Here is a 52,236-nt window from a genome sequence, read left to right as displayed (position 1 = left end):
CGCTCTCCCTCGCTGGCGCTTCGGGCCTAGCGGGGAGCGTTCTTCGCAATCATGCCGGCGGCGAAGCCGAGGAGGTCGCCGCGGTCGCGGCAGATGCGGATGAGTTGGTCGTAATCTGCCGCAAGTTGGCCGAGTTCCAATAGCGTGGGCGCGAAGCCGCTCGTGCGCATGTCGGGCGGGATCCGCTGCGCATGGGCCGCCAGCGCCTCGGGAAAACGGCGCAGCCGCACCAACAGCGCGACATACACCTCGGCGGCCGCGGTTCCTTCTTCTTGCGGCACCGTTCGTTCGGCGCGCTCGCGAAAATATTGCACCGCTGCCTCGACTTGCACGCCCAATTGGGCGGCGAAGAACAGCCCGTGGCTCGGATAAACATCGGCAAACGGCTCGTCGCCGGCGAATTGAAATGTTTCCGACAAGCGCCGGCCATACTGCGTCAATTCCCAAGCGAACCGCAGCGACGCCGGGTCTTCGATGATCCGCGCGATGCGCACGGTCGAGGCCAAGTGCGACGTGTCGATATGGTAGCTATTCTCGCCGAACAGCCAATCGCGGCCATGAAGCAGCTCGTCGAGATTCGTTTGTTTCGCTTCCGATTCGCTCGATTGGCTCCCCTCCTGGCGCGCGATTTCGGAACGGATGTTTTCCAGCAATTCGCCATGGAGGTGTCGCACCATCACGGCCGCGGCAGCCTGCTGCTGGCTGCGGCGGAATCGCGGCACTTCCGAGTCGTAGGCCGTGATTGCGTTGCAACTGCCGAATTGATTGATCACCCATTGCAGGCCCAGCGCCGGGTCGACCCCTTCGTGCAAGGCGATTTCGATCAATTCGTTGCGATTTTCTTCGGTCGGCTCGAGTTTCGCCAAGGCGGCGGCGACGGCTGGCATTTCGCCCAGCGGCCGCAGATACATCCACGCCTGGCGAATTTCTCCGGCGTTCCACAACAGCCAGCCTGCTTCGCGGCACGCCGACAGATACGCGTTTTCGACTTCGCTACGCAGCGGCTCGTCCAGTTCTTCGAGCGGCGTGGTGAGAATGATCGGCAACCCAAGCCGAACGCGGGCCTGCATCAAGCGAGTGTCGAACAGTTCGTGATATCGCCTTTCCGTGCGAAACCAATCCGCGAGCCGCTCCAGCCCGGCCTCGACGCCACTTCGCTGAGAATTGCCCTGCAAATCGGTTTGCAATTGATCGAACGGAGCGGTCGTCATACGGTGCCGGTACAATGTGGTCGGTGCAAAGAATTGCCATGCTCATCGTACCAAGCTCGCAATCCGGCGGCAAAGCCGCGGTGTGCCGCTGGCCAGCGCAGTCGGCCAGTGCGAGCGCCGCTATCCCGGATTATTCATGCCGCCACACTAGCCCGAAGCGTAAGCGAGGGGGCCACCGAGGCTTACCCTCGCTAACGCTTCGGGCTACCGTTTCGCTACGTGTAGCGAATTCCCGGCGCACTGAATCATCCGGGCCAGGACGGCGAGGATGCAATGGCACATCGGCCGTCCGATCGACTTGAGATGGGGCAGCCAGCCCCAAGGGCCACAACGGCAGACTGCGCTTGCCAGTGCCACACGGGGAGCTACGATAGGGCCTATGACGAATAATACACCGAGTTTCGCCGGGCTGCGCGTGGCCGGATTTGAGAGCCGGCGGGCGGAAGACATGGCCGCAATGGTCGCGCGCTTCGGCGGGCTGCCGTCGATCAGCCCTTCGATGCGCGAAGTGGCCGAGGCCAAGAATCCTGAAGCCATCGATTTTGCCGGGCATTTGATGACCGGGCAGATCGATGTGGTCGTGTTCATGACCGGCGTCGGTATTCGGCTCTTGATGTCGCAACTCGATCGGCAGGTCGATCGCAAACGATTTTTGGAATCGCTTTCGGATGTGATCACGATCGCCCGCGGACCGAAGCCGACCGCCGCGCTCCGCGAGCTCGGGTTGACGCCGACGCACCGCACGGCCGATCCGAACACGTGGCGCGAAGTGCTCTCGGTGTTCGATCGCAGCGTACCGCCGGTGAATCGCACCGTCGCGCTCATCGAATATGGCCAGACGAACGCGAGCCTGCTGGCCGGGCTGGAAGCTCGCGGAGCGACCGTGCGGGCGCTCAAGGTGTACCGCTGGGAATTGCCGGAAGACCTTGGGCCGCTCGAAGCGAATGTGCGCGCTATCGCGGCGGGGCAAATCGATGTGGCCCTGTTCACCTCCAGCCAACAAGCGACGAATCTTTTGACGATCGCCGCACGGATGGGGCTCGCGGAACAAGTGCGCGGCGGTTTGGCGCGCGCGGTGGTCGGCTCGATCGGGCCCGACACGAGCGAAACGCTGCGCCAGCATCAATTGCCGATCGACTTCGAGCCCGAACGCTCGGCGATGGGGCATCTCGTGGCCGCCGCCGCGAGCCGCGCCGGCGAATTGTTGGCGGGCAAGCGATCCGCGCAGTCCGGGCCGCTGAAAGCGACTGCTGCCGCACCGCCGCAAAACGCAAACGGGGCCGTTCCGGCTTGGCAAAACAGTCTGTTCATGAAAGCCTGCCGCCGCGAACCGGTCGAACGGGTGCCGATCTGGTTGATGCGGCAGGCGGGGCGCTACATGCCCGAGTATCGGGCCGTGCGGGAAAAATTGACGTTTCTGGAATTGTGCAAGAACCCGGCCCTGTGCGCCGAGGTGATGATCACGACGGTGCGACGGCTTGGCGTCGATGCGGCGATTATCTTTTCCGATCTTTTGCCGATCCTCGAACCGATGGGCCTGGATTTGGAATTCGCCCGCGGCGAAGGGCCGGTGATTCATAATCCGGTTCGCGAGGCGCGAGACGTCCTACGGGTGCGCGAGTTGGACGATGTCGGGCCGTTGGATTTCGTGATGCAGACGGTGCGGCAAACGCGGGCCGGCCTGCCCGACGACATGCCGCTGATCGGATTCGCCGGAGCGCCGTTTACGCTGGCCAGTTATGTCGTCGAAGGGGGCGCGAGCCGCTCGTTTTCGCACACCAAGACGCTCATGTATCGCGATGCTGGAGCTTGGCATGCCCTGCTGGAGCGGCTCGCGCGAGCCGTCGCAAGATATCTGAATGCCCAGATCGCGGCCGGGGCCTCGGCGGTGCAATTGTTCGACAGTTGGGTCGGCGCGCTGGGGCCCGACGATTATCGCCGCTTCGTTCTGCCGCACTCGAAGCGGCTGATCGAGTCGATCGAGCCGGGCGTGCCGGTGATTCATTTCGCCACGGGCAATCCCGCGCTATTGCCGCTGTTGGCGGAGGCGGGCGGGGACGTGATCGGCGTCGATTGGCGCATCGATCTGGATGAAGCGTGGCAGTTGGTCGGACCGGAAAAAGCGGTGCAAGGCAATCTCGATCCAACCGTGCTGCTGGCCGATCGGCACGAGATTCGCCGCGCTGCGGAACGAATTCTAAAGCAGGCTGCCGGCCGGCCCGGACATATTTTTAATCTCGGCCACGGTGTACTGCCGCAAACGCCGCCGGAAAACGCGATCGCGCTAGTCGAGGCGGTGCATGAGCTGGGGGCCGCGCGACAGTAACGGTCGACGCGCGAAGTCGCAAGCGAGCCGCGAACCGCCGTTTGACGGCAAAATGAGAATGCGGCGTCGTTCTTGAGAGAAACCCCGCTCGCCCGCGTTTGCTGGGCCGCGCCGATTGCCGCTTCGCACTGGCGGGGTCCGCTTGCCAGTGCACTGGAACCGCCGCCCGACACGCCTATTCCGCGTATTGCTCGGCCATGCGGCCGGCGTGGGCGGCGACCATTGCACGCAACTCGGGGGGCTCGAGAACTTCCGCTTTGTCGCCATAGCCAAGCACCCACCAGGAAATCTCCTTCAAGCCCGACACGGTGACTCGGAAGTCGAGGGAGCCGTCGGGCTGGAACTCGGTCTGCTGCGTCGCATGCCAGCGCACTTCGGCGACATTGCGGGCCACGAGCTTCTCGAAGCGGATGCGCACCTGTCGATCGGGTCCGGGCTCGGGAATCAGATGCCAGGCGTTGCGCAAATATTGTTCGAGCGAAAAGCCGCGCTGGATGCGGTAAGCATCGCCGGTCGGCTCGAGCTTTAAAATCCGGCCGACGTGAAACGTCCGCGTCGCGCGGTGCAGCGACGATCGGCCAATCACATACCACGACCGCAAGCTAAACATCAACCGATAGGGACTGAGCCGGGTGGAGATCACCTGGCCATCGGAAAAGCTATCGTAGCGAATGCGAACGCATTGCCGGCGGGCGAGCGCGTCGATCAATTGCTGATAAATCGGCTGCTTGTCGTCGATCGCCGCTCCCGGCGGCAACTGAATGCGAATCGCGCCGGTGATGTCGCGCAGATATTTTTGCAGCCGCGCGGGAAGAGCGGCATGCAGCTTCATCGCCGCGCTGCGGGCAGGTGCGTAGAAGGGGAGGCGATGGTTGGCGCCAAGTTCGTCGCAGAGCACCAACACGGCCAACGCTTCTTCCGCGGAGAAATTGGTCGGCGGCAGGAGATACGTTTGCGGAAGGCGATACGACTGAAACTCGTCGTCGAATTCCAGCGGCACTCCCGCGGCCCGCAATACGTCGAGGTCGCGGAAAATCGTCCGCCGGCTGACCTCGCAATCATTGGCCAGCGAGCGGATGTTGTGCCCCCTGCCAACCTGCAGCAGTCCGATTAGTTTCAGCAGGCGCTGGATCCGAGTCAGATTCATCCGAAGTTTTCGATTTCCAGCCGGGGCTCTCTACACCGCTCGAAACATTGCTGCTCGCCGGAGTTCGCCGCGACGATGGATAGTTGAGGTCGCCATTCGCCGAGGCCGTGCGGTTTGAGCTGCCGGTTGCGTTGCCCAATTGCGGGCCGTCGCCGGGTAGCTCGCGCGGCGTGCGGGCCGAAGCCGGCAACGGTCGCAAACCGGCCGCCGCGGCATCCGCCGAGCGGCCCTCGATCGAAGCGCTCCGCCCAGGGACGACGCTGCTCGGGGTTCGTCCGGTGTTCGGACCGCCGGCGCCGTTCGGGCCGGGCAACACGCTCGGCACCGGTTGCGGAGTGTCAATCGGCTCCCCGCTCGCACCCGCGGCCGCCGGAGTCGGAGTGCCATGCGTTTCATTCGCTTGCGCGGTCGGTCCGAATTGCGGATACTCACCCCGGCTGAACACGTCCGGTCGAGTATACCCGTAATTCAACTGGATGCCAGCATCACGCGACCGGGCCAGCCGGCGGGCGTCGAAATAAGCCTTGCCGGGCCACGGGCCTTCCGCCATGAACACATTGTCGTATTCCGGCAACGAACCCTTGACGTAGTGCACCTGCGAAATGGCCCGGTTGTAGTCGATCAGCGAGCGGTAGTACGCGGCCTCGGCAACCGACCGTTCCTGCTCGGCCTGCAACAGGATATCGAGCGTGGTGGTGCCGGCGTCGTAGGCCACCTGATCGGCGGCCACTTCGTCTTCGCTCGCCAGGCGGCGGTTGAAGTTGGTTTGCATCAAGCGATACTGCACATCGACGTTGCGCACCGCGTCGGTGATGTCGTGCGAAAGCTCGAGTTCCTGGTCCTGGAGCATGCATCGCTCGCGGACGAGTTGCAATTGCTGATTGCGGATCGTGGTCAATTCCTTGCGCAGCCCGATAGGGACGCTGAAATTCAACCCGACGTTCCAATTGCCGAACTGCCCGTCGGCGAGCGTCGAGCCGGCGTTGCTGCCGATGATGGTTTGCGTCGGCAATCCGTTGTAGGGGGCGTAGGTGCTGTTGAGCAGATTGTCGCCTAAGCCGTAGAGTTCGTAGTTGCCGACGAAGTCCAAGTTCGGCAGCAACAGATTCCGCGAGGCGATCAATTCGAGTTCCAATTGCTTGATGTGCCATTTTTCCTTGCGCAGATAGACGCTGCGGGCGAGGGCTTCGCTATGCACGTCGCACCAATCGAAGAGCACTTTGGCCGTGGTCGGCTCGTTGATCGGGCGAATGAGCCGGCCGTCGGTGGCCGCCAGGCCCATCAAGAACCGCAAGCGGTTTTCCATGCGATACAGATCCACCAATGCCTGCTCGACCTGGCCGCGGAATTGGTAGTATTGATCGCGAGCCTGGGCTTCCTTGTCGGCTTCGCCCCCTTTCGCTTTGGCGACATACAGGGCGTAGACTTTTCGCCACGTTACCAGGGCACTGTCGCGACCGACTTTGCCCGCGTCGAGAGCGCGATAGGCATAGTAGAGCTCCCAATAGGCATTTTCCACGTCGGTCAACAGATTGGTCATGTTGGATTCGAAATCGTTCAACGCCATATCGTCGTTGATGCGGGCGATCATGACGCCGCTGAAGCCGCCGCCGATGCCGGAGGTGGTCGCATCGAGCGGACCGTGGATTTGGTTGAACAGCGACCCGCCGCCGCGCAACAACCGTTGCGTGAAGCCGAAGTTGACGGCCAGCGAATTGTCGTGCGCCAGCTCGAGGCTTTGGCTATTGCTGTCGGTGTAAATGGCCGTCGTGGTGACGCTTGCGGTACCGCCCGACTCCGTGCGCTTGGTGATGCTGGCATTGAACGTGTCGACATCTTCGATCTCGACGCGTGGGAAGATGCCGGCGTAGGCCGGCGCGACGTTTTGCGGCACATCGGTGTGCGCCCAGGTGAAGCTGCTGGCGAGCTGAGCGTCAAATGCGGAGAGCGCGCCTTCCACGCCTAAAGTCGGATTTGATTCGGCCAATGCCGGCTCGTAAACCGTTTCGACCGAGGAAGGCGAGGTCTCGAGCACCGTCGAAGGATCGCCGACTTGCGGACGCGTGCCGCCAGTGGTGGAGAAGCGGCCACCCAGGGTCCGCATCACTTTGCTGTTCTGCAAGGTAATGTGGATTGCATCCTGCAGGCTCAAATCCCAGATCACGAACTTGCTGTTCGAGAGCGACAGTGGCGGGGGCGGATCGGCCGTCTCCGCAAGACTCGCTTGCTTGACGTCGGGCGTTTCGATCTTCGTGGCCATCCCGATATAGTGCGACAGATCGGTTTTCTCGCCGAAATAGAAGGGCTGCGTTGGCGCACAGCCACCGGCTAGCAAGAGGCCTAGTCCGACCACGATGCGAATGCGAGAAAAGTGCCGGCTCATTGCTGTGCAGTCCTTCGTCAGGAGGTCACCGGAATCGGAGCCGAATCATCGGCTCCGAAAACCAAAGCCGTTCGCGGCCGCGATGGCACGGTGCGAACGAGCTTGTTCTTCCCCCCCGGGAAGCTTGCGTGCCGAGACGCTCTCGTCCAAAACCCCGGACGTAACGCCAGCGGCGCAACAATCAGCACAGCAGTTATCGACCCGGCGACCGTTAAACTTTCAAGAATTCGCTCGATCGCGAGAATCGGAAAGAAAGACGCGGATCGCGCATCTTTCTTGAACAGCCCAAGCCGTTTGGATTTGGGCAAATGGCGGTCGTTGCGATAGCGGCGCACGCGCGAAACCGCAAGCGAGACGCTCGGCCGCGGCGCAAAGGCGGTCAAAATCGATTCTAGCAGGGCTTGAAACGCTTGCCGCGGCCCTGCACGCTATCAGAGATACATGCCCAAGAAGCCGCCTTCTTGATCGGCGCGAGCCTGGAGCGATTCGATGCGCTTCTTTGTCTGCTCCAGATCGCCGGCGGCAATGTATCGGTTGAACTCCAATTGCACCGCTTTGGACACGGATTCGTGGAACCATGCCACTACCGGTTGCGTGAGCCAGTCGCAGGTTTCACGCACCAGCGTCACATCCAAATCGGTCGCGATCGTCTCACGATCTTGCGGGTCGGTCATCACGGTGCCCAAGAAGCTGAATTCGAGCGTTCCGATGCTCGGCTCATTGGTTAGATGGAACACACACACGGCATCATGCAGGAAGTAGGTATTGTGCGAACCATGCCGGACAATCGCCTGCTTGATCCGCTCGCACAGTTCCCGAAAGCGGGGCGAAGCGTCGATCGGAATATCCATTCGCCCCACGGATCGCAGCGGCAAGCAGTCGAACGAGATTTCGACGAAGGGGGGCATCGAGGGAAGGGTGAGGGGGATGGTGAGGGGGGAAAGTGGGGGCAAACGCGCGAAACCGCAAGCGAACTGCCAGCTCACGCGGCATTGATGCTCGCTTGCGTTTTTTGCCGGCCGGGTTTGTGGCTTATTGGGCCGCTTCGCGCCAGTCGATCGCCAGCCAGCCGTTGCCGGAGCTGACTCGGTAGGCTTGCAGCGATCCGATCTTGTTCCAGGGCGGGGCCGAATTGGAAAAATCCAATCCTTGGAATTCGATCGTCGGCGGAAGAAGATCATTGAATCGGCCGCGGATTTTGTCAACCTCGGCTGTCTTCAAGGTGGTCCGCTGCAGCGGCGTGAGCTTGCGCCACGAGGGCGGGGCGACCTCGAGCTCGCCGACTCGCGCTGCCCGTTGGGCGCCATTCGGGCCCGCGACGATATTGTAGCGCGCGGTGATGTTTTCGGCGCCGGCCGGCCGATCGAGATCTTCGCCTTCGAAATGCGTGCCGCGAATCGTGATCGAGAATGCGCGATCGGTGAAATCGATCGTCACGGGGTCCGATTCGGCGAACGTGATTTTCCGATTCGCTCGCTTGAATTTCAAATCCTTTTCGAATTGCTCGCGTTCGGCGTCGGTCATTTTCGCTTCGCGCTCGCGAATTTCCTTCGACGACTCGCCGCTCTTGCGCGTTTTGGCGGCAACGTCGGGCCCCAACATGTTGCCGACGCTGTCTTCGAATTGTGCTTGCGAAACCGTGCGCCCGCCCAACGAAAGCGAGAGCAGGTTGTTCACGAATGTTTGATGCAAGCGCACCGCCAGGAACGGATTCCCGTCAAACGCGGGGGATGCAATGGTGATCGGCGCCGCCAATTGGAAGGAATTGGCCTCCAGAGCGTGAACCATCAGTTCGTTTGCCGTCGTCGAGTAGCGAATCTGCGGGAAAGCGCCCCAGCTCATCAGCGGATCGCGAAGTTTTGCCTTGTAGTTGCGGTTCGACTTGCCGAGCGATTCCACCGCGTCCGATTCGATCCGTTCATTAAGCCGTTGCTCGGCATGCTGGCCGGCCACGCATTCTGCTTCCGGCTTGCTCTTGTAAACCCGCTTGGGCGCGATCCGCTGCACGAGTCGGCCGCCGCAAACGGCGATGCAATCGATGCATGTGTGCGTGCATGCCTGGCTACAGGCTCGACCGCTGGTGAAGCCGTCGCCGTTGATCGTCACCCAGACCGTGCCATGCAGATCGGTGGTGCTGTGGCTCGTGACCGTTACTGGCGGGTGATAGCCGACGGTTTGCGACGCCACGGCTCCGGTGAACGTGATCGCCATCACGGCCTGACGATCGTTAGGCACCAATTCTACCGTCTTTTGCCCCTGGATATGCGTGGTCCCGACGATGCTTGTCCCGAGAATCGTGTCGCGGAAATCCTTGTTCGTTTCGTCGACCGGATCTTGCTGCGTCAACTTGGCGATGAATTCCTTAGGAGCACGGATCACGAGGTTCGGTTGGCTGAATCGCTCGTGGATTTCTTCGACCAACTCGGGCACCTGTCCCTCGACTTGCATATCGCCCAGCCACCGCCCGACGTCGAAGGCTTCGGTTGAGTTCCAAGTGGCCGGATTGCTGCCCAGCGCTTTGGCGAGCGCGTCAAGCCGTTCGTCGAACTGATGTTGGCCATCGGGTCCGGACGCGCTCAGCAACACTCGATACCGATGCAAGGCACGACCGACGTCGTCGATCGCGGTCCGGAAACCGAGCCCGGCGGCGCTATCGTCACCATGCGGATCGAGTGTTTCGCTCGACTGGGCATCGCGAATGATTTCGGCCAGGTTTCGCAGTTCATCGGGCTTCGCGGGGCTGCTTTGGCTGGCGGCCATTTGCAATTCGTTCCAATGCAGAGCGCTCTTCCAGGCGTCGTTGGCGGCTTGCACATCGGCTCCCGAGCCCGAGAGCAGCCAGCCGAGCCGGTCGACCTTGGTTTTCAAATCGGCTTGCGCGGCGGCGAGTTGGGCGGGAGCAATCGGCCGGAACGTTCCCTTGTATGCACGCACCCGCTCAGCCAGATCGGCCGGCGAACCGGAGTCGTGAGGCTGGCTCGTTGCGTGAGCGGCGGCCAAGACGATGCTCGGCGCACCGCGAGGATCCCAATCGGATGTCAACTGCCAGGAACGATTGAGAACCGGATGATCGAGCTCGCCGATCCAGGAATTTGAATCGGCGGGTCGCGTGAGTTGCGCCGACTGTGCGGGTTTCGCCGGCAGTAGCCGAGTGAGGCCCGCGCTGCCGTGTGCCAGAGGCGGCCGGCCGGCTTGCCGCAGCGATTCCGAATCGTTGTTCGTTGTTCGGCTGATTCCGACATGGGCCAGCGAGAGCGACAAAACCAATCCTGCGCCCGCCATGAAGAAGCATCGCATCCGTGAGTCCTCCGTTGCTAATCCGTTGAGATGAGACCGACCCGATTTGTGCCCGCCCCCGCAATCGGCCGGTTTGCCCCGCCTACGCAACCATACGATAGCGAAAAGTTTCAAGAACACTACTCCCCATCCTTCCGGAACCGGAAATTTCTGCGAAATCGTGTCATTTTGTTCAGATTGTGCATATACCGCAATTTATCTATCAATACTCAGTCGCCGCCGATATCGCAAGAAAAATTTGGATGGGCTTTCTTGGGGCTGATTGCTCGCGGCAACCCGCAACAAAGGGTCGAGGAAACCCTGATCGTGCCGGAACTTAGGCGCCGGCAATGAGCGGAAACGATTCCTGCGCCCGTCCTGCGGCATGTTGGCGGCTTATTTATTTAGCCTCTTGAAAAATCGAATCGCCTGGGCCTTAATGTTCCGCAACCGAGAAACTGGATCCGAGCGACGGGGAGAAATGATCGAACGGTTTGCTGAAGGCCAATCGCAAGACATTCGCATCTCGTCGCATTTTCGGATTTGTCTCGGTTCCCACCGGCTACGGGGCGCTACGGAACAGCCACCGCTTGCCAAACGTCCTGCCATGCTCGGCATCCGCATCGTTTGCGCGGATGCCCAATTCACCTTGGACGAACTGCGACTGGGCTGATTGTCTAACTTCACCAGGAGGAGCAACGATGAAGATGCGATGGAACGAAATTGGCTCGAAATCGGCACACCTGATCGGGTCTCACTGGAATGGTTTGGAGCGCCGTGAGTCGTATAGCTTTCGAGCGTATCTAGTTGCCGCTGGAGCCTTCTTTGCGGCAATTTGCTTGAGCGGATTTTTTCTTGCCGGCCGAGCGATGGCCGTCGAGGTGAAAACAGCCATTCTCACGAATCAGGTGCGTTGGCAGAGTGATTATTTCGAGGCTTACCGCGCGGCTCAACAAAGCCACAAGATGCTATTCATCTACTTCTGTAATAATGCCGCGAAGGAGAACGTTGCGAGAGAGCCGATTCCGCTTGATCCGGTCGATTCGGCGCTTTCGGCGGCGGCTTCGCGGGCGAAGCTCGATAATTTTGTGTTGGTGCGTCTGCCGCTCGATGCGACGGTGCCCGTCGATGGCCGGCCAAGCCGCCTGTTGAGCCACGCGGCGTTCGCGGAACTGCGGGGTGGGCCCGGTTTGGCGATCATCGATCTGGCGCACTGCGATGCGCCGTACTACACATACGTCGTCAGTGCTTGCCCATTCACGCCAGGGAAGTACTACCACTTCCAACCAGAACATGTAGCGACGTTGCTCGATTTGCCGGTCGGAACGCTTACGCAGCGCACGATGGTCTTTGCCGTGCGGATCCATCCCGAGCGACCGGCGAGCACGGCAGGAGCGGCAAATCCCGTCTTGTACGACGAGGCCGCAAGTCATTCGCGTTATCAGGCGCAAATTCAGTTGCAGGGGCACCATCAATGGGAAAGTCGATTCCACCGCATCATCAGCCGCCTTTTCCGCCGCGGAACGCCGGGCATGCCCGCCGAAGTCGTCGCCGAGAGTTGGCCGAATGAAAACCTGATGGATTCGTGTATCGATTGCGTAGACAGTTGGCGGCAGTCGTCGGGCCATTGGTCGCAAGTGCATGCTCAGCACGTCGGCTACGGCTACGACATCCAGCGAGGGGCCAACGGCATCTGGTATGCCACCGGCATCTTCAGCAACTAGCCGCGTTTCGCGCCAGCGTCTCCAAGCCGAGGGAGGGCGGATCCCGCGCCCGCCGTCAGATCCTGTCGTCCGCGCCTCTTGGGTGGGGCCGCGGCATGCTGCGCCGTTGCCATTCCGCCTCGCGCCTGTTGCCTTCCGGCCACCTGCCGCCATTTTGCGTGGTAAGTTTGCAGAGTGGACTTACATCTCTTCTGCTCGCCACGAGCCCGCCAGATGGCAAGGCTTGGGTTAAACACCGACGCGTTGCAACCTGGACAGCCGTCCGCGGCGGCTGCGTGCACTGTTATTGCCCGGCCGTCGATCGTGTTCGCCGCGATTTGGCTGGCGGCGAGTGGGATTGGCTGTGCGACGTATCCTGGCGCCGCAACGGCGGTGGGCCCGGCAGCCGGCGGCGGCGTTGCTCCGCTTTACGTTCCTCAACCCGCGTTGGCCCCGACGGCCGCACCACTTGCATCGCCGCCGGTTATTGGCGCACCACCGACCGCGTTTGCGACTCCCGTCGCGTCGCCGGCAATCGCAGCGCCGCCGGCAATCGCAGCGCCGCCGCCCAATTTCGCCGGCCCACAAACCGGCCGTCAACCGTTTGTCGTGGGCCGGCCAGAATTGCGGGCCTCGCCGGTAGTGCAACTCAGCCCCGGCGTGGTGATCGCGCCCTTGAATGCGAATGTGATTTTAGTCGCAGGGGTTTACAGTCCCGAACGGCAGTTAATGCCATTTCAGCGGATTGACTGGTCGCTTGCCCCGGGGAGCGTGGGACAGATCGTCACCGTGGGCGATGCGCCGAATTCGTCGTTGCGCGGATTGGTGAATCAACGCCCGCCGTCGCTTTCGCCAACCTCCGCAGTCGGTCAAACATTCGGCGAGAATTTAGTGATCACGCGCGGCACCGCCACGGCCCGCGACGACCTGACGATCTTGCGCGGGCAGACGTGGATCGGCCTCACCTCGGGCGCGGAGGGAGACACGGTCGTCACCGCGTTGTCACCGGAAATCGCCGATCCGGCGACGCGGCAAGCGTCGGCCGTCATTCATTGGGTCGATGTCCGCTGGGTCGCGCCGCCGCCAATCGCCGCGCTGCCGGGTTCAAGGCAACGGCTGACGACGCTTGTCATGCGGCAAACCAATCGGACGCCGATCGCGGGTTGGTTGGTTCGATACACCATCGCGGGCGGGCCAGCAGCCGGTTTTTCGCCGGGTGGGATGGCGGATATCGAAGTGGCGACCGATGCGCGAGGCGAGGCGATCGCCGACATCGTGCAGCCGGCCCCCGCCGCGGGAATCAACCCGATCACGGTCCGACTCGCGCGGCCGGCTGGCCCGCGCGGGGAGAGAATCGAGATCGGCGCGGGTTCGACGCAAGTGACCTGGACCTCCGCCGCTCCGCCGACCGCCGCCCCAGCGCCGCAACCGTTGGCGGCGATTCCCGAGCCGGCGATTTCGCCGCCGGATTCGTCGCAATCCTCGATGGGCCCACCATTGCCAACAGCAATTCCCTCAATGCCGCTTTCGCCGCCGCCCGTCGCGCCGCCGATTGTCGTGCCGAGTGGGCCATTTCCCAGCGGTCCAGCGACCGGCGCGCCGCCGGCGCTCTCGCGCCCTCCGACGACGCTGCTGCCTGCGCCCGCGGTGCAGGTCGAAAAGCCGGTTGTCGATATGCAGTTCATCGGTCCGGCGCGGACGTTTGTCGGCGGCGACGTGACGTTCGATCTTTTGCTCATCAACCGCAGCAATGTTCCCGCGACTGGGTTGAAGCTCTCCGATCGATTCGACGATGGATTGGTGCACGCCTCGGCAGCCAATCCGATGCAAAAGGCGATTGAGCCGATTCCAGCCCACGAATTGCGGCGGATGGCGATCATGTTTAAGGTGGTCAAATCGGGCCGGCTTTGCAATATCGTCGAACTGTCCGGCGACGGCGGGCTGAACGTGTCGGCCGAGGCCTGCGTGCAATCGGAAGCCGTGCAACTCGCGCCGCAACCGGCCAAGCCGTCCGGAACTGCTCCGCCGCTTAGCCCGAATCCGGCCGGAGCGACGCCGAATCCCACGCTCGTCACCCCCGCGCCCTCGATCCAATTGCCGACAACGCCGGCGACACGGCCCCCGCAAACGACGATCCCATCGCCAAACCGCACGGCGGCAAATCTAAAGCTCCTGATCGCTTCGCGCGCCAATCCGATCAAGACCGGCAGCGAAACGTCGTATCAAGTCGTGGTGACCAACGAAGGAACCGAGCCGGAGTCGCGCGTGGCGCTATCGGTCGTGATTCCCTCAACCATGCAATTCGCCGATCGGCTGGACCAAAACCCGTCTGCCGCGACGATCGATGGCCAAACGGTTCGCTTCGATCCGATCAAACAACTGCGGCCGCACGAGTCGGTGGCCTACGAAATCCATGTGCATGCCAACCGCGCCGGCCAAGCCGTGGTGCGCGCGCAAGTGACGAGCGCAAATGTCACGAAGCCGCTCGATTCGGAAGCGACGACGACGGTGTTTGCCGAAGGGCAATAGAAGGAGCGCTGACCGCCGGCTCAGGAAAGCGGGGCGGCTTTTAGCTCGATGACCAAGCGGCCGGTTCACGGATTCGAAAATTCGAGCGTGGTCATCGTTTGGCCGACTTTCTTCGAGACGATGGCCTGCCGGCCATTCAAACTGATTCGGCAATAGTAGGCACCCAACAGCGACGCCGTATCTCCGGCCTTGTAGCTCGACCAAGGATAATCCGCCTCCGCCACGCCGGCCTCCTTGAGAAGTCCGGCGGTGAGTGGCCGAACCATGTCGATCGTCGTCCCGGGCGACGCGACGAGCGTCACGTAGCCCGACCTACTGGGAGCTTCGGCGACGAATTCGAATTTCGCAAGGTTGATCGATTTCGCGACCGCGGTCAGACCGTCAGAATAGGCCGCCATTAGTTGGTCGTTCAGTTCGTTGGTTTTTGCGTCTCGATCGTCGGCGCTTCGTTTTGCATCTTCGACGAGGGCCAACTTCTTGGCGACGATCTGCTCCATCTTGGCGTAGAACGGCTCCATGATCCGACGCGAGTTGGCGCGTTGAAGCAGTTGTTCGCGGCGCAATTCGATCTCGATCTGATCCATCAAGGCGCGAACGTAGAGATTGTCGGCGTCGTGCTCCGTTGCAGACAAGACGGCGACATCTTCGACTTCCATCGTGTCACCGGCGACTCGATTCCTTGGGGGATCAAATTGGATCGCCCGGGTGCGAATCGCCCAATTCGCCCACACCTTCAATCGAGCCGCCGATAAAGGGGCCTTGTCGGCCGCCGAAGCCACGCTCGCCGCACCGCAGAGAACGCAGCTGGCGATCACGATTGCGAACGAGCAGCGGTTGCGAGCGTCGCGAATTGCTATTGCGGCATGTCGTAACATACAGGGCGTCCAAATGCGGGACCACTTGCTTTGCTCGATCATGACCGTCAAATCAAAACGACAACCATCGCATTGCAACCAGCATCATGCAGCGACCCGGATCGATTGTCCATAGATGCGAGCCGATCTCACAAGCCACGTGCGTCGAGCGCAGCGACACGCCGAATCGCCGGCCAGGCGAGCTTGTTTGTGGGCAACCTTTCCGAAGGTAAGATTGATTCGACGGATAGCGGCCAAGCGTTTTATTGGTTCTTCGCGGCTCGATTGGGAGCGGTTGGAATGCGCCGGCTTGTCGTGGCAACAATCCTGACGGCGAGCGCGCTAGGCCGTGGCTGGCCGGCTTGCCCGCCCGCCCTCGCCGATGGGCATCCGCCGCAAGCCGCGCCCGCGGTCGGAGCGCCGCGATTGATGGTCCAATTGGGGCACGCGGATTCAGTCACGGCGGTGGCCTATTCAGCGGACGGAAAGCTGATATTGACGGGAAGTTGGGACGCCACGGCCGCGCTCTGGGATGTGGCGAGTGGTGAGGAGCTCCGCCGCTTGGTGGGGCACTCGACCAAAATTTCCTCGGTCGCCTTCTCGCCGGATGGGACGCGTGTTTTGACCGGCAGTTGGGACTGCACTGCCAGACTCTGGGACACCGCCAGCGGCAAGGAGCTTCGTCGCTTCGAAGGACCGTCCCGCGAAGTCAATGCGGTCGCTTTCTCTCCGGACGGCAAGCGGGTGTTGACGGGTAGTTCAGACGGATTGGCTTATCTCTGGGAGATCGAGAGCGGGCAGGAAGTCTTGCGTTTTGTCGGACATGCCGGGGCCATCAAATCGGTCGCATTTTCAGCAGATGGTCGTCAGGTCTTGACCGGCAGCGACGATCAAACGGCGCGGCTGTGGGACGCGGCAACCGGCAAGATAATTCGTGGTTTCACTGGAAATTCCGGCGCGATCAATGCGGTGGCCTTTGCTCCACGGCAAAAATGGTTGTTGGCCGGCGCCGCCGACGGCACGCTTCGGCTATGGGACGCCGCGAGCGGCAGGGAAATTCGCCGTTTCGAAGGGCACAAGGATGGCGTTCTCTCGGTCGCCTTCTCGCCCGACGGCCAGCAGATTCTGAGCGGCGGATTCGACAAGACAGCTCGGTTGTGGGAAGTCGCCGCGGGCAAGGAAATTCGCCATTTCGAAGGGCATGCGGATGCGGTCGCATCCGTGGCCTTCTCGCCGGATGGCTCGAAGATCGTCACCGGCAGCTTCGACAAGACGGCACGGCTCTGGAACACGTCGAGCGGCCGGCCAATCTTTCGCCTCGCGGGCCAGGCGGAGCCGGTCTGGTCTGTCGCCTTTGCTCCGGATGGAAAGCAAATTCTGACCGCCGGCAACGACGCCCTCGCGGACAACAAATCGGCGGCGCGATTATGGGACTTCGTCGCCGGAAAGGAAATGTACCGCTTCGGTCAGCGTTCGAATCGGGTGACTTCAGCCGCACTATCTCCGAGCGGCAAGCAGGTCTTGAGCGGAAGTTTCGATCACATCGCAAGCCTCTGGGACGCGGCGACCGGCAAGGAAGTGCGCCGCTTCGCGGGTCATTCGGATCGCGTCAATTCCGTCGCGTTCTCTCCCGACGGCAAACAGATTTTGACCGGCAGCGCCGATAACACCGCACGGCTCTGGGAAGCGGCAAGCGGCAAGGAAATCCATCGTCTCGTCGGGCACACGCAGGCCGTCTTTTCCGTCGCTGTTTCTCCCGATGGCAAGCAACTCTTGACCGGAAGCTGGGATGGCAGCGCGCGGATCTGGGACGCCGCCGGCGGCAAGGAAATCCGCCGCTTTCATCAAGGCGCGGATCATATCACGTCGGTCGCCTTTTCTCCCGATGGCAAACAGATTCTGACCGGAAGCGCCTACAACATGGCGCGGCTTTGGAACGTGGCTAGCGGCAAGGAAATCCGCCGCTTCGACCACCGGCATGTGAATAGCGTCCGCTCGGTCGCCTTTTCACCAGACGGCAAGCAGGCCTTGACCGGAAGTTTGGATGGCACTGCCCGGCTCTGGGATACCGCCACCGGGATGGAAATCCGCTCGTTCGAAGGCCATTCGGCCGAAGTCACGTCGGTCGCCTTTTCTCCCGATGGCAGAAAGGTGTTGACCGGAAGTTTGGACTGCACCAGTCGGCTTTGGGACGCCGCGACGGGCAAAGAGCTGTGCGTCTTGGTGAGTTTTGCCGACGGCGATTGGGCGATCGTCGACTCGACCGGGCGATTCGACGCCTCCAACGGCGGGAGCGTCGCAGGACTTCACTGGGTCGTCGGCAACGAACCGATCGAATTGGCGCAGCTCAAAGAGCGCTATTACGAGCCGGGGCTGTTAGCCAAGAAAATGGGTTTCAATCCCGAACCGCTGCGCAATGTCGAAGGTCTTACGAATCCGAAGCTCTTTCCGGCCATCGTGCTTTCCCCGCCAAAGGCGAACGATCCGGCGTTGGAAATCGCGTTGACCAATCGTGGAGGCGGCATCGGCCGAGTGGTGGTTCGGATCAATGGCAAGGAGTTGCTGGCCGATGCCCGGGGAACCGCGCACGATCCCAACGCGCCGTCGCTGGCACTCAAGATCCCTCTGCCGCCCAACCAGCCGCTATTGATTGCCGGGCGACCCAATAAGATCGAGGTCGAAGCGTACAACGCCGAAGGCTATCTTCGCAGTCGTGGCTTGGAATTCGACTACGAGCCGCCGAGCCCGGCATCGACCGAGCCGCCGCGGATTTGGATTCTTGTCGCGGGCGTATCGAACTACCGTGGCGAATCGCTGCGACTCCACTATGCGGCCAAGGATGCAAGCGACTTTGCCAAGGCGGTCGAAATCGGCGCCAAGCGGCTGTTCGGACCCGATCGTGTTCACCTCGCGTTGCTAAGTGGTTCGCCGGCCGATCCGCGGCATCGCCCGACGCGGGCCAACCTGCTGGCCGCCTTCCAGGCAATCCGCGACGGCAACGCCAAGTCGAGCGATGTTTTGGTCGTCTATCTGGCGGGCCATGGCGTGAACTATGGCGGGCAAGATGGCGATTTTTATTTTCTAACGTGCGATGCACAAAGCGCCGACCTCAGCGATCCGGCCGTGCGGCAGAGCGTCGCGTTGTCGGGTAAGGAAATTGCCGAACAGATTAACAGCGTGCCGGCGTTGAAGCAGGTGTTGTTGCTCGACACCTGCGCCTCCGGCCGCCTGATCGAAAAGTTGACCGAGAAGCGCGACGTGCCGACCAGCCAAGTACGTGCCTTGGATCGGTTGAAAGACCGTACGGGGATGTTCGTGCTGGCGGGATGCGCGGCTGATTCGGTCAGCTACGAGGCGTCGCGGTATGGCCAGGGCGTGCTGACCTATAGTTTGCTGCTCGGCCTGCGCGGCAGCGCTTTGCGGGAAGATCAATTTGTCGATGTCGACAAATTGTTCGGCTTCGCAGCCGACGAAGTGCCGCAGTTGGCCCACGATCTCGGCGGCATCCAGCGGCCGGTGATCGCGGTGCCCAAGGGGAGCGCGAGTTTCGATATCGGCCAGTTGCTTTTGTCGGACAGGGAACAGATTCCGCTGCAGCCCGCCCGTCCGTTGGTGCTCCGCAGCACGTTTGGCGACGAGGATGCGTTCGACGATGTTTTGAGGCTATCGAAGCGCGTGGACGAAATGCTCCGCAGCAGTTCGATCCGCGGCTCGAAGCGCGGCGTCGTGTTCGTGGATGCCCGCGAAATCCCGGATGGCTATCGGCTGATCGGGAGATACAAAACAAGCGACGGCAAGACCACCGTCACCGCAAAACTGTTTTGCGATCAGCAGAAACCGATCGAGTTCAGCATTACGGGCGAATCCAAACAGCCGGATGAGTTGGCCCAAAAGATCGTGGCCGAGGTTGAAAAACTTGTTAGCGGCGATGCCGCGCGCTAGGGGCCGGCGGCAAACGCCCGGGCCGGAAGTTGCATGTCCTGCTCAGGGCCCGCAGATGCGGCACTTTTTGCCGGTCGAACTGGTGAGCGTGCAACGAATTAGGTCGCGGCGATTCTTCTCTTGCCATCGCTGCCGGTGCCGCCATATGGTTGGTTGTGGTGGTGTGCGTCTTTGCCCTCCTTGGCAACAGCGGTTGGGAGTCCTGGAGCGATTTCGCTGCGGAACCGGCGGCTCGCCCTGGCCGGTCGCGAGTGGCAAGGCGCCAGCCCGAATTATTCAATAGTGCCAGGAATTCGCGATACGTTGCGAAATGGTAGCCCGAAGCGTTAGCGAGGGTAAGCGCGTGGCGGCTCGCTCGCTTACGCTTCGGGCGAGTGTGGCGCGATGAATAATCCGGGCAAGCCGCCGATAAATGCACCCATCCGTCCCGTGGCCGTCGTCTCTCGTCCCTCGCCCCAAGCCCCTCGCCCCTCTTTATGACAACTATCTCCGCTACCACATGGTCGGGCCGGCAGTTTATCGATGGCCGTTGGCAAACAGCGGCCGGCGAGACCCTCGAAGATCGGAATCCGGCGCGGGCCGATGAGATCATCGGCCTCTGTCCGCGCGGCACCAAAGCCGACGTCGATCTGGCCGTCGCGGCGGCGCGGCGGGCATTCGTGCCCTGGCGGCGCACGAGCCGCATCCAGCGCGGCGAACTTTTCGGGAAGCTCGCCGCGCTGATTCAAAGCGATGTCGAGCAGTTGGCGACGCTGCTGGCGATGGAATGCGGCAAGGTGCTCGATGAAGCGCGGGCCGAGGTGATCGAGGGGCTGCACATGGTGCAATATGTGTTCGGCACCGCGCGGCAACCGGTCGGGTCGATCGCGGCTTCGGAAATCGTGGGAAAAGACTTGTTCGTGCGCCGCAAGCCGCGGGGCGTGGTGGGAGTGATCACGCCCTGGAATTTTCCATTTGCCGTTCCGTTCTGGATGCTCGCGCCCAGTTTGCTCGAAGGAAACACGGTCGTGTTCAAGCCGTCGGAAGAAACGCCGGCCATCGGCGAACATCTTGTGCGCCTGTTCGACGAAGCCGGTTTTCCGCCGGGCACGATCAATCTCGTCCATGGCCTCGGCGAAGAGGTGGGCGAGGCGCTGGCCGGGCATGCGGATGTCGATGTCGTCTGCTTCACCGGCAGCTTTGCCGTCGGATCGCGAATTCGCCAGCTCGCGGCCAAGAGCGATCATAAGACATGCGCGATCGAAGCCGGTTCGAAAAGCGCGGTGATCGTTTGCGAAGACGCCCCGCTCGACTTGGCTTGCGACGCGGCAATCCTGAGCGCGTTCAAAACGACCGGGCAGCGATGCGTTTCGGCGGGGCGCATCCTGATCCACTCGCGGCTGTTCGACGTATTTGCCGCGCGGTTCGTGCGGCAGGCAAAACTGCTCCGCTTCGGTGATCCGCTCGATCGAAAGAACTTTGCCGGTCCACTGATCAACGAAGCGGCGGTGGAAAAGGTGAGCTATTACAACGATCTGGCCGTGAAGGAAGGGGCGGAGGTGCTGTTGGACGGCGGCCGAATGACCGACCCCGAGCATGCAGGCGGCCATTTCATGTCGCCATTCGTCTACCGCCAGCGGCACGGTGCCGAGCTGCGCACGATCCGCGAAGAAGTGTTCGGCCCGCACGTGGCCCTGATTCCATTCGAAGACGATGACGATGCGATCCGAATTTACAACGACACGCCTTATGGGCTGTCGATGGCCGTGATTACCGACGATTATCGCCGCTGGCGCTACTACCGCGACGAATGCGACTACGGCATGGGCTATGTCAATCTGCCATGCATCGGCGCCGAGGTGCATTTGCCATTCGGCGGCGTGAAACGCAGCGGCAACGGCCGGCCGTCGGCAGCCGCGTTGGTGGATGCAGTGACACACAAAACAGCGTTCACGGTGAATTACGACCGCAGCATCACGATGGCCCAAGGCATGAGCGCAGCGGTGAAGCCGGGGGAGGAGAAGGCGGCAGACTGAAGCCTCCGCAGGCCCCTCCGCAGGCCCCTCCGCAGGCCTTCGGCTCGGGCGAACAATAACTTCCGCATTTCGAACCCCTCACCCTGCCCTCTCCCGCAAGGGGAGAGGGGTTCTGGGGAGAAGCTATTTTTCGGCCGAGCCTTATAGGATGGCCGGCGCGCCTATAAGGCTCGCCGGCGAGCCGTCGCGTCCGTCGTTTGGCCGTTCGACCGTGTTATCGGTGTTATCGGTGTTATCCGTGTTATCCAGTGGTTCCCCTTTTTCGTTTCTTTCGCGTATTTCCTGGTTGCCCTCGGTTCTTCGTGATTCTCTCAGTAAGGCGTGGTGGTTCCGATGTCTACCTTTCCGATGACGCCGCATTCACAAATTTCGCCGGTGGTTCACACGGCTTTGGCAGCGGTGCCGCATTTGGTCACGCATCTGCCGGGGCCCAAGGCGGCCGGGTGGCTGGCGCGCGACGCGGCAGTCATGTCGCCTTCCTATACCCGGCTTTATCCGCTGGTGGTCGAACGCGGCTATGGCTCGACGATCGAAGACATCGACGGCAACCGGTTTCTCGATTTCACCGCCGGCATCGCGGTCACTTCCACCGGCCATTGCCATCCTGAAGTCGTTGCGGCAATCGTCGATCAGGCGCAGCGGTTGCTGCACATGTCGGGCACGGATTTCTACTATGCTCCCGAAATCGAACTGGCGGAGCGGCTGGCCCGATTAGCCCCCGGGCACGGTCCGAAGCGCGTGTTTTTCACCAATAGCGGAACTGAGGCGATCGAGGGCGCGCTCAAGCTCGTGCGGTTTCACACGCGGCGGCAGCGGCTGATTTCGTTTTACGGCGCGTTTCACGGCCGAACGTATGGCGCGATGTCGCTCAGCGGTTCGAAAAGCGTGCATCAGCGGGGCTTTGGCCCGCTGGTGCCGGGGGTGCATCGGCTGCCGTTCGATTGCTCTCGGATGGAACTGGAAAACTTGTTCGCCACGACGGCGCCGCCGGACGAAGTGGCGGGCATTTTCGTCGAGCCGATTCAAGGAGAAGGGGGATACCGAGTGCCGTCCCCCGGTTTTCTGCCGATGCTGCGCGAAGTGTGCGACGAGCATGGAATCGTGCTCGTGATGGACGAAATTCAAGCCGGCTTGGGGCGCACCGGCCGAATGTTTGCCTGCCAGCATTTCGGCGATTCGGCCGCGCCGGATGTGATCTGCGTGGCCAAAGGGATTGCCAGCGGAATGCCGCTGGGAGCGATCATCGCAAAAGCGCAGTTCATGGATTGGTCGCCGGGAAGCCACGCGTCGACCTTTGGCGGCAATCCGGTTTGTTGCCGAGCGGCGCTCGCGACGCTCGATCTCATTGAACGAGAATTTCGCGCGAACGCGGCGGCGCGCGGCGATCAATTGGCCGCCGCTCTGGAACTGCTGGCGATGGAGCATCGCTGGCTGATCGACGTGCGCGGTTTGGGGCTCATGCGAGCGATCGACGTGACTCGCGACGGCCAGCCCGATCCGGCTCGCCGCGACCGGGTGATTCAGTTGGCCTTTCACCATGGGCTATTGCTCTTGCCCTGCGGCAAGGCGGGCATTCGCTTCTGCCCGCCGCTCTGCATCACGCCCGAGGAAATCGCGGCGGGCCTACGGGTGCTGCGCGAGGTCGCGGCGATTGAATCCTTGGCGGGCTAGAGCCAACGTGCGACGCGCGAAACCGCGAGCGAGCCTCCGGCTCAGTTCGGTGTTGCGGCTCGCTTGCGGTTCGCGCGTCGGGCCGGATCTCAGCGTGGCGCGGGGGCCGCAATCGCCGGAATTCTTCGAACTGGCATTGCGGAAATCGGCGGGCTCGGAGAAGATGCCGCGCCCATTAGATCGAGGACCCGCCCCAACGCCGCACGGTTCGCGGCGGCATGTCCGCGGCTTGCCCCACCCAGTGTGCCCACCTGCCTACGATCGTCCGGCATGGATGCCGGACGAGCAAGCCGCCGACGCCGAACCACCGCCGGTCAACCCGCCCGGACGTCCCCTTCCGGCGGTCCGCCCGCGCAGCCGCTGTGTTTTCAATTCCCTCCATGGAATTTGCAGCGATCCGGGGGCCGAGTCTTCATTCGAAGAGCCTGCATTTCCCGATCCCGCACGAAGCCGATCCCGCACTGTCTAAGGAGAGACTATGCTTGCCGCCCTCTTGGCGCCGCTGTTGTTGGGAGTCACCGGAGCCCCAGACACGGTGTTGCTTGATTTTCGAGCCGACTGGTGCGGACCATGTCGTGCGATGGAGCCGGTGATGCAGCAGCTCGGGGCCGCCGGATATCCGGTCCGCATGGTGAATATCGATCAAGATCGGGCCCTCGCGCAGAAGTTTCATGTTTCGTCGATTCCCTGTTTCGTGTTGATCGTGGATGGGCAGGAAGTGCAGCGGACCGTTGGCATGAACGACATCAGCACGCTCGTGGCGATGTTTCGCCGCGCGGGCTACGATCCATCCGGCAGGCCGAGCCCCACGGCCGCGGCGCAAAATGGCGGCGCAACCGGCACTGCTGCTGGGGAGATGGCGCCGATCGACGGCCGCGAACCGACGTTCGCCCAAGGCGCGACGGCGGCGGCAGCCGCGAGCCAGTCGCCGGCCGTCGGCGGATCAAGGGGCGGCACGGATCGCAATACCGACGCAGCAGGGGCGGCCGGCGGATTTGCACTCAGCGAGGCGCAATTGCTGGCCGCCTGCGCGCGGCTGAAGGTCGCCGATCGGACCGGCAATTCCTATGGCTCCGGGACGATTGTCGATGTTCGCAATGGCGAAGCCTTGGTGCTGACGTGTGCCCACTTGTTTCGCGATTCGGACGGGAAAGGCGACATCCGCGTCGATCTGTATGGTCCAGGACAGCCACAGCAGGTCGCGGGCCGCCTGATCGGTTGTGATTTGGAAAAGGATGTCGGCTTGGTGAGCATACCGGCTACGTCGGCATTGCAGGCGATCCATGTCGCGCCGCCCGGCTACACACTGCACAAGGGCGACCGTGTGGCAACCATCGGTTGCAGCAATGCCGCGCCGCCGACAGTTCAATCGAGCCACATCGATTCGATCGATCGATTCCGCGGTCCGCCGAATTTTCAAGTTGCCGGGCAGCCGGTGCAAGGACGCAGCGGCGGCGGTGTGGTGAGCGCCGACGGATATGTCATCGGGGTCTGCAACGCGGCCGACCCGGACGACAACGAGGGCCTCTATGCCGCTCTGGCTTCGATCTACAAGGAACTCGACCGGGCAAAACTTTCCTTCGTCTACCGGGCCACGCCGCCATCGACCGCACCGGAATCCGCGCTGGCAGCGGCACAATTTACGGCGCAATCGGCGTCGTCGCCGCCGCTCCCCTCCGCGGAAGCGAAAGCGCCCGGCAGCGAGCCGGCCGTCTCGCTTGCGGATGCCGAACACGATCTGCCGGCCATGCCAGCGAAGATGCCGGCCAATGCTTCGTTGGGCGCGGCCAATGCTTCCTTGGGCTCGGCCGCGGCAGCGACGGCCGCGGCAGTGATCCGGCGGGGCTCGGCTGGTTTGACAAGCGACGAGGCCGCCACTTTGGCCGAAATTCGGCAAAAAGCCAAGGGGGCAGAGGTGATTTGCATCGTCCGGCCGCTTTCCGATCCGCATGCCCGTAGCGAAATTATCGTGCTCGACAAAGCATCGCCGGAATTTCTACAGAAACTTGCCGACGAGCGCCGCAGCCAAGTCGAAGCGTTGCGCCAACTTACGTCGCTTCAGGTGCCGGCCGGGAATCGCTAGTGGAGCGTCTCACACAGATGGGGTTTGAACGCTTTCCGCGCACCTCGACGCCAAATTTTGCACGGACGGTCGCGAACGGTTAACCACGGAGTCACCGAGCACGCAGAGAACAGCGGGAGGCGTCCAAATGGGCGAGCATCGCCTTCGCAAGGCGAAACATTTGGCCCGTCGACTCCGCTTTGTCTTCTCGGTGTTCTCTGTGGCTCGGTGGTTTGAAAAAAGCCGGCGCGCGTGCCGAATAGGACACCCAATTTCGCAGACACTACGCTAGTTCTTTGCCTCGGAACACCCGCGGTCGTGCGCGGCGATTGACGACGTGTTCGAATCGCCCTTCCCGCGACAATTTTCGAGTCGGCACAATCAGTACGACCGCTACTCGCCGACGTCGTTCCGCCCAAGCCGCAGCAATTGCCCAGCGGAAAACCTCCGGGCTTTCCCCCGTGCTGTCTGTAAGCTACGGTTGCATGGTCTCGTCTTTCCAATTCCTGGTTGGATAAGGCGTGAATGTGGAAGGGGGCATTGTGGTTATCTGTACGCTGATTATTTCCGTGTTCAACTTGGCGCTCGGCTACGCCTTGGCCCTTTGCCTGCAAAGTTGGGGCATTTCGCCGGCTTGGCCTCGCCGATTGCTGTGGCGATTGGGCCTGCTCGTTCCGGCCGGCGACGAAGCCGGCCACGGAGGCCGACGACACGACGACACCGGTGCGGCGGCAGCGCTTCCTCGCGGAGCGCATGCGGATTCCGCGCCGAAAGCGGAACCGGCCATACCCTCGGAGATACGTTCGTTGCCGGCAGACGATGACGCACCGATTTCGCGTGCCGCTCTGTCCGGGGCGGCGAATATCGTGCAACTCAAGTTCAGCGACGCCGGCGCGCCGGTCCATGAACCCGAAACTAGAGAATCCTAACTGACGCTAATCGGATGCCAGCTCCCAGATGAGCATGAAAACGCCTCAAACCTTCGATCTGACCGGTCTGCCGACCGACTTCGCATTGCCAGCCGCGAGCGCGCAATCCCGCGACCGAGCCTCTCGCCGTCAGGCGGCAGTCGTCGAATTGGGCCGCCGTGCCGTTGCGCCAAACGTGCATCTGCTGGTGCAAGATGCCGCCGCGCTTGTTGCCGAGTCGCTGGCGGTCGAACGGTTTGGCGTCGCCGAATTGTGCGACGATCGCACCAAGCTGGAAATGCGTCTGGCGATGGTTGCGTCGCCGGATGATTCCCCGAACGGCGATGCGCGACGACGTTCGGTTCTGACCCGTCAGTTTTCCCTCGATCCGAGCCGGTCGCTCGCGGCCTACGCTCTGCACGCGGGTGAGGTCGTCACGGTGGCCGATTTTTCCACGGAAGGACGATTTGCCGACGAATGGCTTTGGAGCCAAGGAATAGCCAGCGCGGTCGTGGTGCCGCTTCGATCTCACGATCAGTCGTACGGCGTGATCGGCGCCTTTAGCCCTCGTCCGCGGCAGTTTCCTCAAGACGACCTGCTGTATGCGGAGATGATCGCGCACCTGGTGAGCACGAATATCGCTCGGGACCAGACGGCCAAAACGTTGGAATACCAGCGGCGATTTGCCTCGACGATCATGGAAACCGTCGATGCCCTCGTGCTCGTTCTCACGCCGGCAGGACGGATCGTTCGCGCGAATTCCGCTTGCGAGCAAATGACCGGCTATTCGTGCGACGAAGTCCGCGATCGCGCGGTCTGGAGCGCCCTGCTCATTCCCGGCGAAGCCGACGCCCTCAAAGCAATCTTCGTCAAATTGAAATCCGATCCCGGACCCTTGGTGCACGAGGGTTATCTTCTGACGAAAGATGCCGAACGGCGGAGAATCGCGTGGTCGTTCGGCCTGCTCTCGCAATCGGGCGGCGAGATCGAAACAATTCTCGCGACCGGAATCGACATCACCGAGCAGCGAGTGGCCGAAGAAGAAGTCGGCCGGTTGCAAGCCGCCGAAGCGGAACAGACGCGCCGCCTGCAAGTGGTTCTCGAAGAACTCGAATCGCAAAAGGCAGCCGCAAGCGGACAAGCGACTGCCGCTGCCGGCACTTCGACCGACGACGAAGCGGTCGGATGGCAATCCGACAGCAATCCATTCCATGCATTGCCGCGCGGATCGCGGACCGACCGCCGCCGCCGCCCGCGAAGATCGTTTACCTATTATCAGCGCATCGCGCCGAGCGAAAATGGCCGGCTTCCTCCGCTACGAATGTTTCGCCGCGTGAAATGCCTCGACATCAGCGCCGGCGGATTCTCGTTTCTCTCCGCCGTGCGACCGAGCGAAACCGACTACGTCGTCGCCCTCGGCAATCCACCGGTGGTGATCAACGTCGCCGCCCGCGTGATGCACGTCACGCCCACCGACTATGAGGGCCAACCGGCCTATCTGGTTGGCTGCAAGTACACCGGTCGGATAGACTATTGAGGCTGCGGAGAGGCTGCCGGCGCGGCAGTTGTCGGAGGCTCTCATGGCCGCACGGCCTCGCCGTCGCACAGTCTCGCCGTCGCACAGTCTTGCCGTCGCACAGTCTCGCCGTCGCACAGTCTCGCCGTCGCACAGTCTTGCCGTCGCACAGTCTCGCCGTCGCACAGTCTCGCCGTCGCACAGTCTCGCCGCTTCATGGTCTCACAGCCGTCCCCGCGCCATGCTGCTCTATTTCATTCGCCATGGGGAGAGCCTGTTCAATGCCCAGCGGCGGATTCAGGGGCAGTCCGACGTTGCCCTTTCGCCGACGGGCTTGCGGCAGGCCGCCGCTTTGGCCGCCGCCCTCGGTTCGATTGATGCCGAGGCGATTTACGCCAGTCCGCTGCGGCGCGCGATGCAAACCGCGGAGCCATTGGCCGCGGCGCTCCATTTGACGGTCCGCACCGACGATCGCCTCAAGGAAATCAATGCCGGTGAGTTTCAAGGGCTGGAATGGCCCGAGATCGAACAGCGCTGGCCCGACGCGGCCAGCCATTGGCAGCGGCAAACGCCCGACTTCGTCATTCCGGGCGGCGAATCACGGCGCGCCGTCGCCGAGCGCGGCCAAGCTGCCTTCGAGGCCATCCGAGCCGCCGGCCACCGCACTGCGGTCGTCGTCGCCCATGGCGGCGTCTTGTCCGGCGCGCTGCGGTCGCTGCTGCAAATCCCCGCCCAAATGAGCCCCTTCAGCTTCTTCAATGCCGCGATCAACAAACTGACGTGGGACCAAATGCAAGTGGACGGAGAAGGAGAAACGCCGCGCACCCGCATCAAGATTCTGGTCATCAACGAAACCGGCCATCTCAAAGCCGCCGGGCTCAACGCGGAAAACCATACCGGAGATCTGTAAGCTCGGCAATTCATTTGTGGCGTTCAATTGCGCGGCCTCAGCCGCGCACGCCCGATGCCGAATTGATCGCCGGCAGCGGCAACGCGATTGCCGTCGAAATCGATCTCCAGGAGCTTTTCACTTTCGACCTTGCGGTCCTTCTCGTCTTTCAATTCGGCGACGATCTTTCGCGATCGCGTGTCGACGACGTCGCCGGTCGAAGGATACGCGAACCGGCCGTCGATGCTGAAAGTGACCCAGCCCGGCTCGTCGCGCAGCGCGATGTCGGCCGCCTGCCGCGGCGGCATCGTCGTGGCGTCGAACACATGAAGCTGATGGTTCGCCGAGTCGCACACCCACACCTCGCGCTCGTCGGGCGTGAGGCCGACGCCATGGCTCGGGCAGCCGTGGCGTTGGCTTCGCCCGGTTTTGAAACCTTTCACCTCGACACGCTCGATCATTTTTCCGCTGGTTGAATCGTCGCCGCGCAAATCGCCGATTTCAAAACCGAGCAACCCATTCACGGTGCAGAAACAAAGCGTTCTTTCCGCGTTCACCGTGAACGGGCGGATTTCGCCGCTGAACGGGCCGACCGTGCCGATGATCTTCCGGCTCTCGGTGTCGACGACCGTAAGCAGTTTCGATTTCAAGCCCGCGCAATAGATCCGCTTTCCGTCGCGGCTGCAGACGGTGTTGTGTGCACCGCTTTTGGTTTCAATCTTGCCCACGACATCGCCCGACGCCGCGTCGATCACATTCCAAAACGCTCCTTCGAGCGACGGCACGAACAATGTCTTCCCGTCTGGCGTGATCGACATGCGGTCGCAGCCGCCGGGCGGAGTTTTCTCCCAGATCGGACGGTCGCCGCTCAGATCGAGACAATATAAACGCGAGAGCGTGCTGAGATAGAGCCGGCCGGTGGCGGCCGAGGCACAGACACCCTTTACATTTTCCGGCTTGGCGACCCGGCTCGCGGGCGTGGCGATCCGCCGCACGAAGCGATGATCGCGATCGATGTCGAACACCAAAATCCCGGCCCCGCCGTATTGCAGATCATTGCGGATGCCCGGCTCGGCGACATAGAGCAAATGTCGGACGGCCGACGACGGTGCTTGTTGACCGGCCGCTTGGGCAGGTTCGACCGCCCGAGCGCCGCTGGCCAAAGCGGCCAAGCCGACGACGACCGTGCCGCGGACTGCCAATCGCCGCACTCGATTCAAGACAGATTTCATCGTTGGCCCTTTTTCGGATGCATGGATTTCAAATGGTTGCCCGGCTCTCGCGCGCGCCTACAGCTTCCGCGAATCGTAGGCCCAATGCAATAATGCTTGGAGTTTGAAAACCAATTGTACATTGTCGCCAAGCCAGTATTGATTGCCCGCAAGCTGCCTCGGCGCTTCGCCGTGGGATTGGCGCGGCGAATTTTTCTGCTATTCCTCAATGGAGCCACCCAATTGGCCGCTCGTCAGTTCGGCGATGCGGCGAGCCGTTCGAAGAGGAGAAAACGCCATGCCTTCAGGACCGATTCTTTTCGCGACGGACTATTCCGCCGGCAGCGCGCAGACGCTGGCCGTCGCGACCTCGATGGCCCGCCAGCACGACGCGACCTTGCTGATCGCGCATGTGTCGCCGTACGAGAAGTACCCGGTTGGAGAGCTTTTCGACGAAGAACCGGTGCCCGATAAAGCCGAACTGAAGAAGCTGCATGCGGTGGTGCCGCCCGATCCGCACGTGAAGTTCGAGCACCGCTTGGTGTATGGCCCTCCCGGCGAGGTGGAACGGGTCAAGCCCGCCGACGAAATCCTCAAGTTGGCTGGAGAAGTTGCCGCCCAGGCGATCGTGGTGGGCAGCCACGGGGCATCGGGCCTGACCGAGCTTTTGATGGGCCGCGTTGCCGAAAGCGTCTCTCGCCGCGCCACATGCCCGGTGATCGTCGTCAGGCATCCGGGCACTTGAACCACAGGGAATTAGCCGCTGAATCGGTGAGCCCAAGCCGCTCGCCGGCCTTGTCGCGTTCGAGAGAACCTGCCATAATTCGCGCGTCCGACGAGTGGAATCGCCATTCCAGCGAAACCGCGCGCCGCGTCAATCGGGGCGTAGCTCAGCCTGGCTAGAGCGCTACGTTCGGGACGTAGAGGTCGGAGGTTCAAATCCTCTCGCCCCGATTCGCCGAAGGCGAATAGAGCGGAGAAGAAAGAAAGTAGAGAGTAGACCGGAAAACGAAGCGAGCCATATCCAGTTGAAGCCCGCCGCCACGTTGCTTCTCCCGCGATCTACTCTCTACTTTCAACTTCCCTGCCCGCTTTCAATCTGCCTGCCCGCTTGAAAGACGGCCTTTGCGTTCGAATGCGGCAGGTCTGCCCGCGGGCGACGAGTTCGCTGACGATGTGTTCACGGTCGCGCGCGATAAAATAGTCCGGCGAGGTGTTTCATGACCTCTCTATCGCAACCGTTCGCTGGCCCCGCCGCCAAGAGCGGCACATTCAAAATCGGCGGTGATCTTGCGGTCCACCGGCTTGGGTTTGGAGCGATGCAACTCACCGGCGCCGGCGTGTGGGGCGAGCCGGCCGACCACGACGAGACAATCGCTGTCCTGCGGCGCGCGGTCGAGCTCGACATCAATCTGATCGACACGGCCGACTCGTATGGACCCGAGGTTGCCGAGCGTCTGATCGCGGAAGCGTTGTATCCCTATCCGCCGGGCCTCGTCATCGCCACGAAGGCCGGCTTTCAACGACCCGGACCGAACCAATGGGTTGAAGACGGCCGCCCCGAGCATCTCCGCTCGGCGTGCGAAGGCAGCCTTCGCCGCCTGCGGCTGGAGCGGATCGAACTCTTTCAACTCCACCGTATCGATCCCAAGGTGGGGCTCGAAGATCAAATCGGGGCGCTCGTCGAGTTGCAGCGACAAGGGAAAATCCATCATGTCGGACTCTCGGAAGTCAACGTCGAGCAAATAACGGCGGTTCGCCGCTTGGTGCCCGTGGTGTCGGTGCAGAATCGATACAACCTGGTGGATCGGAACTCCGAGGAAGTGTTGAACTACTGTACGCGCGAAAACATTGGCTTCATTCCCTGGTTCCCGCTGGCGACCGGTGGCCTCGCCAAGGCCGGCGGCCGGTTGGATCGCGTGGCAGAGCGGTTGGGCGCCGAGCCGTCGCAAATCGCGATCGCCTGGCTGCTGAGAAAGTCGCCGGTCATGCTCCCGATTCCCGGCACCTCGAAGGTAAAGCATCTCGAGGCAAATACCGCCGCGGCTCTCCTCGAACTCGACGATTCCGTCGTTCAAGACTTGGAACGCATCGAGAGCGCCACGTGACCGCCAAGAATCGATGAGCGGAGAGAGCGAAGCGCTGCAAGCCGACACGCCTAGATCGTGAGATCGAGGGCGTGGCTTTCGTCCGAACCGCGGGCCCCGGAACCATTATCACGGGCAGCGTCGCCATCCTCGGTATCGCTGCCGTCGGATTTGCCGGCATCGGGATCGCCACTCGCGAACCGCCGCTCGTCGTTCACCGGGCGGACGGCTCCGCCTTCGAGCGATTCGCCGGACGGGAATGGCTTGCCGGCTTTTTCGGCCGATTTCTTTGGCATTCGGGGCGCCAGCATCTGGTGCATGAGAAAACTCGTGCCGGCGATGTGTGCGGCGTGAGACATAGGAAGCCCCCCTGGATTGGATCGCAGAACTGAAAGCAAAGCCCGCCTGGCCGCCTTGTTCTGAATTCGACCACCGCCAATCGGCGGGATCATCCAATGACGACGGTTTTCCGAGAATCTTGAATTTTTTCGCAGACGACTGATTGCAGCGAATGCACAGCCTGCGACGGCGGGCCGGCTCAGCAAGGGATGCACGCACCAAACACCAGCGCCCAACGTAGCAGGCACACTCCGTGTGCCGTCTGCGCCGCTCTTTGCGCGACGCCGCTCTTTGCGCGACGCACTGCGTGGTGCAGACGGCACACGGAGTGTGCCTGCTACGTTAGTTTTTGTGGCCGGCTGCGCATGGGCCGATCCTGGTTCGAACCGATCGGCATTTTAGCGGCGCGATCGCCGGCGGGTCCAATCTTTGTGGATGACGACGGTTCTTTGCCGCGATCCCGCGCTTCTGCGGCCTGCGGCTACCGAGAATTGCGTCGGAGCGGCGGCCGAGCCTTACCCTCGCTAACGCTTCGGGCTAATATTTCGAGCGTGTCTCAAATTCTTGGCGCTATGAATGATCCGGACTAATCGAAGCTGGCGTCGCCGTCGAAAGTCGATGGGTCCCAGACCGTTGGAAGAGCAAGTTCGGAATGGAGCGCCGGCTCGGCGGCGCGGTAGTAGAAGGGCCAGCAGGGAAGTTTGCGGCGGTACGGAGCCCAGCGGTCGAACGCCCGCATTTTCGGCAAGCCGCAGCCGACGTGCTCCAGGGCAAACAGGCCCGTCGCCGCGCAGCGCTGGAGCGCGGCTCGCAGCAGGCAAGGCAATAAATCGTCGTGCGGCTCGAGCGATTGATAGTCGACCAATTGCATTCGGCGGATGCCGTCGTGTTTGTCCTGCCGTTTCAAGATGCAATAGGCCTGCAGCAGGCCGGCGCGCGACGCGGTCAAAATCCATAGGCGGCCCAGACGCAGCGGAATCGCAAAATGCCACGTGAGCGAGGCGCGGTCGCGATTGGCCAACAGCTTTTCAGGATTCTGCCGAACGAGCTCTTCCCAAAAACCGTCGAAGCGGCAGTCGAATTCGTCGGCCGTCGCGACGACGATCGACCGCGGGGCTGTGGGAAGGGATTTCGCAAACAGGGCATCCTTCAGCCGCAGGGCCGCCCCGGCGGGCCACGCCAGCAATCCCGCTCGCGGCACGCACAATTTCTGCAGCGCCTTCCGAGCAAATCCGCGATAGCCGGTAATCCAATAGGCGATCGATTGAAAATCGCCGAGCGGAATGCGATCGGATAGCGTGCTGAATGCCGGCGCGGCAGAGGGAGCCAGGGTCGTGTTGATGAAAATGTCGACGCCGCGCTGATTGAAATATTCTTCCATCAACCACAACGCAAACCCGCGGTATTCAGGATCCACGACCCAGCCGCGGCCATTGGCGCAGATCAACTCTCGGCCATGGAATGTGTATCTCGTCGGAATGTTGCACAGCGATCCCGCGACGCGGCCTCGCGCGTCTTCCAGCACCCAACCGATCGGCCAATCGTTGCCGAGCCTGGGCCAAAGCGGATTTTGCAGCCAGAGATTCCGCCAATCGTCGAGCGGCAAACTCTCCAGCGCGCCCGTGCCTTCCAGCCGCACGATCGACGCATGTTCGTCGAACGTCGCCGTTCGTAGTTGCGGCGATGCCGTTTGGATGGCGATGCTCATGCGAGGCAGAAAAGCGGTCAGGGGTTTGGGGGCCGGGGCTCAGCGCGCATGAGCCGCGGGAACATAACGCAAGGGCAACGCCTTCAGGCCGCGCAGGCCGAGGTTCTCGCGCCACACGAGCGGTTCGCCGGTCAGCCGAAGCTCGGAAAAACGACGCAGCAGCGACTCGAATGCAATGTGGCCTTCGATGCGAGCCAACGGGGCGCCAAAGCAGAAGTGCGCCGCCCAGCCGAACGCCAAATGCCGATTGTCGGGCCGATCGAAATCAAGCGTGTCGGGATCGGGAAACCGCTGCGGATCGCGGTTGCCGGCCGCCATCACGGCGATCACGGCTTGCCGCCGGCGAATCCATTTGCCGCCCAACTCGACATCGTCCGGCGCGAGCCGGGCCGTGTGCTGGCTCGGGCTCTCATAGCGCAGAAGTTCTTCGACCGCGGCCGGCATGATCTCGGGCTCGTCTCGCAGGCGGGCCAAGTGTCGTGGATTTCGCAACAGCGAAAGCATGCCGTTGCCGATGAGATTGGTCGTCGTTTCCAACCCGCCGACCATGGTCACAATGCAATTGGCGATCACTTCTTCGTCGCTCAAGCGGTCGCCGTCGACTTCGCTGGTCAAGAGCACGTTCAGGAGCCCCTCGCAAGGCCGTTTTCGCTGCCGGTTGATGGCATCTTGAAAATAGGCGGTCAGGCATTCGACCGCCTCGAGCACGGCGGGAAGCCGGTCGGGATTGTGTTGGAAGTTGCCGAGCATTTCGGCGAACGTGGCCGACCAGGTCTTCAAGCGCCCATGATCCTCGACCGGCACGCCGAGCATTTCAGTGGTGACGATGGCCGGCAATGGTTCGGCGAAGTCGGCCAATAGATCGAATTCCCCGTTCCCGCGGGATTGGATGTCGTCGATCAATTTCGCCGCGATTTCCTGGATATGATCGCGCAGCACGCGCACCCGCGCCGGCAGGAATGCCCCGCTCGCGAGCTTGCGCAAGCGCGTATGAGCAGGCGCGTCGCGAAAGAGCATTTGCTTGACCATCAGCCTCGCAACCGGGCTGACCTCGGGGGCGCCGAGGGCCTCGAAATATTCCGGCGAAGGCGCCCGCTCGGCGGAAAATCGCGTCAGCACCGTTATCACGTCGGCGTAACGCGTCACGATCCAGGCATGCAAGTATGGATCCCAATGAACGGGCGATTCCGACCGCAGCCGGCGATAGAGCGGATAGGGGTCGGCGAGAACCTCCGGGTCCAGCAGATGATAGAGGCTCAACGGTGCTTCGGCGCTCGTGTCAGCCATGGTTTGCCTCGATGAGCCGCACGACTTCGGCAGACAGCGCGGCGACCGTCGGCGCGGTGAACAGTTGCCGCAGGGTCAATTTCACTCCGAACAGGTCGCGGATGCGAGCCACCAACTGCACCCCGAGCATCGAGTGGCCCCCGATCATGAAGAAATTGTCGTCCGCAGCGACGTCGGGCTGGCCCAACAGCGAAGCGACAAGCTCGCCGATCTGTTGCTGCGTGTGGCCCGCGCCGATGGGCTCGTGGGAATGCGTCGCGGTGTCGCATGCGGCGGGCATTGAAGCGGCTTCGCGATTCGGCAACAGGTTTTCTGCCGAGGGCGGCGGTAGCGCCGCTTTTTCCAGTTTGCCGTTTGCGTTCAACGGCAATTCGGCGACCCGAACAAACTGCGCGGGAATCATGTAGTCGGGGAGCCGCCCGGCAAGAAACTCGCGCAGGTCGCCGGCCGTGAATTTCGCATCGTGGGCCGGCACGATCCATCCGATCAGCACCGGACCTCGAGCGCCGTTCGTTTCAGACGCATTGCCTGCCGCGGCGCTATCGACGGCCGCGACCGCGCTTGCATCCACGCCCGGAAAACGATCGAGCCAAGCGACGATTTCGCCGGGCTCGATGCGATAGCCGCGAATCTTGATTTGCGCGTCGAGCCGGCCGAGAAATGCGATCTCGCCGTTCGCCAAAAGCCGTGCTCGGTCGCCGGTGCGATAGATGCGTGTCGGCATGCCCGAAGGATCCACATAATCGACAAATCGGCTGGCTGTAAGCTGAGGCAAGTTGCGATAGCCGCGACCGACCAAAGCCCCTGCAAGGCAAAGCTCTCCCGCTTCGCCCGGCGGAACCGGCCGCAGATGTTCGTCGAGAATCAGCGCGGTGGCATTGTCGATCGGGCGGCCGATCGAAGGCGGGCCTGCAATATCCGTATCGGGAGAAACGGTTCCGGAGGTAGCCACCACCGTGCATTCGGTCGGCCCGTAGTTGTTGACCAAGACAAACGGCAGCCCGGCGGGGGGCCGGCGGTGGAGCACATCGGCGCCCGTCAGCAGCAGCCGCAAGGAGGTTTCTTCGGGCCACCGGGCTTGCAGCAATTGTTCGGCCAAAATGGTCGGAGCGAAGCCGACGGTGATTCTCATCGCGACGAGCCAGTCGCGAAGCGTTTGCGGCGAACGCCGCGTCATTTCATCGGCAATGTAGAGGGTCGCTCCGGCCGTGAGATGGGGCCAGATTTCCCACGCCGTCGCATCGAATCCCAGGCCCGCGATCTGGCTGGCGCGATCGGAACTCGTGATCTCGAAGGCCGCCTGATGCCATTCGATGAGGTTGAGCAAATTCGCATGAGTGATTTCTACACCCTTTGGCCGGCCGGAAGAGCCTGAGGTGTAGACGATGTATGCCAGGCTTTCAGGCTCCGCTTCGAGCGGGCCAGTGGCAGCGGAAGCGATATCGGCCGCACTTATTTCCATCGAATCGTCGCGGGCCGATGCATCCGGAGCGTCATCGATTTCGACGATGCGCCAGAGACCATTTGGCCAGTCGCGCGTTTTGCGGCGATGTGTGAGCAGGACGGACGCGCCGGCATCGGCCAGAATCGCCGCGGCTCGGTCGGCGGGCGTACAGGGATCGAGCGGCAAATAGGCTGCCCCCGCCCGAAGCGCTGCAAGCGCCGCGATCACGAATTCGACCGACCGATCGAGAAACAATCCGACGCAGCAATCGGGCCCCGCGCCGGCGTCGATCAAAGTCGCCGCCAAACGCCGCGAAAGAATGTCGAGTTCCCGATAGGTAATAGCGCTCCCGTCGTCAACGACCGCGGCGTGGCGTGGCCTGGCCGCGGCATGGCCCGTGATCCGCGATACGATCGAACGCGGGCCGAGTTGGACGTCCGGCGGTTTCGGTGGTGCGATCATCTCGGATGTCAACAGATCCTGCTGCATATGTTGTTTCCGCCTTTCAAATGTTCGTTGAAGCGATACGGTCCGATTCCATAGCCCCTGCATCCATGCCTCCCATCGGCTGTAGAGGCCGGTGTGTGCCGTTCATGGCCGACATCTTGTAATGAAGCCAACAGGTAAGTGTCGTTGCGACGATGCTGCCGACGAGGAGGCCATATGCCGCGGCGATCGGTCCGAGCGACGCCGCCAGGCATAGGCTAACGACGACGGCGATCGCGATCCGCAGCACGCGCACTTGAAATAGGGTTCGCGACCGTTCCCGGGCCCATAGGGCATAGGCAGGGGCCATTGCCAGGCTCGAAACGAGCATATCGATCGCGAGCACCGACACCGTTTGCGATTGGCCCGCGTAGGCCGCGCCATAAAGAAGCCCCATGATTCGTGGCCCGAACAGGAGAAGCGTGCCGCAGAAGAGCGCCGTCGTGGCGGTGATCACGAGTGTCGATTTCCAAAGCACGCGCCGCAATTCGGCAGCACTACCGGCGGCAATGGCGATCGCCACGCGCGGCATCAGCACATTGTTGAGGCCCAGAACGATCGGATTGAGCACGCACAGAATTGTCGCGCAGGCGGCGAACAATCCCGTCGCGGCGATGCCGAATAAGATCGCCAACAGCCAATGCATGACATAGGTGTTCAGGGTCGTAGCGGTTTGATCGGCGAGGACCCATTTGGAAAAGCCCCAGTTTTGCTGCCATGCTTGCCGAGTCGAGTTCCATCCCAAAGCGAATTGCGATCGGACCGAATAGAGCCAGGCGACCGCAACCAATCCGCAGCTCACGCCCGCGGCGACAAAAGCCGCCGCCGCAGAAAGCCGGCCGCCGACGGCCAATCCGCCCACCAACAGCAGTTGCAAGCCGACCACGACCGCGTCGAGCCAGAACGCGCGATTTATCCGCAGATCGGCAAAAGCCAGGCGACGTCCGAAATCGCGGAGCAAGAGAAATGGAACGGTCGCGGCAAGCACGCCAAAGACGGGTGTCAATTCCGCCGGACCAACCCCCAGCATGCCGAGCACCGCGGCGCACGCCAAACCGGCCGCCGACGCCATCGCGAGCAATCCGCAGTGGGCGAGTATGCCGCCGGAATAATCCCGGCGCACCTCGCGTGGAAGACGGTGTACGTAAATCGTATACGGCACGGTGACCACCGATTGCTGCACCGTGTACAGCAGCACGACGATCGCGAACGCCAGAGAATAGAATCCCAATTCCCTTGGCCCGCAGATCCGGCCGATCAACACGGTCGTAAAAAAACTCGCGCCGCTGACGATCACCTGATCGGCCAATGCCACCACCGCCTTGCGCGCAGTGGCGCCACACCAATACCGCGCCACGCCGGCCAGTTGTTCGCGGAGCGAAAGCCGGGCAGTCGCCTCCAGTTCGATCGACGCGTCGGGGTTGCTCATCGAAGACAATCCGAAGCGGTTTTGTTCGACGGCCGAATTGCAGTTGGGCGGGAGATTTTTCGCGGAGACCGGCCTGCCACGCGTCGGCCCGTGTCCATGCAGGCGTGGTAGCCGCCGAGCAGCCGGCTATACCAACCGTCGCACTTCGCGGCCAACGTGCCGGGCGTGTCCCATGCGTGGGCCGTGAACCGTCCCCATCCAAACGGATCGGCGTCGCGTGTCACAAGCCAACTATCGACGGTCAAAGCGCAGGTGAGCTTGGCGTCGCGCACGACATCCATCAGCCCTTCGTCGTAATACCCATACGGAAACGCGAAGCCGAGTTCGATCGCTCGAAACTTGTCGCGCAGAATGCGCTGGCAGGCGTGCAAGTCGTCGGCCAAGTCTTCGGGGCGCGAGCGGAAGTCTTGATGCGTGTGCGTGTGCGCGCCGAATTCGATCAAACCGCCGGCGAGCATTTCCCGGCATTCCTCGCTCCGCAATGGCCGCCAACTTTCCGCAGGAACGCGATCGCGGTAGGCCTTTGCCCAAGGATCGAAGGGGAACGGCGCGTCGCTGTCCAGAAACGCGGTGCAGAGAAACAGCGTCGCCGGCGCTTGCAATTCCTGCAGAATCGGCCAGGCGTGTCGGTAGACCGAGGCAAAGCCATCGTCGAACGTCAGCACCACCGTCCGCGGTGGTATCGGCAATCCGAGCCGCTTGAGCCGCACCATTTCTGCCAGCGAACGAATGACGTAGCCGCGCTGCTGCAATCCGGCAATTTGCGTGCGAAATCGGTCGGGGGCGACGTTGATCGTCGGGGCGGGGGTACCGGCAATCCGAGGCGCGATCCGGTGGTAGGTGATAATGGCAAACGCATCGGTCGGGGCGCGGTGAAGGCGCGTGAGCACCGCGCCGATCTGCGCGGCCTTGTGCCGGCACCAATCCTTGAACGACGGCTCTCTGGGGATCGATTTACTTGCGGCTTGCATACCCAACCTTGAATTGGTGCGTCTATCCGTACAACATGAGTTCCGTCGGCCGCGGCGCGTCGTCCAGGTTGAAACGGCGTAGGCCAGACCATTGCGCGAGCAGCAACGCGGAATAAAGCGGGTTCAGCAGCGCATAGCGTTTCCACAGCCGTCGCGGTTCGCGGACCAAGCGGTAGAACCACTCCAACCCGCGGTCTTGCAGGAACCGGGGCGCTTGCGACAATTGGCCGGCGTGAAAGGCAAACGCGGCGCCGACCGCCAAGAGCGGCATCGACAGCGGCTCGCGATTTTCATAGGCCCACACCTCTTGCCGCGGACAGCCGAGCCCCACGAATGTCAGCGCCGCGCCGCTGCTGCGGATCTCGGCCACCAATTGATCGCCTTCGGCGGGCGACAATCGTCGAAATGCGGAAGGCCGAGTGCCCGCGATTTGCAAACCGGCAAAGCGCTCGCGCAATCGATCGCCGAGGGCCGCGAGTTGCTCGCGGGTGCCACCGAATAGAAAAATCGAAGCATGGTGCGCCGTCGCCCATTGGCACATCTCGAGCATCAGCGTCGGCCCATACACGCGTTCGCCGAGCCGAGTGCCGTGCAAGAGATTCAGCGCCCAACGAACCGGCTGGCCATCCGGGACCACCAGATCGAAGTTATTCAACCGGATGCGGTGCACGGGATCCAACACGCCGGTCATGATTCCGTGAACGGCCAGCGCCGAGACGGCCATCGGCCGGCGATGGATCGCCGCCTCCGCGATCCGATCGACCGCGGCAGCGTAGTCCACCGCGTCGATGCGCACTCCCAAGATATTGTGTTTTCCGCGATCGATCATAGGTGCGCGTCGAGAAGGCAGGTGGATTGGGTTGCCGATTTCGTCCGTTTGTTTTCCGTCGTGACGTTCATCAGATCGCCGCCTCCGAAATTTGCGCTTTCGAGGCGGCCACGCCGTTCAGATCTGTTCCACGGTTTTCGATCGCCCGGCGATACAGGTCTAGCAACAGGTGATAATTCGCTTCCGCGGTGTATTTGGCTTCGAATTCGAGCCGGGCGGCTTGGCGCATGGCCGACAATCGATTTGCGTCGCTCGAAAGATTTCGCATCTTCGCGACCAGATCATCTGCATCGCCGGGCGCGAAAAGCAGGCCTGTCTTGCCGTCGACGACGAGTTCTGCCATGGCGCCCAGATTCGAGGCGACGACGGGTGTGCCGGTGGCATAGGCTTCGATGATCGTGCGGCCAAACGTCTCGTACCAGATCGATGGCATCACGAGCATCGTCGCGCGACCCACCATCGCCAGCACTTCCGTCAACGACCGTTGGCCGAACCATTCGATCCGCGGATTGCGTTCTGCCGCCGATCGCACCATGGAAGCCAGCGGCCCATCGCCGACGATCTTGAGCGGAATGCCATTCGGCTGGGAGGCCAACCGGTTCCACGCGTTCAGCAGCGTGTCGATTCCCTTTTCCGGCGAAAGGCGCCCGACGAAGATCGCATAGCCGCCTCGGCCGTCGCCCGGCCCTGGGTCGGGATCGACGAAATTCGGCTTCACGGCGATTTTGTCGGCCGGAAGGTTGCCTTGAATCAATTTGCGTCGAGCGAACTCGCTGACCGTATAGTAGAGATCGACCGAGTGTTTCCATGTGCCCTTGATGCGATGCAAGGCAACCATTCCCGCCACGACGGAAGTCGCCAGCCGGCTATTGCGATAACAGCCGTGCGCGATGCCCGGCCATGCGAATGTTTTGCCAAGGCAATCCTCGCACACGCGCCCCTGCCGGGTGAGAAGCGCATTGGGACACACGAGCCGATAGTTGTGCAGCGCCTGCACCACCGGCACTCGCGCGTCGCGGGCCGCGCGATAGGCGGCGGGTGAGATCAACGGAAACGTGTTCGTGCAATGCATCAGGGCCGGTCGTTGTTTGCGAAGGAGGGTGCGAAGATCGTCGTACGATTGCCGGTTCGAAAAAGTTCGCCTCGCGGCCGCCCCACGGCTCATGCCGCCGATCGAATCGTTATGCACGGTGTATCGCAGCACATCGTGACCACGCGACTCGAGCAATCGCGCTTCGTCTTCGAACGCCTGGTCCTCGCCGCCACGAAGGCGATAGTAGTTGTGACACAGCAATATTTTGGTGGCGTTCACGCTTAGTCCTTATCCCGATTCTTGGTTGCGCCGCCGGCGACTAACGCATGGCGAACCAGTCGCGCAGCGGTCGAGTCCGATCGGCGACCGCCCGCCACGGCTTCTGAAGCGGGGACGTCCGCAGCCAAGCTTTTGTCCTGTTCCAACCTCGCTGGGCCCCGCGATGCAGTGCAAAACGCGTCACCGCGCCCGTGGCGACCATCGTCGCCGACGACGCAAGGCTTTGCTTGAATCCGGCTTCGCCGGCCCCTAAATCGATCCGTGCGATCCCGTTCGACTCGGCCTCTTGGGCAAGCCTCACAAACAGCATCATGCCAGGCGAAAATTGCCAAATTGTCGGATCATAGGCTGGAAACCAGGAGTGAAGCACGCGATTCGAGCGCAGCCCTTGGTGGACGGCCGCCAAGCGGTCGCCGAGATAGAGGGCCGACAACTGGCCGCAAAGCTCCACCGACGGTTCCTGGTTGAGACGTTCGAGGAGTTCGATCGGCCAGCGAAGCGAAAAAATATCCATCGCGTCGGTGCGCCGGTATTGCGCCGATTTCCATCGCAACAACGCTTGGAAGGCGCGCGGATCGGTCTCGTGCAGTATGAAGCGAATCGGTCCACGCTCGCGCTCGAATTTGCGCGTTTTGCGGAGCGTTTCGCGAACGCGCCTCGACCGGAGCCCTTCCGCCGCCGAGCAGTCGAATCGCTCAGGCACGTGGATTTGCAGCGATCGACGCAGATTCCAATGGCTGGCTTGAAACCACGATTGCGTCGTAAGCAAATGATCGAACTTCCACGTCAGCAAGCCGCATGCTCCCAGCATTCGACTCGGATCCAAGCGAAGGTCCGCCCGGGCAATCAACGCCTGGCAGTCGTTCAATCGGCCACCGACGGGGTTTCCAATGACCTGCCGCGATCGTTGGTAAGGGAAAAAACCCACCATCTTCCCGTCTTGCTCCAAAGCAGCGACTTCCACGTCGGAGCGCACCGCGGCCACAGACCGGGTGAAGTGGGGATGCAAAAACGGGCTATCGAGTTCCTTGATTCCACATTGTATTTTCGACCAGGCGCAGATTTGCTCGTCGGTCAGTCCACGGCCGGAAATCCGCGATACCGTAATGGCCGAGTCCCGCGTCGAGCGCGGCGGCGCGAGCGGGTCGGCAACGACCGGCTGTGGCCGATCGGCTAACAAGGATTGACCGTGAGATTCCATGAAGTTCGCCGTCCGGCAGGCCGCGGCTCTACATGCCGCGAGACCTGTCATGCAGACACGGTCGGCGCCTCCGAGGTTTGCGATTCGACGCCGACGACTGCCGCGGGCGGCGGGTTGTCGGTGATCGGAAGCGGAAAAAAAGTTGCCCGCAAGTAGCCCCATTGCGTGGCGATCGAGCACCGAGCAATCAGCTTACCCGTCGCACTGCGGCGGAGCTTGGCAAATGCAAACCGGCAGGTATCGACCAGCGACAGCTTTCCCAGCCTTGCAACGGCGTACAAAAGTTGCGCAGCAAGCCCATCGATTCGTGAATCGATGATGGCGTAGGAATAGCCGAACCAAAAGCTGCGACGGATCAAGTATGCTTGGGTCAATCGTTCGCCGGAGATGCGGTGGAGCATCGGGGCGTTTGGGCAGTACCACAAGCGCTCGCCCTGCTTTTGCAGCCTGCGGAAAACCTCCGTGTCTTCGCCCGATAGCAGCAGGTTGCCGATTCGGCCTAATTCCGGAGAGAATCGCAATCCGGTGTCGAACACGCGGCGGCGGAAAACGGCATTGCCGCCACCGGGGGTCGCTCGTCCCTGGTACGTGCATTCGTGCTCGCCCCAATCCGGGGCCACGAGTCGATACTGGCAGGCGAGCACTGTCGGATCGGGCTCTTCTTCCCAGTGATTCACATAGGGACCGCCTACCGCGACCGCTCCCGTCCGCTCGAGGCAATCGAGCATGGCGACGAGCCAGTGTTCGGAAATGAACACATCGTCGTCCAGAAAGCCGATGAAGTCGCCTTCGGCCTCTTCGATCCCGCGATTGCGCGCATGGCTGAGGCCCGTCCGCGGCTCGGCGATATATCGCAGCGCAAAGCTCTGCTCGCATTCGGCGGCCAATTCGTTCGCCACCTCGACCGCCGATTGGCCAGGATCGTTGTCGACGATCAGCACTTCGAGCGCCACGCTGCTCGGAATCTTGAGCGTGCGGAGACTGAGCAACGTGTCGCGCAACATCGCCGGCCGGCGATAGGTGGCGATAACGATCGAGAATTTCGTGGGATTCACGTTCGTCGCAGTCATGTTCGCGGCAGGTCCTTGCCGATCGGTTCGGCGATGAATCCCAGGTGTGCGAGAATCGCCAACGTTACGAAGCTGTAGAGCGCCGGCGATAGCTGCGTGGAAACGAAACCCGCGTTGATCGCCGACACGACGATCGTGCCGCACGCGAAGGCGTAGTCGGCAGAGCGAGCCTTAATGCTCCGGATCCAAGCGGTGCAGAATCCGAAAAGCAGCACAAGCACGTAGGCCGCCGCCCCGATCAATCCGATGCCGAGAGTCAGGTTGATGTATCCGTTGTGTGCATCGGGAGCGCCCCAGTTGTCTTCGCCGATTTGGACGAGATGGCTGGGCGTCCAAAAGCTCTCGTAGCCATACCCGGTCAGCGGGCGGTCGGCGATGAAAGGCATGAGATCTTCCCATAACTGCGAGCGGCCGGAAATTCCCTCTGCCGATTCGGATCTCCCCAGATTGACCACGTCGACCAGCCGCGCGCCGGCATTCCCGGTCGTCAGCGAAAGCACCATGATGCCCGCCGCAATGCACGTGATGCCTGCGAACAAAGCGAGCAGAGTGCGGCGCGGGGGCCAGGTCAGCGCCGCGTATACGGAAACTCCAGCGACCAATCCCGCGGTGCTCGCCCGTGTCTTTGCCATCAAGATCGCGCCCAGCGCGGCTGCGGAAAGCGCCACAAGCGCGGTTCGCCACTTCCCGGCGGTCGGATACAGAACGGCCGCGCCCAACAACGTTATCGAAAGCATCCAGGCATTGAATGCCGGCCAGGTCAAACCGGTGAAGCGATATTCAGGGTCGAGCGGTTGAAAATTGCCGAGCGCCAGTTCACTCGACAAATCCGCGACGAGCAGCAATCCGCCGGCGAACACGGCGAAGCACGCGATCTGTCGCAGCGAAAATTGCTTCGCAACACCCAAGGCTCCCATCGAAAGGCAGCCCAACACGGCCGCCTTGCGAAGCGTCGTTCCCGTCTCGCCCGACCATACGGCGCTTGCAAGCGTCCAAGCCAGGAAGCCGAGAATGAACACTCCGCCGATGCGCGGAGCCACCCGACGCTCTGCGCGCGATGCCAAGCATGCGACGCCAAACACCGCAAGCGCCAACAGCGAAAGCTCACGCGCCATATTCGCGTGCGTCGCCATCTCGACATTGGTTTCGGCACGGTCCTCGTCCGACATGTCGCCGTTGACCGCATCGTAGGTGTCGCTCACCGTGAATCGAACATCCAGCGGCGTGGCCAAATAGAATACCGCCCAAAGCAGCGCGAAAATGCCAACCATCCAAACGCGCCGGCTTGGCGGCGGCTCGGCAACAATGTTGGAGATGGCAGTGTTCATGATCAGTTCTACTTCAACGGCGCGCTTCGAGGCGGACGCCACTTAATGGGAAGCCCGCATCAGCAAGATGCGCCACATCGTTTGCAAGACCAATTTCACATCGGTCCAAAGGCAGTAGTTTTCGACATAGTCGATGTCCATTCGCATCCACACATCGAACGGCATGCCGATCTCGCCATGGAGCTGCCACGTGCACGTGAGGCCCGGCGCCACATCCAATCGGCGCCGATGCCAACGAGCGCACGCCCGCGATTCCTCCCAAGGGAGCGGCCGCGGACCGACCAGCGACATATCGCCCTTCACCACATTCCACAACTGCGGCAACTCGTCGATGCACGTTTTCCGCAGGACCCTTCCCAGCCGCGTGGCACGCGGATCGTTGCGAATCTTGAACGCCGGTCCATCGCGTTCGTTCAGTTCGTGCAGATCCGACTTTTGCTGTTCGGCGTCGACGTGCATCGTTCGCAATTTGAAAATCTTGAACCGCCGACCACCAATGCCTTCTCGATCTTGCACGAAGAAGATCGGGCCGGGCGAACTCAACTTGATCGCCAGTGAAACCACCAACAGCAGCGGCGAGAGCAGCACAAGACCGATCGCCGAACCCACGATGTCGATCAACCGCTTCCAACTCGGCATCGGCAACGCGAACAAGGCTTCCATCGGATGCGCGTTCAGCGGTTCCTCCGGCTTGTCGGCGCCATCGTCGTCAGCCTGGGCCGCGAATTCATGCGACGGATAGACCAGCACGGCATAGTCGAACTCGCATTCGTGTTGCTCGGCGACCGCATCCAACACCTCGCGAGCAATGGCGTGCGCGTCGGCGATCGATGTATCCGGCAAGACAACGCCCAGATGGTCGGCCCCAAGCAGGCCCACCGCCTCGGAGCGCGGCACTCGCCAACTGAGCACGCTCGCCAACTGCGACCATCCCTCGCAGGCCGCGCCAATCGGAATGAAAAACGCCAACAACGACAAGGTCGTACCGGCTCGATCACAATCAAACCGTTCTCGTGCTAGAACCTGCCGCATCTGCTCGGGAGCATGCACCCCGGGCACGCCGCTGGAACGATCGAGACGGCGCGTTTTGAATTGAAACCTTGGCGGGGCGGTTGCGGACGTGCGGCGCAAACCGGTCGGCCGTTCGGACCGACGCTTGCGGAGACTGAGTAGATTCTTGATTTCCATCGCTACGACAACAGGGCAGGGGTGACAAAAGTGCAAAACCAAGTTGGGCTAGCGCCGCGATCCGGCGAGAAGCCGCGAGTTACTTGCGCTTGTTCAACACCACGCCTAGAATGGCAACGTTCGCTCGCTGGAGCCGCAACATCGCCCGCCGAGCCGTTTCATCCGGAATCCGCTCGGCTTCCACGACCAGCAGCACACCATCGAGCATGCTGCCGATCACGCCCGATGGGCTGCATTCTTCCGTGGCCGGAAGATCGAACACAATCGTTGCGTAGCACCCTCGCAACTCGCCGATCAGGGCCGCCAATGCGCTCGGCACATATGCCGGCTGGATGCCTGAAGTCCAGCAGCCTGAGGTCATCAATGAAAGTCCGTCGCAATTCGACGGCCGAATGCAATCGCCGGCCTCCATCGTGCCCGTCAAAACCTCGAACAGCCCCGGCTCGTCGCCGATCTCGAACATTCGAGCAAGCGACGGGCGGCCTAAATTGGCGTCGATCAGCAACACGGGCGCTCCGCCAAGCAGCGCAGCGCAGGTTGCTAATCCGATCGCCACGGTGCTTACGCCCTCGTCCGGCAGCGAGCTTGTAACGCCGATCGCATACCCGGCTTGCGGCGACCCGTTGCGCAGGGCGAGCGATCGTTGATAGAGGCCGACAAAATGCTTGTCGAGCTCCGGAGCGCCGCGCCTTTCGGCGGGCTGAATCGTCGCGGCAGGCCGGCCGTTCGTTTCGGAAGCGGCCAGGGAATCAGTGCTTCGAATCATTCGGCCCCTTTCCAACTCGGCTCCAAGACATGTTCTCTCGCGACAGCCTCGGAATGGACATTAGAACGGGCAAATCCAGACTCTTTTCAACGTCGTCCGCCGTCTTCAACGAATGGTCGTGGTAGTCGGCCAGCATGCAAATCAATACGCTGCCGGCGACCGCTAAAATCGCCCCCAAGCCGGCGACCAACGGCCGATTCGGACTGGCGACCTTGGCCACATACGTTGCCGGCTGAATGACCGCAACGTTCGAAATCTGCTCCGAATCGAGTTGCTGATCGATGCGGGCTTGCTCGAGCTTCTCGGCGTAAGTGCGGTAATTGGCCTCGAGCAAATCGACTTGCCGCTGCGCCTGCACGATGCCGCCTTCCTTGCGGTTCAGATCCTTGATCCGAGCGACGGCCAATTGATGCTCGGCGTCTAATTTCTTCACCCGCGCCCCGAGCGAGGCGAAATTCGCCTGCTCGGTGAGCCAAGACAATTCCAACTGTTGATGGCCCGGGTGAATAGCCGTCGTCGATTGAGTGCGTTCCTTGGGTTGTTGGTCGAGCATCGCTTGCAATTTGCGGATTTGCTCGTTCATCGCGACCATCAGCGGGTGCTCGGCGGTGTATTTCGACTGCATCTCCGCTTGCGCGGCCTGCAATTTGAAGAGCGAATCACGCATCGCATCGGTGCCTAAATTTGGAAAGCCGACGACATCTTGCGTCACCTCTCGAGCGGGCACGACATCGAGTGCCCGCTTCAAAGCGCCGACTTTCGCTTCGCTGGCGGCCAGCTCGGACCGAGCCCCGACTAATTGGGCCTCGATCGCCCGAATCTCGTCCTGAATGGTGGTTTGCTGGCTTTCGATCGATGTCAGGCCGAGCTGGCTCTTGGCATTTTCGAGTTGATCGCGGGCTTGACGCAGCTCGTCTTGCAGCAGGTGTTTTTGCTCCATGAAGAACCCGTATGATCGGTCGGAATGATGCAGCCTCTCATGCTCGCTGCGATAAATTTCCAACACCGACGCCACGATGCGTTGGGCCGCTTCCGGGGTCGCGGCCAGATAGCGGATGCCGATGACGCTGGTCTTCTTGGGCGTCCACACTTCGAGATGATCTTCGAGCCGCGTCACGGCCCGCTCGCGATCCGACACCGGAAACTTGTCCAAGCGGGGCAACGCTCCGATTGCATCGCCCAACCATTCCGGCTGCTTCCGCAAACCAGTGGGCCGATTCGAACTGTCAAGCAGCAACTCGGGTCCGACCATATCCACCACGCGACCGGCGATGTCGCGACTTTTCAGCACTTCTAAAATCGAGTTGATTTCATTCTCGCGCGATTCATTGATGGCGATCGTTTGACCCATCGTGGCCGTTGGGTCCAAACTCACGCTCTCGCGGCCAAGCCGCACGAAGAGCCTCGCTTCCGAGCGATAACCCCGCGGCCAATAGAGGATGACAACAACCGTCGCCGCTAATATCGCAAAGGCCCAAGCCGCGCCTTTTCCCTTGTGCCGCCAAAGCGAAGCTAGCAAACCTCGCGACGGCGATAGCGTTTCCACGGCTCGCGACTGCCTACGAATCATGTGAGTCTCCACAGCTTGGGCGCTTTGCAGAACATAATATATTAGGCAGGATACGCTATGTCTACTGATTGCATAAGAAAAACAGGTTGCATTGACTATAGCGACTTTTAAGCGCAAGGCCGTTTGCGCCCGTAAGAATCGAGTGCGCCGAATTGCGCAAACTCTAGCGCTGGTAAGAAATTCCGTCGCTCGGCGGGACGCTTATTTCCGACCGCCAAAACGTCCGACATTCATCCATAGTGCGGCAACTTACGAAACGTCAGACGTTTTTTCCCCACCCATGATGAACCACCATTCCCGACGCGACGACTGCCCAAAGGTCCGGGCGACGTTGTACCTTCCGGTCGATGTTTTGGACGAAGCTCGCAACGCGGCCGTCCATCTTGCCGGTTTTCCGGCGCGGATGACGCTGGCAAAGCTGGCGGAGACGGCCTTGCGCGCCGAATTGCAACGCCTGAAAGACCAGTACAACAACGGCCAAGAATTTCCGCCGCGCGACGCCGACCTGCAAGGCGGCCGGCCGATCGCAGCATGAGAACTTGCGAAACAATGGGAACTGGCTCCAAGCCAAATCGAAAGAAGCCCGAAAAGACGACTGCCGCGAGGCGCCTGTCCCCATTCTTTCACGGCCGGACACGCAATCCCGCTCCGTCCCCGACCGGGCCAATCCGCTGCCAGAGAAAGCCAAGCAAATTCCGATGCCTGAAACCATCAAACCGTTGACGGACGGCGCCGAGTCTGAAAAGGACCGCCTCCGCCGAAAGCTGTTGCGGCTGATCGTGCAACGGGAAACTCGCCGCTCCCATGCATCGCTGCCCCCGCCGCACCATCCGCAGCTCAAACGCTGACACGGCCGCTCGAATCCTCCCGCCCCCGATGAATCTATTTCGGCCGGACGTTGATACGGTCCGACGTTTGCCAGCCGCGCCCCGCTTGGCGCGGCACGACATTCCTCTGCGCGCCCGGCGATTCGCCGCGGCACTCCTATTCGCCCTCGTTGTTCCTGCGAACGCTTTCGCGCAATTCGCCATTTGGTCGGCTGCTCCGCAGACGCCGCATCCGGCGGTGGTGCGAGTCACGGCGCCCGAGCGCGATGGCGCTTCGCTTGGCTCCGGCACGCTCGTCGATGTCAGCCAGTCGCACGGATTGGTGCTGACGAATTGGCACGTCGTGCGAGATGCCGTCGGCAATGTAATCGTTTCATTTCCCGACGGCTTTCAGTCGCCCGGCTTCGTGCTCAAGACCGACCGCGATTGGGATTTGGCGGCCGTCGCCGTGTGGAAGCCGCACGTGTCGCCGGTGCCGATCGCCACCCAAGCGCCGCGGCCCGGCGACATCCTCACAATCGCCGGCTACGGTCCGGGAAACTACCGGGCCATCAGCGGGCCCTGCACGGAATATCTTTCGCCGGGACCGAATCTGCCCTACGAAATCGTCGAACTGCACGCGGCCGCGCGGCACGGCGATTCCGGCGGCCCGATCCTCAATAGCCGCGGCGAATTGGCAGGCGTCTTGTTCGGCGAAGGGGACGGCGACACGTCCGGAACCTATTGCGGCCGGGTGCGATTGTTTCTGAATTCGATCGGCCAAGGCGCCGCGCCGATGGTCGCTTCAACCGCTCCGCTGCGAATAGTGCCGTCGCCAAACAATCCGCTGGTGAACCAGGCGAACAGGGCCGCGACAGCCGGAAGCGCCGTCGCAGGCAGTTGGCCCCGCACGACGAACTTTCCCCCAATTTCGCTGCCGATCGGCACAATGAGCACGCCGCCTGGTGGCTCTCAATCTTACGCGACCACGCTTCCGCCGCCCCCAATGCCGGATGGCGCGCCGCAGGAATCACCGCTTGGCCCCGCGCAAATCGATCCGCATTGCGCCGGTCCGCTCGCGGCGATCATCAGCCCCCTGCCGCCGATGCCGCCCTCGCCGACGGCGAATTCGACTGGCGGCGCAAACGCGAGTTCGACCTCCGGTCAACCCCGAACGGCCCAGCCCGCCGACATCAGTTGGGAACAAATCGCCGGCCACACGTTCGGCGATCAACTCAAGACGGTTTTGGCCGGCATCGGGGCGATCATCGTGTTTCTGCAAGTGGTTCGCAAGCTCGTCTGACCGCAGAGCGTCGCCGGCGGTCTACGTCCCCCGCTTGTTGCCATACCATTCGATATGCCGGCGGGGGCAAAATGTTAGCCCGCGTTCGGCGCACAGCGGTGCGAGCCATTGCGCGCGTTCGGCCAATTGGGCCACCTCGACGCCCTGCGGCATCAGCAACACTCGCCGGCGATCGATTTCCGGAAACTCGCACAAATAAGCTTCCACTTCGTCGCAATCGGAGCGTGCCTCGACGACGAACTTCAATTGATATTCGTATGCGCGCATCAGCCGCCGCACCACCTCCGGCACGTGCCGTGATGCTTCGTGCCGGCTGTGCCAGCGCGGCGCGCGATCCGCCGATGGCGTGGAATTCGATAGCTTCGGACTGATCGACATCAGGTCGCATTCGACCGGTAGAACAAGCGTGCCGGCAGTCTCGATCGTGATGTGATGCCCGTCCTGCCGCAGCCCTTCGCAGAGCGGAATCAACTCGGCAAACAGCATCGGCTCGCCGCCGGTGACGACAACATGGCGGCAATCGGCGCCAGCGACTTGGCGCAAGATTTCGACGACCGAAAGATCGTCTCCCTCGGGATTCCACGATGTGTACGGCGTGTCGCAGAATCGGCAGCGAAGATTGCACCCACTTGCGCGCACGAAGACACTCGGGGTGCCGCTGAGCATCCCTTCCCCTTGCCGCGAACAAAAAATCTCAGCAATTCGCATAGCACCATTTCGCCCCCCAAACCCAGGGAAGGCCCGCAACCCGTTCTCCACTGCCCCGAACCACCCCCGGCCTTCCCTGGGAGCCTGGGATACCCCGCTATAGACCCTTCAACTTGCATCGCGCACCATCCACCCACTTCCAGCCGACTTGCCATCATGCCAAAATAAAACTGACCCGAATAGGAGCCCCGTCTTTGACCGACAATTTCCGCAGCATCCTCGAAATGTTCGACAACCAATATGCCGGCCGCGACTACACGATTGAAATCGTCTGCCCCGAATTCACGTCGGTTTGCCCCAAAACGGGCCAGCCCGACTTCGCCACGCTGACGATCACCTACACGCCGGGGCGCCGTTGCGTCGAGCTAAAAAGCTTGAAACTCTATTTGCAGCAGTTTCGCAACGAGGGAATTTTTTACGAGCACGCCACCAATCGCATCCTCGACGACCTCGTGGCGGCGATCCAACCGCGGCGAATGACGCTCATCGCCGACTTCACCCCGCGCGGCGGAATTTCCACCCGCGTCAGCGCGCGGTTCGAACAAAAAAGGGGTCAGAACTAAACAAAAGAGGGGTCAGAATTAATTTCCTTGACCGCATAAAAAAGGGTCAGAACTAATCCTTAATCAAGCGAACTCTCTTGGGTGAATTCGCGAGCAATTTCAAGAAAACGAAATCCCTCGGCGGTTTTGCGGTGTTTCATGTTTGTTCAGGAACAACGAAACCGCAGCCACGGAGGGATTTCGAGTGAACATCAACTT

38 protein-coding genes and 1 tRNA gene are annotated in these 52,236 nt (G+C 62.0%); 17 read left to right on the top strand and 22 right to left on the bottom strand.

Annotated features, from left to right (window positions below; all coding sequences use genetic code 11):
- Positions 1-26: 26 nt before the first annotated feature.
- Positions 27-1,211, bottom strand: a complete 1,185-nt coding sequence (locus VHX65_01480) for a hypothetical protein (GenBank protein ID HEX3997199.1) — start codon at positions 1,209-1,211, stop codon at positions 27-29.
- 379 nt (positions 1,212-1,590) lie between these two features.
- Here VHX65_01480 and hemE point away from each other — a divergent pair, with 379 nt between their 5' ends.
- Entirely contained in the window at positions 1,591-3,537 is a 1,947-nt protein-coding gene (hemE, locus tag VHX65_01475; GenBank protein HEX3997198.1) for a uroporphyrinogen decarboxylase, read from the top strand.
- A 175-nt stretch (positions 3,538-3,712) separates the two neighbouring features.
- Here hemE and VHX65_01470 read toward each other — a convergent pair whose 3' ends face one another.
- From VHX65_01470 to VHX65_01455, 4 genes are all read right to left on the bottom strand, one after another.
- A complete protein-coding gene (locus VHX65_01470; protein HEX3997197.1) occupies positions 3,713-4,684 on the bottom strand; it encodes a WYL domain-containing protein in 972 nt (323 codons plus the stop codon).
- Positions 4,596-7,067, bottom strand: coding sequence for a TolC family protein (locus VHX65_01465; GenBank protein ID HEX3997196.1), 2,472 nt, complete (start codon positions 7,065-7,067; stop codon positions 4,596-4,598). Before VHX65_01465 ends, VHX65_01470 begins: the two co-directional genes overlap by 89 nt.
- 431 nt (positions 7,068-7,498) lie before the next feature.
- Positions 7,499-7,975 carry a hypothetical protein gene (locus VHX65_01460; protein HEX3997195.1) on the bottom strand — a complete coding sequence of 159 codons (477 nt, stop codon included), beginning with the start codon at positions 7,973-7,975 and terminating at the stop codon, positions 7,499-7,501.
- Positions 7,976-8,099: 124 nt separating this feature from the next.
- Positions 8,100-10,364 (bottom strand): hypothetical protein, encoded by a 2,265-nt coding sequence (locus tag VHX65_01455; GenBank protein ID HEX3997194.1) that lies wholly within the window; start codon positions 10,362-10,364, stop codon positions 8,100-8,102.
- Between the two features lie 680 nt (positions 10,365-11,044).
- Between VHX65_01455 and VHX65_01450 the strand changes: the two genes are divergently transcribed.
- Both VHX65_01450 and VHX65_01445 read left to right on the top strand, forming a co-directional pair.
- Positions 11,045-12,067, top strand: a complete 1,023-nt coding sequence (locus VHX65_01450) for a hypothetical protein (protein ID HEX3997193.1) — start codon at positions 11,045-11,047, stop codon at positions 12,065-12,067.
- A gap of 303 nt (positions 12,068-12,370) precedes the next feature.
- A complete protein-coding gene (locus tag VHX65_01445; GenBank protein HEX3997192.1) occupies positions 12,371-14,575 on the top strand; it encodes a hypothetical protein in 2,205 nt (734 codons plus the stop codon).
- A gap of 65 nt (positions 14,576-14,640) precedes the next feature.
- On the opposite strand, the gene VHX65_01440 is transcribed toward VHX65_01445, so the two are convergent.
- Complete coding sequence (locus tag VHX65_01440; protein HEX3997191.1) at positions 14,641-15,231, bottom strand: hypothetical protein; 591 nt, start codon at positions 15,229-15,231, stop codon at positions 14,641-14,643.
- A gap of 408 nt (positions 15,232-15,639) precedes the next feature.
- Between VHX65_01440 and VHX65_01435 the strand changes: the two genes are divergently transcribed.
- The 7 genes from VHX65_01435 to VHX65_01405 all read left to right on the top strand — a co-directional run bounded on the left by VHX65_01435 (position 15,640) and on the right by VHX65_01405 (position 28,453).
- A complete protein-coding gene (locus VHX65_01435; protein HEX3997190.1) occupies positions 15,640-19,371 on the top strand; it encodes a caspase family protein in 3,732 nt (1,243 codons plus the stop codon).
- Positions 19,372-19,847: 476 nt separating this feature from the next.
- Positions 19,848-21,386 (top strand): aldehyde dehydrogenase family protein, encoded by a 1,539-nt coding sequence (locus tag VHX65_01430; protein ID HEX3997189.1) that lies wholly within the window; start codon positions 19,848-19,850, stop codon positions 21,384-21,386.
- Between the two features lie 333 nt (positions 21,387-21,719).
- Positions 21,720-23,057 carry an aminotransferase class III-fold pyridoxal phosphate-dependent enzyme gene (locus VHX65_01425; GenBank protein HEX3997188.1) on the top strand — a complete coding sequence of 446 codons (1,338 nt, stop codon included), beginning with the start codon at positions 21,720-21,722 and terminating at the stop codon, positions 23,055-23,057.
- Between the two features lie 478 nt (positions 23,058-23,535).
- The gene (locus VHX65_01420) at positions 23,536-25,140 is read left to right on the top strand and encodes a trypsin-like peptidase domain-containing protein (protein ID HEX3997187.1); all 1,605 of its coding nucleotides are present in this window, start codon (positions 23,536-23,538) and stop codon (positions 25,138-25,140) included.
- A 521-nt stretch (positions 25,141-25,661) separates the two neighbouring features.
- Positions 25,662-26,048 carry a hypothetical protein gene (locus VHX65_01415; GenBank protein HEX3997186.1) on the top strand — a complete coding sequence of 129 codons (387 nt, stop codon included), beginning with the start codon at positions 25,662-25,664 and terminating at the stop codon, positions 26,046-26,048.
- Positions 26,049-26,082: 34 nt separating this feature from the next.
- A complete protein-coding gene (locus VHX65_01410) occupies positions 26,083-27,564 on the top strand; it encodes a PAS domain S-box protein (GenBank protein ID HEX3997185.1) in 1,482 nt (493 codons plus the stop codon).
- A gap of 220 nt (positions 27,565-27,784) precedes the next feature.
- On the top strand, positions 27,785-28,453 hold the full coding sequence (locus tag VHX65_01405) for a histidine phosphatase family protein (protein HEX3997184.1): 669 nt from the start codon (positions 27,785-27,787) through the stop codon (positions 28,451-28,453).
- Between the two features lie 23 nt (positions 28,454-28,476).
- On the opposite strand, the gene VHX65_01400 is transcribed toward VHX65_01405, so the two are convergent.
- Complete coding sequence (locus tag VHX65_01400) at positions 28,477-29,664, bottom strand: hypothetical protein (protein HEX3997183.1); 1,188 nt, start codon at positions 29,662-29,664, stop codon at positions 28,477-28,479.
- A 277-nt stretch (positions 29,665-29,941) separates the two neighbouring features.
- On the opposite strand from VHX65_01400, the gene VHX65_01395 reads away from it, so the two are divergent.
- The 3 genes from VHX65_01395 to VHX65_01385 all read left to right on the top strand — a co-directional run bounded on the left by VHX65_01395 (position 29,942) and on the right by VHX65_01385 (position 31,751).
- A complete protein-coding gene (locus tag VHX65_01395) occupies positions 29,942-30,388 on the top strand; it encodes a universal stress protein (protein ID HEX3997182.1) in 447 nt (148 codons plus the stop codon).
- A gap of 134 nt (positions 30,389-30,522) precedes the next feature.
- Positions 30,523-30,597: transfer RNA gene (locus VHX65_01390), tRNA-Pro, on the top strand.
- Positions 30,598-30,863: 266 nt separating this feature from the next.
- Positions 30,864-31,751, top strand: a complete 888-nt coding sequence (locus VHX65_01385; GenBank protein ID HEX3997181.1) for an aldo/keto reductase — start codon at positions 30,864-30,866, stop codon at positions 31,749-31,751.
- Positions 31,752-31,801: 50 nt separating this feature from the next.
- Here VHX65_01385 and VHX65_01380 read toward each other — a convergent pair whose 3' ends face one another.
- The 14 genes from VHX65_01380 to VHX65_01315 form a co-directional block, all read right to left on the bottom strand.
- A complete protein-coding gene (locus VHX65_01380) occupies positions 31,802-32,089 on the bottom strand; it encodes a hypothetical protein (protein HEX3997180.1) in 288 nt (95 codons plus the stop codon).
- A 566-nt stretch (positions 32,090-32,655) separates the two neighbouring features.
- On the bottom strand, positions 32,656-33,777 hold the full coding sequence (locus tag VHX65_01375) for a hypothetical protein (GenBank protein HEX3997179.1): 1,122 nt from the start codon (positions 33,775-33,777) through the stop codon (positions 32,656-32,658).
- Positions 33,778-33,816: 39 nt separating this feature from the next.
- Entirely contained in the window at positions 33,817-35,064 is a 1,248-nt protein-coding gene (locus VHX65_01370; protein HEX3997178.1) for a cytochrome P450, read from the bottom strand.
- The gene (locus VHX65_01365; GenBank protein ID HEX3997177.1) at positions 35,057-36,997 is read right to left on the bottom strand and encodes an amino acid adenylation domain-containing protein; all 1,941 of its coding nucleotides are present in this window, start codon (positions 36,995-36,997) and stop codon (positions 35,057-35,059) included. Before VHX65_01365 ends, VHX65_01370 begins: the two co-directional genes overlap by 8 nt.
- Before the next feature lie 16 nt (positions 36,998-37,013).
- The gene (locus VHX65_01360; GenBank protein ID HEX3997176.1) at positions 37,014-38,423 is read right to left on the bottom strand and encodes a lipopolysaccharide biosynthesis protein; all 1,410 of its coding nucleotides are present in this window, start codon (positions 38,421-38,423) and stop codon (positions 37,014-37,016) included.
- On the bottom strand, positions 38,420-39,394 hold the full coding sequence (locus VHX65_01355; protein ID HEX3997175.1) for a polysaccharide deacetylase family protein: 975 nt from the start codon (positions 39,392-39,394) through the stop codon (positions 38,420-38,422). The genes VHX65_01360 and VHX65_01355 overlap by 4 nt, the downstream gene beginning before the upstream one ends.
- Positions 39,395-39,416: 22 nt before the next feature.
- A complete protein-coding gene (locus tag VHX65_01350) occupies positions 39,417-40,223 on the bottom strand; it encodes a WecB/TagA/CpsF family glycosyltransferase (GenBank protein ID HEX3997174.1) in 807 nt (268 codons plus the stop codon).
- A 70-nt stretch (positions 40,224-40,293) separates the two neighbouring features.
- Positions 40,294-41,535: a glycosyltransferase family 4 protein gene (locus tag VHX65_01345; GenBank protein ID HEX3997173.1), complete on the bottom strand. Its 1,242-nt coding sequence runs from the start codon at positions 41,533-41,535 to the stop codon at positions 40,294-40,296.
- Between the two features lie 40 nt (positions 41,536-41,575).
- On the bottom strand, positions 41,576-42,736 hold the full coding sequence (locus tag VHX65_01340) for a GNAT family N-acetyltransferase (GenBank protein HEX3997172.1): 1,161 nt from the start codon (positions 42,734-42,736) through the stop codon (positions 41,576-41,578).
- Between the two features lie 47 nt (positions 42,737-42,783).
- Entirely contained in the window at positions 42,784-43,806 is a 1,023-nt protein-coding gene (locus tag VHX65_01335; protein HEX3997171.1) for a glycosyltransferase, read from the bottom strand.
- Entirely contained in the window at positions 43,803-45,134 is a 1,332-nt protein-coding gene (locus VHX65_01330) for an O-antigen ligase family protein (GenBank protein ID HEX3997170.1), read from the bottom strand. The genes VHX65_01335 and VHX65_01330 overlap by 4 nt, the downstream gene beginning before the upstream one ends.
- 42 nt (positions 45,135-45,176) lie before the next feature.
- Positions 45,177-46,112, bottom strand: a complete 936-nt coding sequence (locus VHX65_01325) for a sugar transferase (GenBank protein HEX3997169.1) — start codon at positions 46,110-46,112, stop codon at positions 45,177-45,179.
- 289 nt (positions 46,113-46,401) lie between these two features.
- On the bottom strand, positions 46,402-47,088 hold the full coding sequence (locus VHX65_01320; protein ID HEX3997168.1) for a CpsD/CapB family tyrosine-protein kinase: 687 nt from the start codon (positions 47,086-47,088) through the stop codon (positions 46,402-46,404).
- Positions 47,072-48,658, bottom strand: a complete 1,587-nt coding sequence (locus tag VHX65_01315; protein ID HEX3997167.1) for a GumC family protein — start codon at positions 48,656-48,658, stop codon at positions 47,072-47,074. Before VHX65_01315 ends, VHX65_01320 begins: the two co-directional genes overlap by 17 nt.
- 283 nt (positions 48,659-48,941) lie before the next feature.
- Here VHX65_01315 and VHX65_01310 point away from each other — a divergent pair, with 283 nt between their 5' ends.
- The 3 genes from VHX65_01310 (at position 48,942) to VHX65_01300 (ending at position 50,767) form a co-directional block, all read left to right on the top strand.
- Positions 48,942-49,193 carry a hypothetical protein gene (locus tag VHX65_01310; protein HEX3997166.1) on the top strand — a complete coding sequence of 84 codons (252 nt, stop codon included), beginning with the start codon at positions 48,942-48,944 and terminating at the stop codon, positions 49,191-49,193.
- Positions 49,194-49,356: 163 nt separating this feature from the next.
- Positions 49,357-49,506 carry a hypothetical protein gene (locus VHX65_01305; protein ID HEX3997165.1) on the top strand — a complete coding sequence of 50 codons (150 nt, stop codon included), beginning with the start codon at positions 49,357-49,359 and terminating at the stop codon, positions 49,504-49,506.
- Between the two features lie 67 nt (positions 49,507-49,573).
- Positions 49,574-50,767 carry a serine protease gene (locus VHX65_01300; GenBank protein ID HEX3997164.1) on the top strand — a complete coding sequence of 398 codons (1,194 nt, stop codon included), beginning with the start codon at positions 49,574-49,576 and terminating at the stop codon, positions 50,765-50,767.
- Between the two features lie 21 nt (positions 50,768-50,788).
- On the opposite strand, the gene VHX65_01295 is transcribed toward VHX65_01300, so the two are convergent.
- Positions 50,789-51,475 carry a 7-carboxy-7-deazaguanine synthase QueE gene (locus VHX65_01295; protein HEX3997163.1) on the bottom strand — a complete coding sequence of 229 codons (687 nt, stop codon included), beginning with the start codon at positions 51,473-51,475 and terminating at the stop codon, positions 50,789-50,791.
- 179 nt (positions 51,476-51,654) lie between these two features.
- Here VHX65_01295 and queF point away from each other — a divergent pair, with 179 nt between their 5' ends.
- Positions 51,655-52,038 carry a preQ(1) synthase gene (gene queF, locus VHX65_01290; GenBank protein HEX3997162.1) on the top strand — a complete coding sequence of 128 codons (384 nt, stop codon included), beginning with the start codon at positions 51,655-51,657 and terminating at the stop codon, positions 52,036-52,038.
- Positions 52,039-52,236 lie beyond the last annotated feature (198 nt).

The organism is Pirellulales bacterium, assembly GCA_036267355.1.
GTDB lineage: Bacteria > Planctomycetota > Planctomycetia > Pirellulales > DATAWG01 > DATAWG01.
The sequence above is the reverse complement of the archived record's forward strand: the minus strand, read 5'-3'. Positions and strand labels throughout refer to the sequence as shown.

Coding starts and splice junctions, on each gene's coding strand:
- VHX65_01480 (HEX3997199.1), bottom strand. CDS start 1,211: ATGACGACCGCTCCGTTCGATCAATTGCAAACCGATTTGCAGGGCAAT.
- hemE (HEX3997198.1), top strand. CDS start 1,591: ATGACGAATAATACACCGAGTTTCGCCGGGCTGCGCGTGGCCGGATTT.
- VHX65_01470 (HEX3997197.1), bottom strand. CDS start 4,684: ATGAATCTGACTCGGATCCAGCGCCTGCTGAAACTAATCGGACTGCTG.
- VHX65_01465 (HEX3997196.1), bottom strand. CDS start 7,067: ATGAGCCGGCACTTTTCTCGCATTCGCATCGTGGTCGGACTAGGCCTC.
- VHX65_01460 (HEX3997195.1), bottom strand. CDS start 7,975: ATGCCCCCCTTCGTCGAAATCTCGTTCGACTGCTTGCCGCTGCGATCC.
- VHX65_01455 (HEX3997194.1), bottom strand. CDS start 10,364: ATGCGATGCTTCTTCATGGCGGGCGCAGGATTGGTTTTGTCGCTCTCG.
- VHX65_01450 (HEX3997193.1), top strand. CDS start 11,045: ATGAAGATGCGATGGAACGAAATTGGCTCGAAATCGGCACACCTGATC.
- VHX65_01440 (HEX3997191.1), bottom strand. CDS start 15,231: ATGGAAGTCGAAGATGTCGCCGTCTTGTCTGCAACGGAGCACGACGCC.
- VHX65_01430 (HEX3997189.1), top strand. CDS start 19,848: ATGACAACTATCTCCGCTACCACATGGTCGGGCCGGCAGTTTATCGAT.
- VHX65_01425 (HEX3997188.1), top strand. CDS start 21,720: ATGTCTACCTTTCCGATGACGCCGCATTCACAAATTTCGCCGGTGGTT.
- VHX65_01420 (HEX3997187.1), top strand. CDS start 23,536: ATGCTTGCCGCCCTCTTGGCGCCGCTGTTGTTGGGAGTCACCGGAGCC.
- VHX65_01410 (HEX3997185.1), top strand. CDS start 26,083: ATGAAAACGCCTCAAACCTTCGATCTGACCGGTCTGCCGACCGACTTC.
- VHX65_01405 (HEX3997184.1), top strand. CDS start 27,785: ATGCTGCTCTATTTCATTCGCCATGGGGAGAGCCTGTTCAATGCCCAG.
- VHX65_01400 (HEX3997183.1), bottom strand. CDS start 29,664: ATGAAATCTGTCTTGAATCGAGTGCGGCGATTGGCAGTCCGCGGCACG.
- VHX65_01395 (HEX3997182.1), top strand. CDS start 29,942: ATGCCTTCAGGACCGATTCTTTTCGCGACGGACTATTCCGCCGGCAGC.
- VHX65_01385 (HEX3997181.1), top strand. CDS start 30,864: ATGACCTCTCTATCGCAACCGTTCGCTGGCCCCGCCGCCAAGAGCGGC.
- VHX65_01380 (HEX3997180.1), bottom strand. CDS start 32,089: ATGTCTCACGCCGCACACATCGCCGGCACGAGTTTTCTCATGCACCAG.
- VHX65_01375 (HEX3997179.1), bottom strand. CDS start 33,777: ATGAGCATCGCCATCCAAACGGCATCGCCGCAACTACGAACGGCGACG.
- VHX65_01370 (HEX3997178.1), bottom strand. CDS start 35,064: ATGGCTGACACGAGCGCCGAAGCACCGTTGAGCCTCTATCATCTGCTG.
- VHX65_01365 (HEX3997177.1), bottom strand. CDS start 36,997: ATGCAGCAGGATCTGTTGACATCCGAGATGATCGCACCACCGAAACCG.
- VHX65_01360 (HEX3997176.1), bottom strand. CDS start 38,423: ATGAGCAACCCCGACGCGTCGATCGAACTGGAGGCGACTGCCCGGCTT.
- VHX65_01355 (HEX3997175.1), bottom strand. CDS start 39,394: ATGCAAGCCGCAAGTAAATCGATCCCCAGAGAGCCGTCGTTCAAGGAT.
- VHX65_01350 (HEX3997174.1), bottom strand. CDS start 40,223: ATGATCGATCGCGGAAAACACAATATCTTGGGAGTGCGCATCGACGCG.
- VHX65_01340 (HEX3997172.1), bottom strand. CDS start 42,736: ATGGAATCTCACGGTCAATCCTTGTTAGCCGATCGGCCACAGCCGGTC.
- VHX65_01335 (HEX3997171.1), bottom strand. CDS start 43,806: ATGACTGCGACGAACGTGAATCCCACGAAATTCTCGATCGTTATCGCC.
- VHX65_01330 (HEX3997170.1), bottom strand. CDS start 45,134: ATGAACACTGCCATCTCCAACATTGTTGCCGAGCCGCCGCCAAGCCGG.
- VHX65_01320 (HEX3997168.1), bottom strand. CDS start 47,088: ATGATTCGAAGCACTGATTCCCTGGCCGCTTCCGAAACGAACGGCCGG.
- VHX65_01315 (HEX3997167.1), bottom strand. CDS start 48,658: ATGATTCGTAGGCAGTCGCGAGCCGTGGAAACGCTATCGCCGTCGCGA.
- VHX65_01310 (HEX3997166.1), top strand. CDS start 48,942: ATGAACCACCATTCCCGACGCGACGACTGCCCAAAGGTCCGGGCGACG.
- VHX65_01305 (HEX3997165.1), top strand. CDS start 49,357: ATGCCTGAAACCATCAAACCGTTGACGGACGGCGCCGAGTCTGAAAAG.
- VHX65_01295 (HEX3997163.1), bottom strand. CDS start 51,475: ATGCGAATTGCTGAGATTTTTTGTTCGCGGCAAGGGGAAGGGATGCTC.